The organism is Kitasatospora sp. NPDC015121 (genome assembly GCF_055562955.1).
In genome coordinates this window covers 83,132-139,625 of the sequence record NZ_JBVHEH010000012.1, presented here as the reverse complement: position 1 = coordinate 139,625, position 56,494 = coordinate 83,132, and the positions used below count along the sequence as shown (strand labels likewise).

The window sequence follows — 56,494 nt, the reverse complement described above, 5'->3', positions numbered from 1 at the left end:
GCGGCGGGCCACACAGCGCGGACAGCCGATGCGTGGACCCGGCACATGTCGTCCCCGGGACGGCGCCCCTACGGTTCCGGCATCCCACCAGCACCGGCACGTCAGGAGCCCGCCACCATGTCAGTCACGGACGTTCCCCGCAGACGCCCCGCCCGGAAGCTCGCCGCGCTGGCGGCCTGCGCGCTGTTCGCGGCGGGGTGCGCGAAGGCCGGTACGGCCGGCGGTTCCGCCGACGCGGGCGGCGGGAGCCCGGTGAAGGTCGGGCTGGTGTACTCGAGGACGGGCCCGCTGGCCGCGTACGGCAAGCAGTACCTGGAGGGTTTCCGGGCCGGTCTGGCGTACGCGACGAAGGGCACGGGCGCGGTGGACGGCCACCCGGTGGAGGTGGTCGAGCAGGACGACGCGGGGGACCCGGCGAAGGCGGTCTCCGCGGCGAAGGACCTGATCGGCAAGGACGTCAGGGTGCTGGCGGGTTCGACCGCGTCGGGGGTGGCGCTGCAGGTCGCCCCGATCGCCGCGCAGAACAAGGTGCTGTTCATCTCCGGCCCGGCCGCCGCCGACAAGGTGACGGGCCTGAACAAGTACACCTTCCGCTCGGGCCGCCAGTCGTACCAGGACACCAGGGCGGCGGCGTCGTTCATCGGCGACGCCAAGGGCAAGAAGGTCACGGTGCTGGCGCAGGACAACGCGTTCGGGCAGGCGAACGTGGCGGCGGTGAAGGCGGTGCTGGGCGGTGAGGGCGCCACCGTGGAGGCGGTGCTGGCACCGCCGTCGGCGACCGACCTGACGCCGTTCGCGTCGCAGGCGAAGGCCGCCGGGCCCGACCTGCTGTACGTGGCGTGGGCGGGCGACACGGCCTCGGCGCTGTGGACGTCGCTGACCCAGCAGGACGTGTTCTCCGCGACGAAGGTCGTCACCGGCCTGGACGTCGCCGCCTCGTACCCGCTGTTCGGCCCGGCCGCCGAGCGGATCGACTTCCTGAACCACTACTTCGCGGGCGCGGCCGGCACCGAGGTCGAGAAGGCGATGACCGACGCCGTCACGAAGGCCGGCTCCACGCCGGACCTGTTCACCCCGGACGGGTTCACCGCCGCGCAGATGGTGGTGCACGCGCTGGAGTCCACCCGGGGCTCCGTCGCGGACACCGACGCGCTGGTGAGGTCGCTGGAGGGCTGGAGCTTCGACGGGGTGAAGGGCAGGCTGACCGTCCGGGCCGAGGACCACGCGCTGCTGCAGCCGATGTTCCAGGTCAGGCTCACCGGCACCGGCGCCGCCGCCAGGCCCACCGCGGAGAGGACCCTGGACCCCGCCCAGGTCGCCCCGCCGGTCGCCGAGACGGCGGGCTGAGCCCGGTGGGCACCCCCGCCCCGGTCCTGCGGCTGGACGGTCTCGGCTGGTCCGTGCGTGGTGTCCCGATCGTCCGGGACGTGAGCTTCGAGGTCGCGGAGGGCGAGTTCGTGGCCTTCATCGGCCCGAACGGGGCGGGCAAGACCTCCCTGTTCAACCTGGTCTCCGGGATCCACCGGGCCTCGCACGGCTCGCTGCACCTGGACGGCGCGGACGTCACCGCGCTGTCGGTGCCGGCCCGGGCGCGGCGCGGCCTGGGCCGCACCTTCCAGACGTCCTCGCTGTGGCCGGGCCTGACGGTGGCCGAGCACCTGCGGCTGGCGGCGCAGGCCGCGGCGGGACCCGGGGCCTCGTACCGGATCTGGCGCCGGGCCGGCCGCTACCGGCAGCGGGTCGAGGAGGTGCTGGAGCGCACCGGGCTGGCCGGCCGCGCCGACGACCTCGCCGGGTCGCTGTCGCACGGCGGCAAGCGGAAGGTGGAGCTGGCGGTGCTGCTGGTGGGCGAGCCGCGGCTGATCCTGCTGGACGAGCCGATGGCGGGCGTCAGCGCGGAGGAGGTGCCGGCGCTGGTGGAACTGATCCGCTCGGTCCACCGCGAGCAGGGCCGCACCGTGCTGATGGTCGAGCACCACATGGACGTCCTGCTCGGACTGGCCGACCGGCTCGCGGTGATGCACCACGGCACGCTGCTGGCGCTCGACGCCCCCGACGCGGTGATGGCCGACGCCACCGTGCAGGGGGCCTACCTGGGGGAGGCGCTGTGAGCGGCCCGTTGTTGAGGGTGCGCGGCCTGCGGGTGGTCGTCGACGGCCTGCACATCCTGCACGGGGTGGACCTGGACGTCGCCGCCACCGGCGTGACCGCGCTGCTGGGCCGCAACGGCGCGGGCAAGACCACCACCGTCAAGGCCGTCATGGGCCTGGTCCCGCGCACCGGGGAGGTCGTCTTCAACGGTGCGGACATCACCCGGCTGCCCACCCACCGGGTGGTGCGGCGCGGCATCGGCTACGCCCCGGAGGACCGCGGGATCTTCGCGGGCCTGAGCGTGGCGGAGAACCTGCGCCTGGCCGAACGCGACGGCACCCCGGCCTACGACCTGGTGTTCGAGCTGTTCCCCGAACTCGCGCAGCGCCGCGGGCAGCCCGCCGGCACCCTGTCCGGCGGACAGCAGCAGATGGTCGCCATCGCCCGGACCCTGCTCAACGGCAACCGCCTGATCATCGCGGACGAGCCCACCAAGGGCCTCGCCCCCAGGATCGTCACCGAGGTCGCCGACGTCCTGGCCCGCGCCGCCCGCACCGTCCCGGTCCTGCTGGTCGAACAGAACCTCGCCCTGGTGCGCCGCGTCGCCGGCCCGTGCGCGGTCCTGGCCGACGGCCGCACCGCCCACCAGGGCCCGGTCCGCGACCTGCTCGCCGACGCCGACGCCGCCCGCCGCCTGCTGGGCGTCGGCGGCCACCGGCCCACCCACGCCGCCCCCGGGGAGGGCTCCCGTTGAACACCATCGTCCTGCTCGCCTGCACCGGACTGGGGCTCGGCGCGCTGTACTTCCTCGTCGCCTCCGGCCTGTCACTGATCTTCGGCCTGATGGACGTCCTCAACTTCGCCCACGGCGCGCTGCTGTCCATCGGCGCGTACGCCTCCTGGTGGGCCGCCACCGGCGGCCACCTGCCCTTCTGGCTCGCCGTGGCCTTCGGCACCGCCGTGGGCACCGCCGTCTCCGTGCTCCTCGAACTCGCCCTGATCCGGCCGCTGTACGCCCGCCCCCGCGACCAGATCCTGGCCACCGTCGGCGTCGGACTGGCCCTGCCCGCCCTGCTGATGGGCGTCTGGGGCTCCGACGCCCGCCCCTTCCCGCAACCCGCCGCCCTCGCCGGCACCGTGCGCGTGCTCGGCGCCACCGTGCCCGTCAACCGCTTCGTGCTGACGGCCGCCGCCCTGGCCGTCCTGGTCCTGCTGCGCCTGTTCCTCGCCCGCACCCGCTACGGGCTGATCGTGCGGGCCGGCGTCGAGGACCGGGCGATGGTCACCGCCCTCGGGATCGACGTGCGCAGGGCCTTCACCCTGGTCTTCGCGATCGGCGGCGCGGCCGCCTCCCTCGGCGGCGCGCTGGCGGGCCTGTACTTCGGGTCGGTCAACCCCTCCCAGGGCACCGGGCTGCTGGTCTTCGCCTTCGTCGTCGTCGTGATGGGCGGCACCGGTTCGGTCACCGGCGCCGCCCTGGCCTCCGTCGGCGTCGGCCTGGTCCAGCAGTTCGCGAACTACTACACCGCCGCCGGCCTGGGCGACCTGTCCGTCGTCGTCCTGCTCGCCGTCCTGCTGCTCGTCAAGCCCCGAGGACTCACCGGGAGACTCGCGTGACCACCCACCTCCGGCGCTGGTGGCCGCCGGCCCTGCTGCTCGTCCTGGCCGCCGCGCCGTACAGCGCCCTGCCGCTGCCCGGCCTGCTCGACGGCCCGCTCGGCAGCCCCGGCAGCCTGCAGCTGCTCGCCCTGTGCCTGCTCTACGGCGCCCTCGCCACCGGCTACGACCTGCTGCTGGGCCGCACCGGGCTGCTCTCCTTCGGCCACGCCCTCTACTTCGCCACCGGCCTGTACGCCACCGACCTGGCCATGCTCGACCTCGACCTGCCCCTCCTGCCCGCCGCCCTGTTCGGCACCGCCTGCACCGCCGCCCTGGCCCTGCTGCTCGGCTCGGTCTCCCTGCGCGTCACCGGCATCGGCTTCTCCATGGTCACCCTCGCCTTCGCCCAGGCCGGCGCCATCCTCGTGCAGCGCGACCCCGGCGGCCACACCGGCGGCGAGGAGGGCCGCGCCGCCCCCGCCGACCGGCTGCCCGACGCCCTGGTCGGCATCCACAACACCGCCAACCTCTACTGGATCGCGCTGGCCTACCTCGTCCTCACCCTCGCCGCCGTCCGCTGGGCCACCGCCTCCCCCGCCGGCCGGGTCTGGGCCGGCATCCGCGAGAACGAACGCCGCGTCGAGGTGCTGGGCCTGCGCCCCTACGGCTTCAAGCTCCTCGCCTTCACCCTCTCCGGCACCCTCGCCGGCGTCGGCGGCGTCGTCCACCTGCTGCTCACCGGCGGCGCCACCCCCCAGACCGCGAGCTCCGACGCGACCCTGGCCCTGCTGGTCATGGTCGTCCTGGGCGGCTCCGGCACCCGCTGGGGGCCCCTGCTCGGCGGCGTCCTGTACACCTGGGCCGCGCACCGCCTGGGCGACCTCGCCAACTCCGCCGCCGTCGCCGACCTGCCCCCCGCGCTGCGCGTCCCGCTCTCCCAGCCGCTGTTCCTGCTCGGTAGCCTCTTCGTCGCCGTGGTCTACCTGCTGCCCGGCGGCCTGGCCCGGCTCCCCGCCCGGCTGCGCGCCACCCGCCCGGCCGGGGCCGCACCCGCCCCCGCCCCCACCCTCCCGGAAGGCGCCGCATGACCCGTCCGCAGCCCGAGGCCCTGACCGTCCCCGTCGACGGCGGCGACCTCGCCGTCCTGCGCTGGCCCGCGACCGTCCCCGACGCGCCCGTGCTGGTCGCCGTGCACGGCATCACCGCCAACGCGATGGCCTGGGCCGGTCTGGCCCGGCTGCTGGCCGGCCGGGTCGAGCTGTACGCCCCCGACCTGCGCGGGCGCGCCGCCAGCCGGGACCTGCCCGGCCCGTGGGGCCTGGCCCGGCACGCCGAGGACGTCGCCGCACTGATCACCGCGCTGGACGCCGGCCCGGTCCGGCTGGTCGGCCACTCGATGGGCGCGTGGGTCTCGGCGCTCACCGCGACCCGGCACCCCGGGCTGGTCGCCGCCCTCACCCTGGTCGACGGCGCCGTCACCTTCCCGCTGCCGCCCGGCGTCGCCGAGCAGGACGCCCTCGCGGCGGTCCTCGGCCCCGCGCTGGCCCGGCTCTCGATGACCTTCGCCAGCCGCGCGGCCTACCGCGCGTTCTGGCAGGCCCACCCCGCGCTCACCCCGTGGACCGCCGAACTCGACGCCTACACCCAGCGCGACCTGACCGGCGAGGCACCCGCCCTGGTCTCCTCCTGCGTCCACGAGGCGGTCACCACCGACGGCGGCCAGGTGCTCCTCGACCGGGAGGCCGCCGACGCGGTCCACCGCCTGACCGTCCCCACCCGGTTCCTCTACGCGGAACGCGGCCTGCTCGACGAGCCCCGGGGCCTCTACGACCCGGACCGGCTGGCGGCGGCGGGACTCGCCCTCCCGGCGGAGCCGGTGCCGGGGACCAACCACTACTCGGTCATCTGGTCGGAGGGCCTGGCGGCGGCCGTGCTGTGACGGCCCCCGCCAGGGGGGGTTCACGCCCCCAGGAAGGTCTGCCAGCCGCCCGCCGGGGCCTGGCCGACGTTGAGGGTGCGGAGCTTGCGCAGGGTGGACTGGTCCTGGGCCTCCAGCCAGTCCACCAGCTGCTTGAAGGAGACCAGGCGGACGTCCGGCTTGTCGGCGATCTGCTTGATGGTCTCCTCGACGGCGTCCATGTAGATGCCGCCGTTCCACTGCTCGAAGTGGTTGCCGACGAAGAACGGCGCCCGGTTGGTGGTGTAGGCGCGGTTGAAGCCCGCCAGGTACGCGTCGCGGGCCTGGGCCCGCCACTGGTCGTACTTGCCGGGGTCGCCCTTGGTGGAGCCGCCGGACTGGTTGGCGAGGATGTTGTAGTCCATCGACAGGACCTGGAAGTTGTGGCCGGGGAACGGTATGCCCTGCAGCGGGAAGTCCCAGATCTTGCCGTCCTGGACCTTCTGCGGCCAGATCTGCAGGCCGCCGGGGGAGCTGGCGTCGTACTTCCAGCCGAGCTTCGCCGCGGTCGGCAGCAGCGCCTTCTGCCCCTCCAGGCAGGGGGTGCGGCCGCCGATCAGCTCCTTCCGGTAGTCGAAGGGCAGCGGGTCGACGTCGGTGAAGCCGGTGTTGCCGCGCCACCCGGTGACGAAGGACACCGCCTGCTGGATCTCGCTCTCCCAGTCCTCGGGGCTCCACTTGTTGACGCCGTTGTGGTCGGAGCGGGTGGAGCAGAAGTGCCCGTTGAAGTGGGTGCCGATCTCGTGGCCGTCCCGCCAGGCCTGGCTGATCAGCTTGATGGTGTTGCGGACGGCGTTCCCGGACAGGAACGGGATGTCCGAGGCGCCGACCGGGTGCTGCGGTGGGTGGTAGAGCGAGGACTTCTCCTTCGGCAGGGTGTAGATGCCGGACAGGAAGAAGGTCATGGCCGCCTTGTGGTCCTGGGCGACCTTCAGGAAGCGGCTGAACTGGCCGTCGTCGGTGGCGCCGGCGCCGTCCCAGGAGAAGACCACGAACTGCGGCGGGGCCTCGCCGGGCTTGAGCTTCTGGACGGCGGGCTGGTTCGGCTGGGCGCCGGTGTCGGCGGTGGAGCCGTCGCCGAGCGGGGTGCCCTTGACGGGGGACGGGCCGCCGGGGGTGCCGGTGCCGGTGCCGCCGGTCGAGGGACCGGCGTCGGAGCCGGGGCGCCGGGCGGCACCGCCCCCGCTGGAACAGGCGGTGACGGCGCCGAGGGCCGCCGTGGCCGCACCGGCGGTCAGCACGGTCCTGCGCGAGATGGTGCTCATGGTCTCCCCTGCCACGAAAGGGCCCGAACCGGGCCAAAAGAAGGTCCGGACGCCGACGGGCGGCTCCGGAGGTCAACTTCTGGCAAAATCGGACAATTTGACGGTAATGCCAACCAAGGATGGCACGCCCGGGAGGGCGGGTCCAATGCCGCCCGTCCTCACCCGGTCATCACGCGGCAGAGGTTCGTCCGGCTCCCGCCCGGGCCGTCCTGTTGCCGTCCTGAGACAGAGAACGCCGAGGTCGCGGTCCCGCCGCCGGCCCGCCGTCCGGCTACTCGGCCTCGACCAGCACGGCCAGCCGGCGCCGCCGGCGGACCAGCTGCACCACGGCGGAGCTGACCGCGGTGGCCGCCGCGCAGGAGATCACGAAGCTCAGCCAGGCGGTGTCGAACCAGTGCAGGTTCAGCCAGCCCAGGCTGACGATGTACGCCGCCCACACCACGGCCGCCACCGCCGACCAGCGCAGGAAGGTCCACGGCCGGTGGTGCCCGGAGTGGCCGACCGCGAGGTCCAGCACGGTCCGCCCGGCCGGGACGAAGCGCGCCACGATCACGATCACCGCCGCCGCCCGGCTGGTGGTCCGGCCGGTGAGCGCCCGCTGCACCCGCTCGACGCTCGCCGCCAGCCGGGGCCGGCGGGCCAGCCGCCGGTGCACGGCGGGCGCCCCGCGCCGGGCCAGGTGGAGCAGCAGCAGGTCGCCCAGGAAGGAGGCGACGGCCACCCCGGCGGCCAGCAGCAGCGGCGAACCGTCCACGTGCGCGGTCTTCAGCACCGCGAGGATCACCAGCGAGCCGCTGGGCAGGAAGGGCAGGAAGGCGTCGCCGAGCACGGCGGCCAGCGCCAGCCCGCAGTACCAGGCGGGGCCGATGACGGCGTTCGGATCCACGGTGTCTCTCCCTCCAGCGCGCCCGGGGGAGAGCAGCTGCAACGGGGGACAACGCTAGCGCGGGCAAATTTCATGGCATGAAGCACCCCCGTGTGGCCCACCGCACACGGACCCGGGCAGCGCGAGAGCCCCCGGGCGGGGTGCCGCTCCGGGGGCTCGTGGGGATCGAACGACGCTGGTCGAGCCCGCCGATCTGTCGCTGGTGCGCGGAGCCGGTGCGGGTTCCGCGCTGATCACCAGCGTGCCCGACCCGGGGGCCCGGATCGACCGTTCGACCTGGCGACTTCTCGCTCTGGCGTGAAGTCGCCACGCAGCGTTGCCCGCTGGCGGACCGTCAGGAAAACACCGGCGTGTCGCGGCCCGGAGCGGGAACAGCCCGGACGGCGGACGGGTTGTGCTCCGACGAACGCCCGGGCGCCCGGCCGGGGCACCAGGAGGACGCACCGCATGAGCACCGCACCGGAGCCGACCGCCCCCGAGACCGTCGCCGAGACCGCCGCCGGGGCGGGGGCCGCCGCCGCGCCGAGCCCGGCCGAGGACCGGATCCGCGGCCGGGCCGCCGGCCGCGCCCCCGCCCCGCTCTCGATCCTGGACCTCGCCACCGTCGGCACCGGCCACACCCCCGGCGAGGCGCTGGCCGCCACCACCGAACTGGCCCGGGCCGCCGAGGGCTGGGGCTACCACCGGTTCTGGGTGGCCGAGCACCACGGCATGCCCGGCGTCGCCTCCTCGGTCCCCGCCGTCCTGCTCGCCCACCTCGGCGCCCACACCAGCACGCTGCGGCTCGGCTCCGGCGGCGTGATGCTGCCCAACCACGCCCCGCTGGCGATCGCCGAGCAGTTCGGCCTGCTGGAGGCCCTGCACCCGGGCCGGATCGACCTCGGCCTCGGCCGCGCCCCCGGCACCGACCAGGCCACCGCCGCCGCGCTGCGCCGGGGCCTGGCCGAGGGCGCCGAGGACTTCCCCCGCCAGCTCGCCGAACTGCGGCACTTCCTGGACGGCGACTTCCCGCCCGGCCACCCGTACGCCCGGCTGGCGGCGGTGCCGCGCTCGGCCTCCCGCCCGCCGCTGTGGCTGCTCGGCTCGTCCGGCTTCAGCGCCCAGCTGTCCGCCCGGCTCGGCTACCCGTTCGCGTTCGCGCACCACTTCAGCGCCGCCAACACCGTCCCCGCGCTCGACCTGTACCGGGAGGGCTTCACCCCGTCCGAGGTGCTGGAGAAGCCGTACGCGCTGATCGGGGTCAGCGCGGTGGCCGCCGAGAGCCGGGAGCGGGCGCTGTGGCTGGCCCGGTCGGCGGGGCTCGGCATGCTGCGGCTGCGGCAGGGCCGGCCCGGGCCGATCCCGACGCCCGAGGAGGCCGCCGCGCACCCCTACACGCTCGCCGAGGAGGACTTCCTGGAGTCCTGGCTGGCGAACGTGGTGCTCGGCACCCCGGCGGAGGTCGCCGACGGCCTGGAGGCGCTGCGGCGGCGCACCGGGGCGGACGAGCTGATGGTCACCTCGCACATCCACGGGCACGAGAACCGGCTGGCGTCCTACGGCCTGATCGCCGAGGCGTACGGGCTCACCGGCTGAGCGGGCCGAGCGCGTCCAGCACCGCCAGCTGTCCGGTGACCCGCTCGGCCGACCAGCTCTCCACCCAGGCGGCGAAGTCGCCGGTGTACGCCCGGGGCACGGCCTCGACCCGCATGATCAGCGCCAGGTAGACCCGGTAGAGCGCGAGCCGGGCCCGGGCGGCGTCGTCGAGGGCGAAGGCCGGGTCGACCGAGCGGTAGCCGGCGACGAGGTCCTCGTCCAGTTCGGCGGCGCCGAGCGGGTCCAGGCCGACCAGTTCGGCCAGCGGGTCGCCGAAGAAGGCCCGCTCGCCGTCGATCACGCCGGTCAGCTCCCAGCCGCCGGACGCGTCCGGGGTGAGCAGCAGGTTGCCCTCCCAGGCGTCGAAGTGCACCAGCGCGGGGCGGTCGACCGCCGCCAGCGCGGCCGCGAACCGCTCCGGCAGGGCGCGCAGCTCCTCGACGGGGGCGGGCAGGGCGACGCCGTAGCGCTCGGCGTCGGCCAGCAGCGCGCCGAGCATCGCGGCGAACGCGGCCGGCCAGCTGTCGGCGGACAGGCCCGGCCCGGGCTGCGGGTAGCCGTAGCGCTCCCCGGTGGCCCGGGCCACCCGGGCGGCCCAGGCGCCCAGCGAGCGGCGCAGCCCGGCCCGTCCGGCGGCGGGGATCCGGTCGCGCAGGCTGTCCCAGGTGGTGCCCTCCACGTAGGACAGCAGCAGCCACTCGCGGGTCCCGGCGTCCCCGTCCGGGTCGTGGTGCAGCACCTCGGGGACGGTCAGCCCGGCGTCCGCCGCCAGGGCGTGGAACAGCCGCTCGGTGCCCAGCAGCCCGTGCTCGTGCGCCAGCCCGGGGGTGCCGGGCGGCGGCGCGCACTTGAGCACCAGCCGCCGTCCGTCGGCGAGTTCGAGCAGCCGGGCGGCGTTGTACAGCCCGCCGGTCAGCGGCGTCGCCGAGACCACCCCGACCCCGCCCAGCACCGCGTCCACGCGTTCCACCGCTTTCGTACCCCCTGTCCGCACCGGAAGGCCGCGGCTATCGCCGCGGCTGGTCACGGAGTATCGCGGCGATCGCCTCGGGACCGCCAGGGCGGGCGTAGTACCAGCCCTGTGCGGTGTCGCAGCCGGTCTGGCGCAGCTGTTCGGCCTGGGCGGCGTTCTCGATGCCCTCGGCGGTGACGGTCAGGCCCAGGGCGTGCGCGAGCTGCACCATCGCGCCGACGATCTGCTCGTCGGCGGCCCGCCGCCGGCCGTCGGCGCCGGGCGCGGACTCGCGGAACGCCTCGATGAAGGTGGCGTCCAGCTTGAGCGCGTGGACCGGCAGCCGGGACAGGTAGGCGAGGTTGGAGTAGCCGGTGCCGAAGTCGTCGATGGCGATCCGCACGCCCATGTCGGCGAGCGCCTGCAGGGCCTCCAGCGGCCGGCCGGCCGGGCCGAGCAGCGCGCTCTCGGTGATCTCCAGCTGGAGCAGCGGCGCGGGCAGCCCGGTGCGTTCCAGCACGTCCGCGACGTCCGCGACCACGTCGGAGTCCCAGATCTGGCGCGGCGCCAGGTTGACGCTGACGAACACCGGCCGGTCGGGGAACTCGGCCAGCCACTTGCGGGTCTGCCGGCAGGACTCCTCCAGGACCCACTTGCCGAGCGGCACGATCGCCCCGGACTCCTCGGCGAGCGGGATGAACCGGTCCGGCGAGAGCAGCCCGTGCCGGGGGTGGTTCCAGCGGACCAGGGCCTCCGTGCCGCGCACCGCGCCGTCGGCCAGGCCGACCAGCGGCTGGTACTCGACGGTGAACTCGCCGCGCTCCACGGCCGGGCGCAGCGCGGTCGCCAGCTCGTGCCGGGCCAGCTGGTCGGCGCCCCGGTCGCGGTCGTACAGCGTCCAGCGGGCGCGGCCGTCGGACTTCGACCAGTACAGGGTGGAGTCGGCGTCGCGGACCAGGTCGGTGGGCGTGGAGCCGAGCACCGGGCGCTCCACCACGCCGATCGAGGCGGTGACGGTCAGCCGGTGCCCGGCCACCTCGAAGGGCCGCTCCAGGGCGTCCATCAGGCCGCCGGCCAGCCGGGTCAGCTCCTGGTGCCCGGCGCTGCCGGTGACCAGCACGGCGAACTCGTCGCCGCCCAGCCGGGCCACCAACTGCCGTCCCTCGCGGGCGAAGCCGTGTTCCAGGCGGGCGGCGACGGCCACCAGCAGCTGGTCGCCGACGTGGTGGCCGAGCGTCTCGTTGATCGCCGCGAAGCCGTCCAGGTCGACGTAGCACAGCCCGATCCGGCCCCCGCCGCCCGGCTCGTCCAGCCGGAACGCGGCCTCCAGCCGCTGGTAGAACAGCGTCCGGTTCGGCAGCCGGGTCAGCGGGTCGTGCAGCGCCTGGTAGGCGAGCCGGTCGCCGAGCTGCCGGCGCTCGGTGACGTCCTCGACCATGACCATCGTGTAGTACGGCTCGCCGACGTGGTCGCGGATCAGCGAGACGGTGACCCGGCCCCAGACCTCCCGGCCGCCCCGGTGCTTGAGCCGCTTCTCGGCCCGCATCCGGTCGCGCTCGCCGCGCACCAGCTCGCGGTAGCGGCGGCGGGACGGCTCCTCCGGGTCGATGATCTGGTGGATGTGCATGCCGGGGAGCTCGGCGACCGTGCGGCCCAGCATGGCGGCGAACACCGGGTTGCCCTCGATCACCAGGTCGTCGCGGTCGATCAGCGCCATGCCGATCCCGGCGTCGGAGAACGCGGCCCGGAAGCGCGACTCGCTGGCCCGCAGGGCGGCGGCCAGCCGCTCGGTCTCGCGGTCCGCCGGGGCGCCGCAGGAGGCGCACGCCGCGGCGTCCTCCGGGCGCGGCGCTGCGGGCCGCCCACCCCCCTGGTGTGCGTCGGCCCCGACGTTCCGGCCCGGCACGGCACGCTCCCGTCCGCTGCTGCCACTGGTCGCGCCGGCCGCTCCTCACGGACGGCGACCGGCCAGGCGGCCCGCGCCCGCCCGCGGGCCCCGGCCGGTGACCGGGGCGCGGTCGGCGGCCTCGGGCCACATCCGCCGATCATAGGCCGCCGGTGTAACTGTCCGCGACCGCCGCCAGGGTGATTGGTCACGGATGTCCGGAGATGCCCGTTACATTCTGTGCGAACTCTCGCGACGTGGACACGGGGGCGCGAAACCCCCGGTGGGCGCCGGTGCGGCGCGCCTCCGGGGGCGTGCGGCCCGCTCACGCCCCGTCACGGAGCGTGAGCGGGCCGGCGGGTCAGGCCAGGCTGGCGGAGAGCGTGATGGTGGTGCCGGCCAGCGCCTGGCTCACCGGGCAGTTCGCCTTCGCGTCCTCGGCGGCCTTCACGAAGCCCGCCTCGTCCAGGCCGGGCACGGTGCCGACCACGGTCAGGTGGATGCCGGTGATGCCGGTGCCCGGCTGGAAGGTCACGTCCGCCTTGGTCTCCAGCTTGGTGGGCGGGGTGCCGGCGCCGGTCAGGCCGTGCGAGAGCGCCATCGAGAAGCAGGACGAGTGGGCGGCCGCGATCAGCTCCTCCGGGCTGGTCCTGCCGTTCGCGGACTCGGCCCGGGACGGCCAGGACACCGGGAACTCGCCGACGCCCGAGGAGTCGAGGGTCACCAGGCCCTTGCCGTCGAGCAGGTTGCCCTCCCACTCGGTGTGCGCGGTGCGGGTCGTCGCCACGATCAGGTACCTCCCATGAGAACGGACAGCGGTCGAACTGCTGTGCCGCCGACCGGACTTCCGGCGGCGGCCCCGCCCAGCCTACGGCCCGCGCGGGGCCGCCGGGGCCGAACGCCGCGCGGAGCGCCGCCGTCCGCCCGCGGACCGGCCCGCACCCCGTCCGGCGGTCGTCCCACATGCCGGAACGCGCCGGTCATCAGGGCGAACGCGGCCGTCCCGCCCTGTTAGATTGGCCGTTCGCCGCGCCCCGGGCGCCCACCCGGACCCCCGCATCGGAGCCACCCGACATGACGGACCAGCCCACCCCCTCCCCGGCGGGGATCGACGACGCCGTGCGGGCCGAGCTGACCCGCCTGCGCGAGTCCATCGACAACATCGACGCCGCCGTCGTCCACATGCTCGCCGAGCGCTTCAAGGCCACCCAGCAGGTCGGCCGCCTCAAGGCCGAGCACCAGCTGCCCCCCGCCGACCCGGACCGCGAGCGCCGCCAGATCGAGCGCCTGCGCGAACTCGCCCTCAGCGCCAACCTCGACCCGGTGTTCGCCGAGAAGTTCCTCACCTTCATCATCGCCGAGGTGATCCGCCACCACGAGGCCATCGCCAACGAGGGCTGACGCCCGGTCGGCGGGTCCCGTCCGCTCCGGGTAAGGACCCGATTTCGCCCTACCCCCGGCTCGGGTTAGCGTGCAGTCCTTGCCAAGGAGGCGGTGTCGGTGGCGGTTGCGGTGACCGAGGGGCCCACCCAGGAGCGACGTCCGCGCAGGCGGCGGCCCTGGTACGTGGAACTGCCCGTGATGATCGCGATCGGCCTGGTCGTGGCCGTGCTGATCAAGACCTGCCTGTTCCAGATGTTCTCGATCCCGTCCGGCTCGATGGAGAACACCCTCCAGGTCGGCGACCGGGTCGCGGTCAACAAGCTCGCCACCCTGACCGGCTGGAAGCCGGCGCCCGGCGAACCCGTGGTCTTCAAGGACCCGGGCGGCTGGCTGCCGCCCGCCCCGCAGGCCGGCAACGCCTTCACCCGCGCCGTCCACTCCGGCCTCGGCGCCGTCGGACTGCTCCCGCCCGGCGACGACTACCTGGTCAAGCGGGTCATCGCGACCGGCGGCCAGACCGTCGACTGCCACGGCAGCACCCTCACCGTCGACGGCCGGACCGTCGCCGAGCCCTACCTGCACCCCGGCGACGACTCCTGCTCCGGCATCGACTTCGGCCCGCTCACCGTCCCGGCCGGCCACGTCTGGGTCGAGGGCGACCACCGCAGCGACTCCGCCGACTCCCGCTACCACCGGGACGGGCCGGACGGCGGCGCGGTCCCCGTCTCCGACCTGGTCGGACCCGCCGCCGCCGTGGTCTGGCCGCTGGACCACTTCACCTGGTTCGGCTGGACCGGCCGCTGACCTCCCAGCCGCTGACACCCCGCCCGCGACCGGGCCCAACCGGCCGCCGCCGCCCACGAGTCCGGCCCGCTCCGGCCCGGCGTCCGCTGCCCGGCGTCCGCCGATCCGGCGGGCGTACGATGACCCGGTGTTCATCCTGGAGCTGACCTACACCGCCCCGCTGGAGCGCATCGACGCCCTGCTGCCCGCCCACGTCGCCTGGCTGGAGCGGCACTACGCGGAGGGCACCTTCCTCGCCTCCGGCCGCAAGGTCCCGCGCGACGGCGGCGTCATCCTCGCCGTCGCCCCCGACCGCGCCACCGCCGAGGCCGTCGCCGCCACCGACCCGTTCGTCCCGGCCGGCGCCGTCACCTACCGGATCACCGAGTTCGTCGCCACCACCGTCGCCCCCGCCCTCGCCGCCCACCGGGAGTCCCTGCCCGCCTGACGGCGGGCTCCTCAGCCCCGGCTCGCCGACTGCGCCGCGAACGCGCCCGCCAGGACGAGCGCGCCGCCGGCGAGCTGCGGGGCGCCGAGGTGCTCGCCGAGCAGCACCCAGGCGAGCACGGTGGCGACCACGGCCTCCAGGTTGGCGACCACGCCGGCCACCGGCGGCGAGAGGTGCTGCACCGAGACCACGCCGGTCAGGTAGGCCAGCACGGTGGCGACCAGGACCATCCACAGCGCCGGGACGAGCGCCGGCAGCTGGTGGCCGTTCATGGTGACCGAGCGGCCCAGCAGCGACCAGTCGGCGTTCCAGGGGCGGGTGGACGCGGTCAGCAGGACCGCGCCGATCAGCAGGCCGTACGCGGAGACCGCCAGCGGGGCGACCGGGCGCTCGCCCCGGCGGCCGGCGTCGGCCAGGACGAAGTAGCCGACCTGGCAGCAGGCCGCGCCGAGCGCGAACAGCACGCCCAGCGCGTCGAAGGACAGGCCGTTCCAGACCTCGACCACGCAGGCCAGGCCCGCCACCGCGACGCCCGCCCCGGCCATCGCCCGGCGGGAGACCGGCCTACGTTGCACCAGCCGGACGTAGGCGATCAGCAGCGGCGGGCCCAGGTACTCGATCAGCAGGGCCACGCCCACCGGGATCCGGGAGATCGCCGCGAAGTAGCAGGCCTGCACGCCCGCCACCGCCAGCAGCCCGAAGCCCAGCAGCACGCCGGGCCGCCGCAGCACCGCGTCCCGGTGCCGCCAGGCCACCGGCAGCAGCACCAGCGCCGCCCCGGCCACCCGCAGCCACACGGTGTGCGCGGGGGAGAGCCCGGCCTCGATCAGCGGCTTGGCCGCCGTCCCCGACCCGCCGAAGGCGACCGCCGAGACCAGCGCCAGCGCGAGCCCGAGCGGTACCGCCCGCTGCTTCGCGGCGGACGGCGGAGCGGTGGCCGGGGGAGCGGCGGCCGGGGGAGCGGGCGGGGCGTCGACGGGGACGGCGGAGGGGTCCGAGCTGCTGCGCATCGCCGCATTCTGCCAGCCCGGACCCCTCCGCCGTAAGGCGTTAACCCGCCTGTTGGTACTGATCCCCGAGCAGGCCGCCGGTCCCGCCCAGCCCCGGCGTGCTGCTCGCCGACGGGCTGCGACTGGCCCCGCCGCTCGGCCGGGCGGACGGCGAACGCGAGGGCTGCTTCCCGTCCTCGCCGCCGCCCGTCCCACCGCTCGGGCGGGCCGACGGCGAACGGGACGGCCGGGCGCTGTCCTCACCGGAGGGCGTCGCCGTGCCGCTCGCCCCGTCCGTCGCGGACGGGCTCTGGCTCGGCGGGGCGGACGGGCTCGGCGTCGCCGAGGGCGTGCTCGCCGCCGGGGCCCGGGTCGGCCCCGCGAAGTCGGAGACCGGCTGACCGGCCAGCGCCGCCTTCATGTACGCCGTCCAGATCTGCGCCGGGTACTTGCCGCCCGCCGCGCTGCCGGTGCCGCCCACCCCGTCCAGGGAGACCTGCTTGCCGGTGCCCGGCTCCTGCCCGAACAGGCCGACCACGGTCACCAGCTCCGGCGTGTACCCGGCGAACCAGACCGACCGGGAGTCGTCCGTGGTGCCGGTCTTGCCGGCCGCCGGGCGGTTCAGCGCGGCCGCCCGGTAGCCGGTGCCGCCCTGGTCCTCGACGACGCCCCGCAGGATCGCGGTGGTCGCCCGCGCCGCGTCCTTCGAGATCGCCCGGGTGGCCTTGTGCTCGGGCAGCGCGACCTGCTCGCCGCCCAGCTCCAGGCCCTTCACCAGCCACGGGGTGATCTGCTGCCCGTCGTTGTCCAGGGTCGCGTACACCCCGGCCATGTTCAGCACGCTCGGCGTGGCGGTGCCCAGCGGGACGGACGGCAGCGCGCTCAGGTCCGGCGTGTCGGCGGGCAGGCCCAGCGCCACCGCGGTGGCGCGGACCTTCTCCAGGCCGGTGTCCTGGGCGAGCTGCGCGAACACCGAGTTCACCGACCAGTCGGTGGCCTGCTGCAGGCTGATCTGCCCGTACGAGCGCTCGCCCTCGTTCGGCGGTGCGTACGGGACGCCCTTCGCGCCGCGCACCGGCCGCCGGTTGGTGCCGTCGTACACCGTGTCCGCGCCGATCCGCTCGCCGGACTGGGTGCGGGCCCCGGAGTCCAGCGCGGCCGCCAGCGCGATCGCCTTGAAGGTCGAGCCCGCCTGGTAGTCGGTCCGGGTCGCGTTGTCGATCCAGTGCTTGGTGGCGTCCGCGCCGCCGTACAGCGCCAGCACCTGCCCGCTCCTCGGGTCCACCGAGACCGCGCCGGCCTGCGCCGCCGCGTCCACCTTCCGGCTGTCCGGCTTCAGGTTGTCGGTCAGCTGCGCCTGCACCGCGTCCTGCAGCTGCTGCTGCTTGCGCGGGTCGACGGTCAGCGTGATCGTGTAGCCGCCCTGGGCGAGCTGCGCGTCCGAGACGATGCCCTGCTCGGTCAGGTACGAGGTCGCCGCGGCCACCAGGTACCCCGCCTGCCCCGACAGGCCCGGCGCCGACTTCGGCGCCAGCACCTCCGGGAACGCGGTCTGCTGCCGCTCCTCCGCGCCCAGCCACTTCTTCGCGACCATGCCGTCCAGCACGTAGTTCCAGCGCGCCACGGCCCGCTGCCGCCCGGCCTCGGACGCCGAGGACACGTCGTACGCGCTCGGCGCGTTCAGCAGCGTCGCCAGGTAGGCGCCCTGCGCGGCGGTCAGCCGGCTCGCGTCCACCCCGAAGTACGCCTGCGCGGCCGCCTGGACGCCGTACGCGCCGCGCCCGTAGTACGAGGTGTTCAGGTAGGAGGAGAGGATCTCGTCCTTGCTCTGCGTCGCGTCCACCTTGATCGCGATGAAGACCTCCTTCACCTTGCGGCTGACGGTCTGCTTCTGGTTCAGGTAGGCGTTCTTCACGTACTGCTGGGTGATCGTCGAACCGCCCTGGGTCGAGCCGCCGGACGCGGTGTTGAACGCCGCCCGGGCCATGCCCTTCAGGTTGACCGCGCCCTCCGAGTAGAAGTTGCGGTCCTCCGCGGCCAGCGCGGCGTGCTGCGCCTCGGCGGAGACCTTGTCCAGGGCGACGTTCTGCCGGTTGGTCTGCCCGGTGCGGGCCAGCAGCGAGCCGTCCGAGTACAGCCAGGTGTTCGACTGGGCGGTGGCGGCCGCGTGCGCGTCCGGCACCTTCACCAGGGCGATGCCCAGGGCGAACAGGCCGACCCCCAGCAGCACCGACGCCGCCAGGCCGACCAGGGTGATCCGCCAGGTGGGTATCAGCCGGCGCCAGCCGGTCCGCTTCTTCCGCGTACGGGGCTTTCGAGGCAACGGAGACCTTCCCGCAGGCCCCGGACGGGCTGCTCGCTCGGGCGACGGCGTGAACCTCGCCAGCCTGACTGATCGACTTTTGAGATGTTAGGGACCTATGTCCCATTTCTCCTAAGACGATCTTTAAATACCCCTTAGCTTCACATCCTCCCCCTTCTCAACGAGCGGGCCGCGCAGGGGACATGGCGACCGGCCCCGGAAAACGCCGAAGGCCCCTCGCTCTCGCGAGGGGCCTTCGGTCTGTCGGTGCGCCGCCAGGGACTCGAACCCCGGACCCGCTGATTAAGAGTCAGCTGCTCTAACCAACTGAGCTAGCGGCGCCTGCTGACGGAGAGAACACTACACGCTCCCCGACCTGCGGTGAAATCGGATTTCCCGACCCCCGCGGCGGGGGCCGGGAAACGCCGAAGGCCTCCCCGGAGGGAGGCCTTCGACCTGTCGGTGCGCCGCCAGGGACTCGAACCCCGGACCCGCTGATTAAGAGTCAGCTGCTCTAACCAACTGAGCTAGCGGCGCCTGCTGACCCCGAGAACACTACACGCCCGGGCCCGTCCGCCGAAATCGTGACGGCGCGACTACCCGGTGTCGTCCCGGGGTGCTCAGCGCGGCGGCGGCAGCCGGCTCAGGAACACCTCGAAGGCGGTCGGCTTCACCGCGTTCGCCCCGTCGAACGGGTAGTTCATCTCCTTGATCGCGATCAGCGACAGCGCGATCAGCCCCGCCAGGCTGAGCACCATCGCCAGGTGCGCCCAGGTGTTGGAGAGGCCGAACAGGAAGGTGAAGGCGATCGTGACCACCGCGCCGGCGATCAGCGAGGCCCACAGCAGCGGCGGCACGCAGTCGGCGATCAGGTTCAGCCGGGCCCGGCGCTTGCTGGCCAGGCCGTCCACGTGCTGCACCAGGTTCTCGTAGATCACCGTCTGCTGGTCGCCGTTCGGGGCGAAGGAGAGCGCGCCCTCCCGGATCTTGTACATCAGCGCGGTCGCCGCCGGGTCGCTGTGGTGGTCGGCCATCTCGCGCCACTCGGTGTCCACCACGGCGTGCGCGTAGCTGAGCGTCAGCCCCTCCAGCGCCGCGCCCTCGGGCAGCGGCATCTGCCGGGCCATCCAGTAGACCCCGGCCAGCTCGTCCGCCTCGTCGAAGGTGCTGGCCTTGGCCGTCGAGGTGTTCTCCCACACCACGATCACCACGAAGGCCACCAGCACCGCGTAGAACGCCCCGACCGCGGCGAAGATGAACCCCGCCACGTCGTTGCAGTTCTCCCGGGCCGGGACGGACGCGTACCGCTGCACCAGCAGCATCGCCGCCGCCGTGCCCACCAGGGTGCCGACCAGGATCACCACGTCGACCCAGTTCACGGCCACCCCCGCTTCGCTCGGTGCACGACTGTACGCATACGGTCATCAGACCGTGCGGGGGCGGGGCGCGGCGAGCGGGGTTGGTCCGACCGGCCCCGCCCGGCCGGGTCCGTCCGGGCGGTCACCCGGCCGGGCGGATCCGGACCGGCCAGACCGGCAGGGCCCGGGCGGGGTCGTCCAGGCAGGCGCCGGTGCGCAGGTCGAACAGGCGCTTGTGCAGGGGCGAGGAGACGGTCGGGGTGCCGTCCACGCTGCCGGTGATGCCGTCGGCGATCGTCCAGGTGTCGGCGAACGGGTCCCGGTTGCCGACCGCCAGCACCTCGCCGGCGGCGGTCCGGAAGACCGCCGCCTGGCCGCCGCCGGGCAGCAGTACGGCGGTGCCGGAGTCGGTTTCGAGCTCGCGGGCGTCGCAGACGGCGATCCAGCGGCCGTCCGGCGTGCCCAGTTCGACGGCGCGGGCCGGTTCGGTGCGGTGCACGGCGACGGGCTCCCCTCGGCGTGTGCGGGTGGGGTCTCCTCCTCGAACGGTACGGCCGGCGGCGGGCGCGGGACAGGGCGGGAAGGGCCCGGACCGGCGGGACGTTGGTCCCGCCGGCCGGACCGTCCGCGGTACGGGGCGCCGGGCGGACGCCGGGCGGCGCTGTCGGGCAGCGCGGTGATCACGAGGATTCCGGGTCCTGCGGTCCACGGGAGCCGGTCCCGTGCCCACCCTCGTCCTTGACCTTCCGCGTTGCCCGCGAAGCGCCCTCGTCGTCCGTCCATCCGCAGAGGAATCTATCGGTCGAATTCGGACAGACGGGACAATCGGCGCAACACGCGCCGAAACGGCCCAAGTTGTCACTCGGATCGCGCACTGCGGCGTCAACTCTGCCTGACGATTCATCAAAACGGGTGCAATCGGACGAATCGGCGTGCCGCACCCGGTCCGTGCGCCACCGGCCCCGGACTGCCAGGATCGCCGGTGTCCAACTGCCCAGCCGCGTCCGCCCCCTGCCGCGCGGCCCGCCCCGGAGGCCGCGCGATGAGTCCCGCTCCCACCCCCTACCGCCCGGTCCGCCGGATGCTCGCCCGCGACCGCGGCGAGTCCCACCGGGTCGCCACCCCGCTGGAGTTGTTCTTCGACCTGTGCTTCGTGGTCGCCGTCGCGCAGGCCGGCCGGGAGCTGTCCCACGCCCTCGCCGAGGGGCACGTCGCCCACGCGCTCACCGGGTTCGCCACGGCCTTCTTCGCGGTCTGGTGGGCCTGGATGAACTTCACCTGGTTCGCCTCCGCGTACGACGTCGACGACGTGCCCTACCGGCTCACCACCCTGGTGCAGATCGCCGGCGTGCTGGTGCTGGCCGCCGGCGTGCCGCGGATCTTCCAGGACCAGGACCTGACGCTCGCCGTGGCCGGGTACGTGCTGATGCGGCTGGCCATGGTCACCCAGTGGCTGCGCGCCGCCCGCGGCGAGAGCGGACCGGCCCGCACCTGCGCGCTGCGGTACGCGGTCGGGATCACCGCCGTCCAGGTGTTCTGGGTGGCGCTGCTGTTCCTCCCGCACGGCACCCGGGGCCCGCTGTTCCCGGTCGGGGTGCTGCTGGAGCTCGCCGTCCCGCTGTGGGCCGAGAAGGACGAGCAGACGCCCTGGCACCGGCACCACATCGTCGAGCGCTACGGCCTGTTCACCATCATCGTGCTCGGCGAGACGGTCGCCGCCGCCACCGTCGCCATCCAGACCGCGCTGGACGGGCACGAGGCGCTCGCCGAGCTGCTCCCGATCGCCGGCGGCGGGCTGCTGATCTGCTTCGGCGCCTGGTGGATCTACTTCGCCGACGACGGCCACGAGCGCCTGCGCGGCAACCGGCAGGCGCTGCCCTGGGGGTACGGGCACTACCTGGTCTTCGCCTCGGCCGCCGCGATCGGGGCCGGCCTGGAGGTCGCGGTCGAGCAGGCGGTCGGCGCCGCGCACGTCTCGGCCCGGGCCGCGGCCGCCGCCGTGACCGTCCCGACCGCGCTGTTCCTGGGCACCGTCTGGCTGCTGCACGCCCGCCACCACAAGCGGGGGGCGGCGGCCCGGGCGGTCCTGCCGCTGGCCGCGCTGTCGGTGCTGGCTGCGACCCTGGCCGGGGAGTCCGCCGTGCTCGTGGCCGGGCTCCTGGTGGCGCTCGCCGTCGCCGCCGGCCTCGTCCTGTCCGCGAAACGGAGCTGAACCGTGCGCCTCGAAGACCTTCCCCACGCCCACCTGCTGCGGCGCCACACCGGGCCGCTGCGGCCCGACGGGCGGTACGACACCGTCCACTTCGACGAGCTCGCGCTGACCGGGCAGTTCGGCGGGGCGCACTTCCTGGAGTGCGCGTTCACCGGGGTGCGGATCGAGGAGGCGAAGCTGCGGCGGGCCGGACTCAACGAGGTCTGGGTGCAGGGCTCCCGGCTGGTCGGGGTCGACCTGGCGGAGAGCGACTGGCAGGACACCGAGGTCGAGGGCAGCGTGCTCGCGGGCGTCTCGGCGTACGGCTCGGCGGTCCGGCGCACGGTGTTCCGGCAGTGCAAGCTGGAGGCGGTCAACCTGCGCGGCGCGGTGCTGCGCGACGTGGTCTTCGAGGACTGCCTGCTGCGGGACGTCGACCTCTCCGACGCCAAGCTCACCGACGTCTCCTTCCCCGGCAGCACCCTGGACGAGACCCGGCTGCGCGGCGCGACCCTGAAGAACGCGGACCTGCGCGGCGCGGTGGCCCTCGGCCTGCCGGACGGCCACCTCGGGCTGCGCGGGGCGATCCTCTCCACGCCGCAACTGCTCGACCTCGCACCGCAGTTCGCGCAGGCGCTGGGGATCGCCGTGCGGGACTGAACGGCCGCCGTTCACCTCCCGGTCGACGTTGCCGGGCCCGGTGAACACTGCGCCAACCCTTGCTCCGGGGCCATGACCCGGCGGCCCGTCCTGCGTGAGGATGCTCGGCGTTCGACACGAAGGTGTCTGGACAACACCACCAGCAGCCGAGGGGACGGTCGGGTCGGGATGGCAGAGCTGAGCCGCAGGAAGTTCATGGCGTTGTCGGCGAGCGCGGCGGCCGGGGCGGCCGTCGCCGGGACGGCGGTGGCGGCGGGCGCCGGGCCCGCCGCGGCCGCGGGCGCGACGGGCGCGACGGGGACGATCGCGGACGCCAGGCACGTCGTGGTCCTGATGCAGGAGAACCGCAGCTTCGACCACTACTTCGGCATGCTGAAGGGCGTGCGCGGCTTCGCCGACCGGGCCACCGTCCAGCTGCCCGGCGGCTACAGCGTGTTCAACCAGCCGAACGTGCTCGGCCGGCAGTACCCGTGGCAGTTCTCGGCGACCAAGCCGGCCGGCGGCGCCGACCCCGAGCGCCTGGCGCAGTGCAACGGCGACCTCGCCCACGGGTGGAGCGACCAGCACAGGGCGTGGAACAACGGGAGGATGGACTCCTGGGTGGCGGCGAAGGGCAACGTCCGCACCCTGGGCTACCTGACCCGCGCCGACATCCCGTTCCACTACGCGCTGGCCGACCACTGGACGGTCAACGACGCCTACCACTGCTCGGTGCTCTCCGCGACCGGCCCGAACCGCACCTACCACTGGTCCGGCCAGATCGACCCGGCGGGCGCGGCGGGCGGCCCGGCGTACGACGGGGGCGACGAGTCCGGCCTGAAGTGGCAGACGTACGCGGAGGCGCTGGAGGCCGCCGGGGTCAGCTGGAAGGTCTACCAGAACGCGTCCGACAACTACGGCGACAACGCGCTGGCGTACTTCACCCGGTTCGCGTCGGCCCCGGCGGGCAGCGCGCTGGCGGTCAAGGGCATGGGCTCGGTGCCGAGGACCACCGGGCGGACGCCGGACGACATCGTCGCCGCGATCCGGGCGGACGTGCTGGCGGGCACCCTGCCGCAGGTCTCCTGGATCGTGCCGGACCAGGCGTCCTCGGAACACCCCTACGCGACGCCGGCCGACGGCGCGCACTTCGTGCACAACGTGCTCGACGCGCTGAACGCGGACCCGGCCGTGTTCGACTCCACGATCCTGTTCCTGAACTACGACGAGAACGACGGCTTCTTCGACCACGTCCCGCCGCCGGTCGCCCCGGCCGGCACCGCGGGCGAGTTCTACGACGGCGTGAACATCGGCCTGGGCTTCCGGGTCCCGATGCTGGCGATCTCGCCGTGGAGCCGGGGCGGCTGGGTCTCCTCGGAGACCTCCGACCACACCTCGGTGCTGCGCTTCCTGGAGAAGTGGACGGCGGCCATCGGCAGGCCCGCGACCTGCCCGAACATCTCGGCCTGGCGGCGCAAGATCACCGGCGACCTTACCGGCATGTTCGACTTCGCCAACCCGGTGTACGGGATGCCCGCGCTGCCGGACACCTCGCAGACCATCGGCCTGGCCGCCTGCGGGCCGCTGCCCAACCCGGCGCCGGTGGACAACCGGCTGCCGGTGCAGGAGGCGGGCACCCGCCCGGCCCGCGCGCTGCCGTACCAGCCGGTGGCGAACCTGGACCGCCTGGAGTTCGGCTCCGGCGGGGCGGTGAAGGTGTGGATCGCGATGGCCAACCAGGGCAGCGCGGCCACCCACTTCGCGGCCTACGCCAACGCGTACCGCACCGGCGGGCCCTGGCCGTACACGGTCGACCCGGCGGGCGCGACCAGCGACTTCTTCAACTGCGGCACCGGCTACGGCGCGGGGAAGTACGACCTGACGGTGGTCGGCCCGAACCGCTTCCTGCGCCGCTTCACCGGCGACGCCACCAAGCCGGGCAAGGACGCGGCGGTCACCGCCACCTACGCGCCCGCGCCGGACACCGGCAGGCTCGCGCTCTGGTTCGAGCTGGCCAACCGCGGCACCTCGGCGGTGACCTTCACCGTCACCTCGAACGCGTACCGCTCGGACGGCCCGTGGACGTACGCGGTCGCGGCCGGGGCGCGCACCAGCGACCACTTCAACGCGGTGGCGTACACCAACGGCTGGTACGACTTCACGGTGACGGTCGGCGGGGACGCGAGCTGGTCGCAGCGGTTCACCGGCCACCTGGAGACCGGAGCGGCGTCGGTCTCCGGCTGAGCGGGACGCTAGACGGCGTGCAGGCCGTGCGCGGCGAAGGCGTCGCGCGCGGCCCGCACCTGCTCGGGGGTGGGGACGGGGGTGCCGGCGAGGGTGAAGTCCCGGCCGAGGGCCTCCCACTTGGCCGCGCCGAGCTTGTGGAAGGGCAGGACGTCGACCCGGGAGACGTTGCCCAGCGCGGCGGCGAACGCGGCCACCCCGTCGACGTTGTCGATCGGGTCGGTCAGGCCGGGCACCAGGACGAAGCGCACCCACACCTCCTTGCCGAGGTCGGCCAGCCGGCGGGCGAAGTCCAGGGTCGGGCCGAGCCGTCGGCCGGTGACCTTCCGGTAGAGGTCCTCGTCCCAGGACTTGATGTCCAGCAGGACGAGGTCGACGTCGGCGAGCAGGGAGTCACTGGCGCGCGGGCCGAGGTAGCCGGAGGTGTCCAGCGCGGTGTGCAGGCCGAGTTCGTGCTTGAAGCGGTGGAACAGCTCGCCGGTGAAGCCGGGCTGGAGCAGCGGTTCGCCGCCGCTGACGGTGGCGCCGCCGCCCGCCGCGTGGATGAACGCGGTGTACTTCGACGCCTCCGCGACCACCTCGTCCGCGTCGGTGCGCTTGCCACTGCGCATCCGCATGGTGTCGGGGTTGTGGCAGTACAGGCAGTTCAGCGGGCAGCCGGCCAGGAAGACCACGAACCGGGTGCCGGGGCCGTCGACGCCGGTCGACAGGTCCCAGGAGTGCACCGACCCGCCGCCGCGCGGACCCACCGGGAGTTCGGCGGGGAGCATGACGGTCATGGCGGTGCCTCCTGGGCTGTCGGGGCGGGGCGGGTGGAGCGGGGCGGGGGTCAGAGCGAGCCGTGGAAGGTGCGGCCGAGCACGTCGAGCTGCTGCTCCCTGGTCAGCCGGACGAAGTTGACCGCGTAGCCGCTGACCCGGATGGTCAGCTGCGGGTACTGCTCGGGGTGCTCCATCGCGTCGAGCAGGGTCTCCCGGTTCAGCACGTTGACGTTCATGTGGAACCCGCCGACGGCCGTGTACCCGTCCAGCACGCCCGCCAGGTTGCGCACCCGCTCCTCGGGGGTGCGGCCCAGCGCGTCGGGCGTGACGGTGTTGGTCAGCGAGATGCCGTCCTCGGCCGCGTCGTACGGCAGTTTGGCCACCGACATGGCGCTGGCCACGTACCCGTGGGTGTCGCGCCCGTTCATCGGGTTGGCGCCCGGCGAGAACGGCTCGCCGGCCCGGCGGCCGTCCGGGGTGGCGCCGGTCTTCTTCCCGTACACCACGTTCGAGGTGATGGTCAGCACCGACTGGGTGTGCTCGGCGCCCCGGTAGGTCGGGTGCTTGCGCACCTTCTTCATGAACTCCTCGACCAGCCACACCGCGAGCTCGTCGGCCCGGTCGTCGTTGTTGCCGTACGCCGGGTACTCGCCCTCGACCTCGTAGTCCACCGCGAGGCCGCTCTCGTCGCGCACCGGGCGGACCTTCGCGTGCCTGATCGCCGAGAGCGAGTCCGCGGCGACCGCCAGGCCGGCGATGCCGCAGGCCATGGTGCGGCGCACCGCGCGGTCGTGCAGGGCCATCTCCAGGCGCTCGTAGGCGTACTTGTCGTGCATGTAGTGGATGACGTTCAGCGCGTGGACGTACGTCTCGGCCAGCCACTCCATCTGCCGGTCGAGGCGGGACAGCACCTCGTCGTAGTCCAGCACCTCGGAGGTGAGCGCGCCGGTGGCCGGGCCGACCTGGGCGCCGGAGCGCTCGTCCCGGCCGCCGTTGATCGCGTAGAGCAGCGTCTTGGCGAGGTTGACCCGGGCGCCGAAGAACTGCATCTGCCTGCCGACCTCCATCGCGGAGACGCAGCAGGCGATCGCGGTGTCGTCGCCGAAGCGCGGGCGCATCAGCTCGTCCGACTCGTACTGCACGCTGGAGGTGTCGATCGACACCTCGGCGCAGAACTCCTTGAAGCCGCGGGGGAGCTTCGGCGACCAGAGCACCGTCATGTTCGGCTCCGGCGCCGGGCCCAGGTTGTACAGGGTCTGCAGGTAGCGGAACGAGGTGCGGGTGACCAGCGGGCGGCCGTCGGTGCCGATGCCGCCGATCGACTCGGTGACCCAGGTCGGGTCGCCGGAGAACAGCTCGTCGTACTCGGGGGTGCGCAGGAAGCGGACGATCCGCAGCTTGATGACGAAGTCGTCGACCAGCTCCTGGGCCTGCTCCTCGGTCAGCCGGCCCCCGGCGAGGTCCCGTTCGAGGAAGACGTCCAGGAAGGTGGAGGTGCGCCCCAGCGACATCGCGGCGCCGTTCTGCTCCTTCACCGCCGCCAGGTAGGCCAGGTACAGCCACTGGACCGCCTGCCGGGCGTCCCGGGCCGGGCCGGAGACGTCGTGCCCGTAGGTCAGCGCCATCGCCTTCAGCTCGCCCAGCGCGCGGATCTGCTCGGCGAGCTCCTCGCGCTCGCGGATGGTCTCCTCCAGCGCGCGCGGGTCGGTGGGCGCCGCGTCCAGCGAGGCCTTCTCCTCCCGCTTGGCCTCGACCAGCCGGTCCACCCCGTACAGCGCGACCCGCCGGTAGTCGCCGATGATCCGGCCGCGCCCGTAGGCGTCCGGCAGGCCGGTGACGATCCCCGCCTTGCGGGCGGCCCGGATCCCGGGGGTGTAGGCGTCGAAGACGCCCGCGTTGTGGGTCTTGCGGTAGACCGTGAAGACCTTCTCCAACTCCGGGTCGACCGGGTAGCCGTAGGTCTCCAGCGCCCCCGCGACCATCCGCCAGCCGCCGTTGGGCATGATCGCCCGCTTCAGCGGGGCGTCGGTCTGCAGTCCGGTGATCAGCTCGTTCTCCCGGTCGATGTAGCCGGGCGCGTGCGAGGTGATGGTCGACGGCGTGTCGTACGAGACGTCCAGGACGCCCTTGGCGCGCTCGGCCGGGAACAGCGCGGTGATCTTCCGCCAGATCCCGGTGGTCCGCCCGGTCGGGCCGGCCAGGAAGGAGCCGTCGCCCTCGTACGGGGTGTAGTTCTGCTGGATGAAGTCGCGGACGTCGATCGCGTCCCGCCACAGGCCGCCCTTGAAGCCGTCCCAGGCAGTGGTCGGCGTGGACGCGGTGGGGTGCTGCTGCGAGGTGGTCATCTCGGGTGTCCTCGTCTCAGTTCCGGTCGCCGTAGTAGGCCTGGGTCATCAGCTGCCGCATGTCCGCGAGCATCGGCAGCCGCGGGTTGGCCGGCGCGCACTGGTCCTCGTAGGCGTGCATCGCCTGCTCCGGCAGCGCCGCCAGGAAGGCCGCCTCGTCCACCCCGGCGTCCTTGAACGACCGCGGGATGCCGACCCTCTCGCGCAGCTCCTCGACCGCCGAGGCCAGCGACTCCACGCCCTGCTCGGGAGTGTCGGCGGGCAGGCCGAGCGTCCGGGCGATCTGCTGGTAGCGCTCCGGCGCCACGTAGCTGCGGTACTTCGGCCAGCTGGTCACCTTGGCCGGCGCCGACCCGTTGTAGCGGATCGCGTGCGGCAGCAGCAGCGCGTTGGTGCGCCCGTGCGCCACGTGGAAGGTCGCGCCCAGGGTGTGCGCCATCGCGTGCACCACGCCCAGGAAGGCCGAACCGAACGCCATGCCCGCGATGGTGCCCGCGTTGTGCATCCTCTCCCGGGCCACCGGGTCGTCCGGCCCGTCGACGACCGCCGCCTCCAGGTTCTCGAAGACCAGCCGGATGCCCTGCAGCGCCAGTCCGTCGGTGAAGTCGTTGGCGTACACCGACGCGTACGCCTCGACGCAGTGCGTCAGCGCGTCGAACCCGGAGTCGGCGGTGACGTCCCGGGGCAGGTGCGTGGTGAGCGCCGGGTCGACGATCGCCACCGTCGGGGTCAGCGCGTAGTCCGCCAGCGGGTACTTCTGGCCGCTCTCCGGGTCGGTGATCACCGCGAACGGCGTCACCTCGCTGCCGGTGCCCGAGGTCGTCGGGACGCACACCAGCCTGGCCTTCTCGCCCAGGTCCGGGAAGGTGAAGGCGCGCTTGCGGATGTCGAAGAACTTCTCCTTCAGGTCCGCGAACTCGACCTCCGGGTGCTCGTACATCAGCCACATCACCTTCGCCGCGTCCATCGGCGAACCGCCGCCCAGCGCCACGATGGTGTCCGGCCGGAAGTCGCGCATCAGCTCGGCGCCCCTCTCGACGGTGGCGATGCTCGGGTTCGGCTCCACGAAGTCCACCACCCGCACCTCCACCGGCTCGGTGCGCCGGGACAGCACGTCCCGGATCCGGTCCAGGTGCCCGATCTCCACCATCGTCCGGTCCGTCACCACGACGACCCTGCGGGCGCCGCGCATGTCGGCCAGGTAGGTGATCGAGTTGCGCTCGAAGAAGATCTTCGGCGGGACCTTGAACCACTGCATGTTGGTGTTGCGCCGCCCGATCCGCTTCACGTTGACCAGGTTCAGCGCCGAGACGTTGCCCGACACCGAGTTGTGCCCGTAACTGCCGCACCCCAGCGTCAGCGAGGGCAGGAACGCGTTGTAGACGTCACCGATGCCGCCCTGCGAGCTCGGCGCATTCCAGATGATCCGGCAGGCCTTCACCGCCGTGCCGAACTCCTCGACGAACGCCGCGTCCTCGCTGTGCACCGCCGCCGAGTGCCCCAGGCCGTTGAACTCCACCATCTCGGTGGCCAGCCGCAGGCCCTGCGCCCGGCCGTCCGCCCGCAGCACCGCCAGCACCGGGCAGAGCTTCTCCCGGGTCAGCGGCTCGGCCTCGCCGACCCCGCCGACCTCCACCAGGATCACCGAGGTGTCGTCGGGCACCTCGAAGCCCGCCGCCGCCGCGATCGCCGGCGCCGACCGCCCCACCACGTCGGCGTTCAGCTTCGCGCCCGCGCAGTCCGTGCCGGCGCCGACCCCGAAGAGGTACCGCTCCAGCCTGCCCTTCTCCTCGGGCGTCGCCAGGTGCGCCTTCAGCTTGCGGAACTCGGCGATCGCCGCGTCGTGGACCTCGGCGTCCAGGATCACCGCCTGCTCGGACGCGCAGACCATCCCGTTGTCGAAGGACTTCGACAGCACGATGTCGTTCACCGCGCGCTTCAGGTCCGCGCTCTTCTCCACGTACGCCGGCACGTTGCCCGCGCCGACGCCCAGGGCCGGCTTCCCGCACGAGTACGCGGCCCTGACCATCGCGTTGCCGCCGGTCGCCAGGATCGTCGCCACGTCCTCGTGCCGCATCAGCGCGCCGGTCGCCGCCGTCGACGGGTGCTCGATCCACTGCACGCAGTGCGCCGGGGCGCCCGCCGCCACCGCCGCGTCCCGGACGATCCGGGCCGCCTCCGCCGAACAGCGCTGCGCCGCCGGGTGGAAGCCGAACACGATCGGGTTGCGGGTCTTCAGCGCGACCAGCGCCTTGAAGATCGTCGTCGAGGTCGGGTTGGTCACCGGCGTCACGCCCGCGACCACGCCCACCGGCTCGGCGATCTCGGTGATCCCGGTGATCTCGTCCCGGGAGACCACCCCGACGGTCTTCATCCCCGCCATCGAGTGCGTCACGTTCTCGCAGGCGAAGACGTTCTTCACCGCCTTGTCCTCGAACACGCCGCGCCCGGTCTCCTCGACCGCCAGCGCGGCCAGCCGGGTGTGCGCGGCCAGCGCCGCCAGCGAGGCCTTCTTCACGATCCGGTCCACCTTCTCCTGGGTGAAACCGGCGTACTCGCGCAGCGCCTGGCGGCCGTTGCGGACCAGCACGTCGACGGCCGCCTCGGCCTCGGCGGCCTCAGCGTCGGGGGCGGCGGGGGTCTTGGCCGGGGTTTTGGCCGGGGCCTTGGCAGGAGTCTTCTCGCGGGACGGCATGGCGCGCTCACCTCTTGGGGTGCGGCTGTGGGGCGCCCCGGCGGCGCTGCCGGGACCGGCTTGACGCCTCCACCCTCCGTCGGCGACCGGTGAGGCGGATACGGCCGTTGGCCGCGACCCGCCGGGACCAACGGCCTTTTCCGTCCCCGGCACGGCAGTTCGCGCCGGCCCCGGCGGCGGGCGGCACTGCGCCGGACGGGTGGGCCCCAGCCCTCCGGGTGCGACCTGCCCCGGCCGGTGCGAGGGTGGACGCAGCCCGTTGTCCGCGACACCCCGAGGAGGAGACATGGGCCTGAGCGACCAGTTCAAGGACAAGGCGAAGGACCTCGCCGACCAGGCCAAGTCGGCGCTCGGCGACCACGGCTCCAAGGCCGAGGAGGCCGAGCAGAAGGCCCGCGAGCAGGCCGAGGGCGCGATGCCCGGCGGCCAGGAGACCGCGGACGAGCAGCACCAGGAGGGCGAGTCCTCCTGACCCCGCCACCCGGTGCGCGCGGGCCCCGCCCGGGCCCGCGCGCACCGTGGCGAGGGGGGACGCCCATCCGAGGAGGAGACATGGGCATCTTCGACAGGTTCCGCCACCCGGCGGCCCCGCCGGCCGCCGCACCCCCCGAGGACCCGCCCGAACGCGTAGCCCCCGCCCACGACGAGGCCGTCGACGCCTTCGGGGACCAGGTCGAACGCGCCCGCGACGACACGGAACGCCGCATCCGGCAGGACCGCGAGGACCGCGAGGCCGCCGCGGACATGACCGCCGAGGGCGACCCCTGGGGCTGACCCGCCCGCCCGCGGAGCACCGACCCCGCAAGGGGGCCGGCGCTCCGCGCGCTGTGACACGGCGGTGACAGTAGGCATACGGCGCACGGACGTCGGACTGGAAGCATTCCTTCTGCGCGGGGGGAACGGACCGAGGACGAGACCGGCCGGCCGAGCGCGCGACCCGCACACCAGCCGCTGCACCGCATCCCTTGGGGGGAACACCATGAACACCCGCCGGACCGCCTCGACCGCCGTCGCCGCCGCACTGCTCCTCGCCGCCACCACCGCGGCCGGTGGCACCGCGTGGGCCGCGGACCGGCCGGTGGTTCCGACCTGCTTCGGCGACGAGGTGAAGCTGCCCGGCGAGACCCCGGTCGCCGACGCGCCCGCGCACACCGGGACGGTGGCGGTCGAGGTCGGCGGCGACGCCGAGCCGACCGTCACGGGTGACGTGGCCACCTACCGGGTGCGGATCACCGAGACCAACCGGACCGGCGCCGACTACCGGCACGTGACGGTCGTGCCGGTGCTGTTCACCCAGCTGGGCGTGGTGAACACCGGCAACACCAAGGTCACCTGGGTGCACGGCGGCACCGAGACCGAGCTGCCCACCCGGATGGGCTGCGACCCGTCGGTCTGGGGCGCCTCCGGCGCGCTGGACCTGGCGCTGGCGGACGGCCAGACCGCCCGGATCGACCTGAAGATCACCACGTCCACCGAGGTCGCGCGGAAGGTCAAGGAGCTCTCGGTGTCGGCGTACGGAGCGGCGGACGGCGACCGCGGCCTGCGGAGCGACGTCCTCACGCTCCGCGGCGCCGCCCCGGCCACCGAGCCCACCAAGACCCCCACCAAGACCCCCACCAAGGCCCCCGAGCCCACCGCCCCGGCGACCCCCACCGCCGCTCCCGCCACCAGCGCCCCGGCCCCGGCCCCGACGCCGACCGCGAGCGCGACCGCCTCCACCCCGGCGCCCGTCGCCGCGACGGCGGAGCTGGCCTCCACCGGCGGCGGTGGCGGCACCGGCCTGCTGGCCGGCGCCGCGGCCCTGCTGGTCGCCGCGGGCGCGGCCGTCCTCTACACCGTCCGCCGCCGCACCCGCCGCAGCAGCTGACCCCGCCCCGGTACCGCGTCGGCCGGCCCCTCCCGGGGGCCGGCCGACACGGCGTTCAGGGGCCCGGGCGGTAGTAGGCCTCGATCGGGCGGCGGGCCTCGGCGAGCAGCGCCGGACCGTCCTGGACGAGGTCCGGCCACTGGCCGGAGGCCGGGTTGAGGTCCACCAGCTGCTCGGTGGACAGGGCGAACACCACCCGCCCGAGACCGGAGCGGACCAGGGCGCCCGCGCACATCCCGCACGGCTGGCAGCTGGTGTAGAGGGTGGTGCGGGCGGCGTCGGCCGGGTCGAGCTCGCGGGCCGCCCAGCGGGCGAGCTTCAGCTCCGGGTGGGCGGTGATGTCGCGCTCGCGCCGCACGGTGTTGTGCGCCTCGGCGAGCACCGTGCCGTCGGCGGCGGCCAGCAGCGAGCCGTACGGGGCGTCCCCCGACTCGACGGCGCGGGCGGCCAGGTCGACGGCGCGGCGCAGCAGGGCCTCGTCGGCGGGGGTGATCACGCGGTGTCCTTCCGGTCGGTGGTCGCGGTGGTTTCGGCGGTCTCGGTGGTCGCCGAGGCGGCCGAGGCGAGGGCGGCCAGGTCCCGCCAGGCCGCCTCCGGTCTGCGGGTCTCCTCGGGGTCGCCGTGGTACGGGTCGAGGACCACGGCCCGGGCGCCCAGCGCGCGCAGCTCCCGCAGGTCGTCCAGGACCTGCTCCAGGGTGCCGGTCCCGGCGGGGCGGTCCGCGCCGGTGGCCGGCCGGTCGGTCAGCCGGAACGCGAGCCGCGGCGCGAAGCCCGGCAGCGGGTGCGCGGCCAGGACGGCCCGCATCGCGGGCAGGGACAGTCGCAGCGGGTGCCAGGCGTCGCCGAACCGGACGGCGCGGCGCAGCGCCGCCGGGCTGTGCCCGCCGACCCACAGCGGGATCCGGCCGGTCCCGGCGGGCCCCGCCGCCCGCAGCACCCGCAGGCACGCGTCGCTCCGCCGTCCGCGCTCGGCGAACGGCACCCCCAGCGCGGCGAACTCCTGCCGGGCCCAGCCGGTGCCCACCCCGAGCACCAGGCGGCCGCCGCTCAGCCGGTCGAGGTTCGCGGCCATCCGGGCGGTCAGCAGCGGGTCGCGGTACGGCAGGACCAGCACCGTGGTGCCGAGCCGCACCCGGTCGGTCAGCCCGGCCAGCCAGGACAGCAGGGTGAACGGCTCGTGGAACGGCTCCGGGTAGCGTTCCGCCACGTCCGGGGTAACGGCCACGTGGTCGGACACCATCAGCAGGTCGAAGCCCAGCCCCTCCACGGTCCGGGCCCAGGCCCGGAGCACGCCGGGATCGGTGCCGGGCCCGAAGTTCGGTACGTTGACGCCCAGTTGCATGCGGCGAGGCTAGCGGGGCGAACCGCGCCGGGTGAATGCCGGATTCCCGGCGTTCGGGCCCTTCCGCCGGGAATCCGCCGGTAGCATCGCCGGATGGCCGAGAACCTCGACGACATCGACTGGGCGATCATCGAGCAGCTGCAGGCCGACGCCCGCCTCACGCTCAGCGAGCTGGGCCGCCGCGTCAACCTCGGCTCCTCGGCCACCGCGGAACGCGTCCGCGCCCTGGAGGCCAGGGGCGTGATCACCGGCTACCACGCCGCGGTCGACCTGGGCCGGCTCGGCTACCCCGTGCTCGCCGTCGTCCGCCTCAAGTACCCGGGCAGCCGCCACCAGCCCCTGCACCGCCTGCTCGCCGAACGCCGCGAGATCCTGGAGTGCCTGCGCACCACCGGCGACGACTGCTACACCCTCAAGCTCGCCGCCACCTCCATGGAGCACCTGGAGACCCTCGTCGACGAACTCTGCACCCTCGGCACCACCACCACGAGCGTCGTCTACCGCCAGACCCTCCCCCGCCGGGGTCCCGCCCGCCCCTAGGAGCGGGGCGGCAGCGGGGGGCGGCGCAGGTCGGGGCGGGGGGTGTCGGGGGGCGGGGGAGTGGCGGCGGGGGCCGTGGCGAGGAGGGTGAGGGCGAGGTCGACGGCGGCGGCGAGGTCGGTGTGGTCGCCCCGGGCCCAGTCGCGGGGGGTGCGGACGACTTCGACGTCGGGGGCGACGCCGTGGTTCTCGACGGTGAAGCCGATGCCGGCGGTGAACCAGCTGGCGTTCTTGGGGACGGAGATCTGGGTGCCGTCGCCGAGCGCGTGGCGGCCGGTCATGCCGACGACGCCGCCCCAGGTGCGGGTGCCGACGACGGGGCCGAGCGCGAGCGTCTTGATGGCGGCGATGATGACGTCGCCGTCGGAGCTGGTGGCGTGGTCGGCGAGGGCGACGACGGGGCCGCGCGGGGCGTCGCGGGGCCAGCGGACGGGTTGCCGGCCCCGGGTGAAGTCCCAGGCGAGGACGCGGCGGTGGAGCTTCTCCAGGACGAGTTCGGAGACGTTGCCGCCCGCGTTGCCGCGGACGTCCAGGACGAGGGCGGGGCGGGCGAGTTCGGAGCGCAGGTCGCGGTTGAACTGGGCCCAGCCGGAGCCGCCGAGGTCGGGGATGTGCAGGTAGCCGCACGCGCCGTCGCTGAAGCCGCGCACCAGGTGGCGGCGTCTGGCGACCCAGTCCTGGTAGCGGACGGGCCGTTCGTCGGTCAGCGGGGTGACCGCGATCCGCCGGATCCGGTTCTCGTGCCGGACGGTCAGTTCGACGGTGCTGCCGCCCGTCCCGGCGAGCAGCGGGGCGGGGCCGCGGACCGGGTCGGGCGGGCGGCCGTCGACGGCGAGGAGTTCGTCGCCGTCGCGCAGGCCGTGGCCGGCCAGCGGGGCGCGGGCCTTGGGGTCGGAGGACTCGCCGGGCAGGATCCGGTCGACCAGCCAGCGGCCGTCCGGGGCGCGGTGGGCGTTGGCGCCGAGCAGGCCGAGCGGCTGCTGGGCGAGGGCGGGGCCCTCGCCGCGCCGGGCGGGGGTGACGTAGGCGTGCGAGGTGCCGAGTTCGCCGAGCAGTTCGCGCAGCAGGTCGGCGAAGTCGTCGGGGGAGGCGATCCGGTCGAGCAGCGGTTCGTACTGGGCGGTGAGGGCGGGCCAGTCGAGGCCGCACATGCCCTCGTCCCAGAACTGGTCGGCGACCACCCGGGCGGCCTCCGCGTAGGACTGGCGCCACTCGGCGGCGGGGTGGACGGTGTGGGTGATCCGGCGCAGGTCGACGGCGAGCGGGGCGGTGGGGGCGGCCAGCGGGTAGAGCTTGAGCGCGCCGGCGGAGAACACCGAGAGCGCCGAGCCGTCGGCGGAGACCGCGAACCCGTCGAGCTGGTCGACCAGGGTGGTGCGGCGGCCCCGGGCCAGGTCGAAGTGCTCCAGGGCGGGGCGCCCGGAGGTGTCCTCGGGGTTGGCGAAGGTCTGGCCGAGCGCGCCGGAGATCGGCCAGCGCAGCCAGACCACGCCGCCGCGGACCGCCGCCGTCGCCGAGTACTTGGAGGCGATCACCGGGAACGGCACCAGCCGCCCGGCCAGGCCCTCCTCGTCGACGTGCACGGTGCCGTCGCCGGTGGCCTCCTCCGGGTCCAGGCCGACCGGCGGCCGGCCCTCGGCGGGAGAGGCGAACGGGGACGGGGTGCCGGCCGCCAGCGGGACGAGGTACGGGCGGCAGCCGAGCGGGAAGGACAGGTCGCCGGTGTGCACGTCGTGCACCGGGTCGAAGCCGCGCCAGGACAGGAACACCAGGAAGCGGCCGTCCCGGGTGAACACCGGGTGCTCGTCCTCGAACCGGCCGCCGGTGACCTCGACCTTCTCCCCGGGCCGGTCGGTGCGGGCCAGCCGGATCGCCCGCAGCGAGCGGCCCGCGACCGGCTCGGACCAGGTCAGCCAGCGCGAGTCGGGGGAGAAGGAGGGGCTGGAGACCGGCCCGTAGCGGGAGGCGGCGACCTCGGTGACCGCGCCGTCGGCGGTCTCCACCAGCAGCAGCCGCCCGTCCGAGCAGGCCGCCGCCAGGCGCCCGCCGTCGGGGGCGGCGGCCAGCTCCTGGACCCGGCCGATCCGGCCGCCCGCGATCCGCCGGTGCGGGGGCCGTTCCTCGGCGGCGTCCTTGCCGGGCAGCGCGGCCAGCTCGATCGCGTCCGCGCCGTCCGCGTCGGTCACCCAGGCGGCCTGGTTGCCGTAGCCGAGGACCAGCGGCAGCCGGCAGCGCACCCCCGGCGTGTCGGCGAGCACCCGGGCCGGGCCGTCGCGGTGGGTCAGCCAGTACAGCGAGCCGCGCACGTTCAGCACCCCGGCCCGGCCGGTGGCGTCGCAGGCCAGGTCCTTGACGTTGTTGGCCGCGCTGACCTGGTACGGCCGCCGCCCGGCCCGGGCGCCGCCCAGCGGCACGTCCAGCCGGCGCGGCGCGGGGGCGTCCAGCGAGTCGAGCAGCCAGACGTCCCCGGCGTGCTGGTAGACCACCCGGACGCCGTCGGTGGCGGCCTCCCGGGCGTAGTACGAGGCGTGGTCGGTGTGCCGGCGCAGGCCGGTGCCGTCCGGGCGGACCGAGTACAGGTTGCCGACGCCCTCGTGGTCGGAGAGGAACGCGATCCGGGTGCCCCCGGCGCAGGTCACCGGCATCGGCGAGGCCAGGTGCCCGGGCAGGCCGGGCAGCAGCAGGTCGTGGTCCACCCAGAGCCGGCCGGTCGCGCCGCCCCGGTAGCGCTTCCAGAACGCGGGCTCGTGCGGGGCCGCGTCGGTGAGCAGCACCGTGTGCCCCGCGCCGACCTGCGCGTCCGCGACCGGCCCCCACGGCATCCGCCGCCCCGGCGCGCCGTCCGGCGGCAGCTCCCACGCCCAGGCGTAGTGCGCGAACGGCTCGTGGTACGAGGTCACCGCCAGCACGTCCCCGTTCGGCAGCCAGCCGCGCACCCGGGTGTCCTGGCTGCCCCAGTACGTCAGCCGGACCGCCTCCCCGCCGTCCACCGGCGCGGTGAACACCTCCGGGGTCAGCGCCGACCAGCTCGTCCAGGCCAGCACCGCGCCGTCCGGCGACAGCCGGGGGTGGCTGACCCTGGTCCGGTCCGCGCTCACCCGCCAGGCCCGCCCGACCGCGCCGTCCGCGCCGAGCGGCGCGACCCAGACGTCGTCCTCCGCGGTGAAGGCGAGCAGCCCGCCGCGCACATGGGGGTACCGCAGGTATCCGGACACCCCTCCATGGTTCGATCAGCCGCCGGGGCCCGCAAACGCGGCCGGTCCCGGCGGGTGCCGCCGGACCCTCCGGAGGGGCTGACAGCGGGTCATCGAACCGTGTTCTCCGGTCCATTGACAGGGAGGAGTCACAGCCGCTTCAGTGGTCTAGTCCAACTCCCTGGGTGGGTGCCGGTGCGGCGGCACGCCCCGGCCGGGAACCCCACGGCCCGGCGCGCGGAGGAGGGCGTCCCCCACACAGAGGCAGGAGCATCCCCACATGCGTACTCCCCGTAGGAAGCGGCTGCTCGCCGCCGGAACGGCCTGGGCGGTGGCGGCCACCGGCGCCGTCGCGCTCAGCTTCGGCCTGGCCGGGTCGGCCTCGGCCGGCGAGTTCCTGGTCAACGGCGGCTTCGAGACCAACGCGCTGAGCCCCTGGAGCTGCACCGGGTCCACCGGCTCCGTGGTCACCGGCCACGCCCGCACCGGCACCTACGCGCTCGCGGGCGCCGCGTCCGCGTCCGACACCGCCCAGTGCACCCAGACCGTCGCGGTCGCCCCCAACACCACGTACACGCTCAGCGCCTACGTCAACGGCGCGTACGTCTACCTCGGCGTCAACGGCGGCACCTCGACCTGGACGCCGAGCACCGGCGGCGCCTACCAGAAGCTCTCGGTCAGCTTCACCACCACCGCGACCCAGACCTCCGCCACCGTGTTCACCCACGGCTGGTACGGCCAGGGCACCTACTACGCGGACGACGTCTCGCTGGACGGCCCCGGCGCACCCGCCTCGCCCTCCGCCAGCACGAGCCCCTCCAAGTCGGCCTCGCCGTCGCCGTCCACCTCCGTCTCGGCCTCGCCGTCGACCTCGACCTCCGCGTCGCCCTCGACCTCGACCTCGGCCAGCCCGTCCGCGAGCCCGTCCACCTCGGTGCCGCCCACCGGCAGCCACGCCCTGGTCGGCTACCTGCACGCCAGCTTCGCCAACGGCGCCGGCTACCTGAAGATGGCCGACGTCCCGGACAGCTGGGACATCATCGACCTGGCCTTCGGCGAGCCGGACTCCATCACCTCCGGCACCATCCACTTCAACCGCTGCCCGGTCACCGAGTGCCCGGGCGTCGAGTCCGACGCCGACTTCAAGGCGGCCATCGCCGCCAAGCAGGCCAAGGGCAAGAAGGTCCTGCTGTCGATCGGCGGCCAGAACGGCGAGGTGCAGCTCACCACCACCGCCGCCCGCGACAACTTCGTCAACTCGGTCTCCGGGATCATCGACAAGTGGGGCCTGGACGGCCTCGACATCGACTTCGAGGGCCACTCGCTGTCGCTCAACACCGGCGACAACGACTTCAAGAACCCGACCACCCCGGTCATCACCAACCTGATCTCGGCGGTCAAGAGCCTCAAGGCCAAGTACGGCGCGAAGTTCCAGCTCACCATGGCGCCGGAGACCTTCTTCGTCCAGCTCGGCTACCAGTACTACGGCTCGGGCCCCTGGGGCGGCCAGGACCCGCGGGCCGGCGCCTTCCTGCCGGTCATCTACGGCCTGCGCGACGACCTCACCCTGCTGCACGTCCAGGACTACAACTCGGGCTCGATCATGGGCCTCGACAACCAGTACCACAACATGGGCGGCGCGGACTTCCACATCGCGATGACCGACATGCTGCTCGCCGGCTTCCCGGTGGCCGGCAACGCCAACAACGTGTTCCCGGCGCTCAAGCCCTCGCAGGTCGCGATCGGCATGCCCGCCAACACCTACGCCGGCAACGGCTACGTCGCCCCGGCCGTGGTCAACCAGGCGCTGGACTGCCTCACCAAGGGCACCGGCTGCGGCTCCTACACCCCGCGGGCCGGCAAGCAGCCGAACCTGCGCGGCCTGATGACCTGGTCGATCAACTGGGACAAGTACAACAACAACGAGTTCTCGAAGAACTTCGACGGCTACTTCGGCTGAGCGTCCGCCGAGGCGCTGACGGAGCCGGCCACCCCCGCGGGGGTGGCCGGCTCCGGCCGTTCCGGGGGCGTCCCGGGGCGGGGCGGGGAGGCCCGGGGCCCCAGCTCCTCCCCAGAGGGGCTCTAGGGAGGGGTGTGATGCTGCCCGCCTCGCCATGCTCCGCCGTCGACAGGGGGAAGACCATGAACGGACCGGTCACACTGGTGGAAGTGCTCTCCCGGCACGCCGTGGAACGGCCGGGCCGGGAAGCGCTGGTGGTGCTGCGCGAGGACCCGGAGAGCAGGGCCCCCAGGCCGCGCCCCGGGGTCCGGCTGCCCGGCCTCCTGGTGCCCAGGGGACTCGTGCAGGAGGGGGACGAGCCGGTCCGCCGCGGCGGGCGGCTGGCGCCGCTGCTGGCGACCCGCACGGACTACGCGGAACTCGACGCGGCGGCCCGCCGGCTGGCCGTGCTGCTGACGGAGCGGGGAGTGGCGGGCGGACGGGTGCTCGTCCTGCAGTCCGAGACCGCCCACTTCGTGCCCAGCGTGCTCGGCTGCCTGTACGCGGGGGCCGTCGCGGTGCCCGCGCCCGTGCCCGGCAACCGGCGCAACCACGACGAGCGGACGCTGGGCATCCTCAAGGACGCCGCGATCTCGCTCGTCCTCACCGACCGGGCGGCCGCGCCCGGCATCTCGCGGCTGATCGCGGAGGCGGGCCACGGCAGTGTCCCCTGTCTGGCGGTGGACGCCATCGAGCAGCCCGACCCGGCGGACTGGCGGATGCCCGATCTCGACCCGGACGCGCCCGCCGTGCTGCAGTACACCTCCGGATCGACCGGCGACCCGCGCGGCGTGATGGTCAGCCACCGCAACCTCGCGGCCAACCAGCGCGCCATCACCGCCATGCTGGGCACCGGCCCCGAGGACCGGATCGGCGGCTGGCTGCCGCTGCACCACGACATGGGCCTGATCGGCCAACTGCTGCACCCGCTCTGGCTGGGCGCGACCTCCGTCCACCTGCCCGCCGAACTGTTCATGCGGCACCCCGTGCACTGGCTGCGCACCGTCTCCGAGCAGCGCCTCACCGTCAGCGGCGGCCCCGACATCGGCTACGAGCTGTGCCGCCGCCGGGTGACCGAGCGCCAGCTGGAGGGCGTCGACCTGTCGGGCTGGCGGACCGCCGTCAACGCCGCCGAGGACGTCCGCGCGACCACCCTGGACGGCTTCGCCCGGCGCTTCGAACCGTACGGGTTCCGGCCCGAGGCGTTCCTGCCCGCGTACGGCCTGGCCGAGGCCACCCTCGCGGTCACCGGCGGCCGCCGCGGCCGCACCGGACCGCTCGCGGTGGACGCCGCCGCCCTGGAGCAGCACCTGCTGACCGAGCCGCTGCCCGGCCGGCCGGCGCGCGAACTCGTCGGCTGCGGCCGGCCCGGACCCGAGGGCCCCGAGGTGCGGATCGTCGACCCGCAGACCCGCGAGGAGCTCCCGGAGGGCCGGATCGGCGAGGTCTGGGTCCGCGGCGAGTCGGTCGCGACCGGCTACTGGAAGCGCCCGCTGGAGAACAACGCCACGTTCCGGGCCGTCACCGCGGCCGGCGCCGAGGGCTTCCTGCGCACCGGCGACCTCGGCGTGCTGCGCGACGGCGAGCTGTACCTCACCGGCCGGCTCAAGGAACTGCTGCTGGTCGCCGGCCGCAACCTGTACCCGCAGGACATCGAGCGCGGCGCCCAGCAGCTCTCCAGCCGGCTCGGCGCGGGCGTGGTGTTCTCCGCCGGACCGCGCGACGGCCTGGTGCTCGTCCAGGAGGTCCGCCCGGGCGGCCGCGCCGACCTCGACCTGCCGGCCCTCAACCTGTCGCTGCGGGTGTTCGTCTCCCGGGAGTTCGAGGTCCGGATCGGCAACGTGCTGCTGGTCCGCCCCGGCACGGTGCGCCGCACCACCAGCGGCAAGCTGGAACGCTCCACGATGCGCTCGCTCCTGCTCACCGGACGGCTCCGCCCGCTGCACCAGGTACTCGACCCCGAGGTCGCCGAACTCGTCGCGGCCGCCTCCCCGACGGCCCGGAAGGACCGGACGTGACCCTCCCCGCCGAACGGACCGCCCCGGCCGGCACCCGCCCGCAGCACCAGGACGACGCCGCGGACGCCCGGATCGCCGCCCTGGAAGCGGAGCTCGGCGACCCGTGGAACCCCGCCAACCCGTACGGCAACGACACGCTGCTGCTCGCCGACGAGCGGGCCGAACTCCCCTCCGAGGCCGTCCGGCTGCTCGACCGGTTCGGGCTCGGCGCGGAGTTCGTGCCGGCCCGGCTCGGCGGCCGGCTCGAACGCGCCGACCTGCTGGTCCGGATGCTGCGCCCGGTCTTCCGCCGCGACCCGTCGCTCGGCGTCGGCTACGGCGCCGGCTCCTACCTCGCGGCGTCCGCGGTGTGGGCGGCCGGCACCGAACGGCAGCAGCGCGACACCGCCGACCTGCTGCTCGCCGGCCGCCGGGCCGCCGTCGCCTACCGCGACCTCGCGCACGGGAACGCCTTCCTGCGCGAGGAGTTCCACCTCGGCGGCGCCCCCGGCGCCCTACGGCTGAACGGCGCCAAGCGGGTCATCGTCAACTCCGCGCAGGCCGCCGCCGCGGTGGTCTTCTGCCGCACCGACGACCGGCCCGGCAGCCGCAGCCACACCGCCGTGCTGCTGGAGCGCGACCGGCTGCCCGCCGACCGGGTCCGCGACCTGCCGCGCTACCCCACCGTCGGCCTGCGCGGCTGCTGGATGGGCGGCCTGGCCCTCGACGACTGCCCGGTGCCCGAGGACGCGCTGCTCGGCGAGTGGGGCGGCGGCGTCGACCTGGCGCTCTCCTCCTTCGCCCTCACCCGCAGCGTGCTGCCCTCGATGGTGCTGGCCGGCGTCGACACCGCGCTGCGCACCGCCCTGCGCTTCGCCCTGCAGCGCGGCGTGTACGGCCGCCCGGTGCTGCGCAACCCGCAGGCCCGGGCCAGCCTGGCCGGCTCCTTCGCCGACCTGCTGGTCTGCGACAGCCTGGCGCTCACCGCGACCCGCGCCGCCCACCTGTACCCGGAGGCGGCGGGCGGCTACGCGGCCGCCGTGAAGTACCTGCTGCCGATCCTGCTCAGCGACACCGTGCACGACCTGTCGGTGCTGCTCGGCTCCAACCTGTACGTCAAGGAGGGCGAGTTCGGGGTCTTCCAGAAGCACGTCCGGGACCTGCCGATCACCAGCCTCGGCCACTCCGGCACGGCCGCCTGCCACTCCACGATCATCCCCCGGCTCCCGGTCCTGGCCGACCGGTCCTGGCTGCGCGAACCCCCGCCCGCCCCCGAACTGTTCCACCTGCGCGGCGACCTGCCCGAGCCCGACCCGAAGCGGATCGGCCGCACCGTCGACCACGACCCGCTGCTGGCCGAACTCGCCCACGGCACCGCCCTGCTGGCGGACCTCCGGGACGAACGCCACCCGGCCGCCCCCGCGCTGGCCGCCGTCCTGGACGCCGAACTGCGCGAACTGCGCGACGCCTGCCGGGCGATGGCCGACCACGGCCGCACCGGCCTGGCCACCCCGCGCAGCTACGGCCTCGCCGACCGCTACACCCTGCTGCTGGCCGCCGCGAGCTGCCTCGGCGTCTGGCGCCACCACCGCGACCGCGACGACTTCCTCGGCCGCCCCGCCTGGCTGGTCCTCGCCCTGCAGCGGATCTGCCGGCGGCTCGTCCCCGGCCTCACCGACCGGGCCGCGCCCGAGGACGAAACGCTCACCGAACTGCTCCGCCGGTACCGCGAGGGCGGCAGCCTCGACCTGTACGACACGCCGACGGCGGCACGAGGGGAATGACCACCCATGGAGACCCGGAGCCGGCGCCCGGAGCGCCGCGGGAGGAGGCACGGATGAGCACCGTACTGGAGCAGCCGCTGCTGCGCGGGGTGGCCGCCGAGGTCGCCGCGCTGCTCGCCGAACGCGGCGAGCGGGACGGCGGGTTCGAGCCGTCCGCCCGGTTCTACGACGACCTGGGCTTCGACTCGGTCATGCTCATGCAGCTGAAGTACCGGATCGAGACGCGCTTCCCCGAGCTCGGCGAGCTGTCGCTGGCCGACATGGTGGACGGCCTGACCGACGTCGGTACGCTCGCCGACCACCTGGCGGAACTCGCCGAGGAGGAGCGGTGATCCTGCTGCGGGACGCCCGCGCCGCGATCGGCGAGCCGATCGCCGTCGCCCCCGGCCCGGAGGCCCCCTGGGAACGGGTCCGCGAGGCGCTCGCGGTGCGCGGCAGCGCCGTGCTGGTCGCCCGGCTCGGCGAGTGGCTGCCGGCCGCCGGGGCCGACCCCGCGCCGGAGGCCGGCTACCGGGCGGTGCTCGGCCGCGACTGGAACCGCTACCGGGCGATGACGCACAGCCAGGTCCGCGAACGCTTCCTGGCCTCCCGGATGCTGCTCAAGCGGGCCGCCGGCGAGGCGCTCCAGGCCCCGCCGGAGAGCGTCGACCTGGCGTACAAGCTCGGCGGCCGCCCCTACCTGCGCGGCTGCGACCAGGTCGACATCAGCCTCAGCCACACCGCCGAACTGCTGGTGGTCGGGCTGACCCGGCGCGGCTGGATCGGGGTGGACACCGAACTCGACGACCGGGTGCTGCTCGGCACCGGCGCCGAGAAGCAGATCTGCACCCCCTACGAGGCCGGGCAGCTCGCCGCGATGGCCGAGCACCGCCGCAACCCCGCCCTGGTGCGGCTGTGGACCCTGAAGGAGGCCTACAGCAAGGCCATCGGGCAGGGCCTGCGGTTCCGCTTCACCGAGTTCGGCTTCACCTCCGAGGAGGCCCCGGTCACCGTGCTGCGCCCGGACGGCTCGCCCGGCACCGGCGAGGAGTGGAGCTTCGGCACCTGGGCGGTGGACGGCTACACCGTCAGCGTCGCGCTGTTCGACGCCGGGTTCGGCGACGCCGCCGACATCGCGGCGCTGACCATGCTCGACGACGGCCTCGTCGACGCGCTGATCGGCGGCCCGGGCCGCGGGCCGGACTCCCCAACGTAGCGGTAGCGTCGCACGGCGCGACCGCCGGGCTATGATTCACCTCCGTCGCAGCCGTGAACGGGGGGGCCAGTGATCCGGATACTTCTCGCCGAGGACATGAACATGGTGCGGGGCGCCTTGGTCGCGCTCCTCGGGATGGAACCGGACATCGAGGTGGTGGCCGAAGTCGACCACGGTGACCGGATCCTGCCGGCGGCGCTCGCGCACCGGCCCGACATCGCCGTGATCGACATCGACCTGCCGGGCATCGACGGCCTCACCGCCGCCGCCCAGCTGCGCGAGCAGCTGCCCGGCTGCCGGTCGCTGATCCTCACCAGCCTCGGGCGGCCGGGCACGCTGCGCCGGGCGATGGCGGCCAAGGTGTCGGGCTTCATCCTCAAGGACGCGCCACCGGCCGACCTGGCCCGGGCGATCCGCAAGGTGTCCGCCGGGGAGAGCGTGATCGACCCCCAACTGGCGGTCGCCGCCTGGGAGTCCGGCGACTGTCCGCTGACCGGGCGGGAGATCGAGGTGCTGCGGCTGGCCGCGGAGGGCGCCGAGGTGGCGGAGATCGCCTCCCGGCTCTTCCTGTCCTCCGGCACCGTCCGCAACTACCTGACCACCGTGGTCTCCAAGCTCAACGCCCGCAACCGGGTCGACGCGATCAGGGTCGCGAGGGCGGCGGGCTGGCTGCCTTGACCGGCCCGCTGGGCACCGACGCGGCCACCCGGAACGTGCCGCCGGGCAGCTGGTCCGCCGTCAGGTTCCCGCCCAGCCCGCCGACCCGGGACCGCAGGTTGCGCAGGCCGCTGCCGGCCCGGCCCGGGGCCGGGCCGGACACCCCGTCGTTGTGGATCAGCAGGCGCAGCATGTCGTGCTCGGTGCCGAGCTCGACCCGGCAGTGCTGCACCTTGGAGTGCCGCAGCATGTTGGTCACCGCCTCGCGCAGCACCGTGGCCAGCACGGTGTCCGCCGGGCCGACCGGCATCGGGCCCTCCAGCACGGTGTCGACGGTGATGCCGGCCGCCTCCAGCATGGCCCGGGCCGCGTCCAGCTCGTTGCCCAGCGACATGTTCCGGTAGCTGGTGGCGACCGCCCGGACGTCCGACAGGGCCTGCCGGGACACGCCCAGCACCGACTCCAGCTCCTCGACGGCCCGCTCGGGGTGCTCCGGGACGAGCCGGATCGCCACCTCGCTCTTCAGCGTGATCGCGGAGAGGCTGTAGCCGAGCAGGTCGTGCAGGTCGCGGGAGAAGCGCATCCGCTCCTGGGAGACCGCGAGCCGGGCCAGCAGGCCGCGCGCCTCGTGCAATTGGACCACCAGGGTGACCAGCCGGATCAGGCCGAACACCATCAGGCCGGTCAGCATGGTCGAGGTGGTCAGGTAGCTGACCGACTGCCCGTCGTAGTCGTAGTACAGGCCCACCCCGGCCATCGACAGCACCACGGCGGTGTACGAGACCCAGTTCCACGGCGACCCGAAGGTCAGCAGGCAGGACGCGGCCAGGAAGCCGCCCGCGGCGCCCCACAGGCCGTGGTAGGCGATCACCGGCAGGTAGGTGAGCAGGGCCTGCAGCAGGAACACGTACCTGCCGTACCGGCGGCGGGTCCGCTCCAGGCCGGGCTGGGCGTGCAGCAGCAGGCAGACCGAGATGACGGCGAAGGCGACCACCCCCGGCAGCACGTGCCAGACGTCGGAGCGCACGGCGAACAGGTTCACCGAGACCTGGAACAGGAACGCCGCCAGCGCCGTGTAGAGGATGCCGAGCGCGAGTCCGGGCACCGGCCGCTCGGCCGGTGCCTCTCCCCGCTCCTCCCCTAACCCCTCCCCGGGCCCCTCCCCGAACTCCTTGCCGATCCGTTCCGAGGTCATCCGCTTTCCCTCCCGACTCGGACAAAACCCATCCGAGCCTACGTGGTCGGGGCCCCGGACGAGGCGGATCGCGGATGCCTGCCCGCCCGGCCGCCGGCGGACGGGGCGTCAGGGCACGGCCGGGCCGAGCACCGCCTGGCCCACCGGCGACTCCAGCCGCCAGTCGGTGCCGATCGCCCCGGCGCCCGCCGTGATGTCGCTGGTGCCGACCGGGACGGCGGCCAGCCCCAGCGCCCCGGCGGCCAGGCAGAGCACCTGCAGGGCCGCGCCGGCCTCGCGCAGCACCAGCGAGTACGGCTGGCCGCTGTACTTCCACGCCGAGCGGGCGAACCGGGCGGTCCAGGTGACCACGGCCGGCGGGCGGCCGGACAGGCCCGCCGCCACCCCCGTGCAGTCCAGCAGCGCCGCCAGGTCCGCGCGGGAGTCGTTGACCAGGGTCAGCCGGTGGCCGAGCGGGTCGTAGTGGTAGGTGCCGGGCGCCAGTTCGGGGCAGGACCAGGCGGACAGGTACAGCTCCAGCGGGTGGGTGCCGCCCAGGCCGAGGTACGGGCGGGTGCTGATCTGGTGGCCGGCCGGCCCCACCGGGTCGGGGCGCACCGCGCGGGCCCGGGCGGCCCGGTGCAGCAGGGCGCCGATCCGCTCCAGCGGCAGCGGGCCGCCGCCCAGCGCCGGGCCGGGGAGCTCCGGGTCCAGCAGCGCGAACAGCTCGGCCCGGACCGGAGCGTCCGGCACCGGCGGCAGGGCGATCCGGGGGCCGGGCGGCAGCGGCCGGACCGCGGGCGCGGGCTCGATCCGGTCGGCGTGGGCGAAGGTCGCCCCGACGTCCCCGTCGTGCCGGCCGGTGGTCGAACGGGCGTGGAACAGCAGGTCGGTGGGCGTCCACAGGGACAGCACCGGGTCGGCGTCCTCGGCGAAGCGGGCCGGTTCGCCCTCCTCCCGGCGGTGGCCGGCCACGGCCAGCCCGGCGGCCAGCAGCAGCCGCAGCACCGCCTCGACGGCCGGTTCGGGCAGGCCGGTCTCCTGGGCCAGCTCGTCCGGCGCGACCGCCCGGCCGATCCCCGCCAGCAGCGCGGCCGCGGCGGGCCGGTGGCTGTGCGCCCGGAACAGCGACAGCGGGGACTGCGCGAGCAGTCCCCGCTCGTCGGCGGACAGCACGGTGAACCGCGACAGCCGCACCACCGTCCCCGGGCGGAGGGCGGCGCCGCCCAGCCGGGCCTCCGCCGCGATCGGCACCAGCGACAGCAGCGGCACCTCGGAGTCGTCGAGCCCGGTCGAACGGATCGTCAGCGGTGCGATCCGCTCCAGCAGTTCGGTCAGCCGCCGCTCCGCGCCGGGGTCGGCCCCGGCCAGCACGTTGGACAGCGAGATCGGCCCGAACGCCATCCGCCGCAGCGCCTCCCGGGCCACCGGGTCCGGCCGGTCGAGCCGGACGGTGCCCCACCGGTGGTGCAGCAGGGTGTCGCCGTCCGGCCCGTCGAAGTCCGCCGCCACGTCCTCGCGCAGCGACCAGAAGTGCCGTACGTCCAGTGGCTTGTCCGCCGGGGTCCGGTCCATCCGTGTTCCTCGTGCCTGGCGGTCGTCGGGCGACCGGATCGATGCGAGCCACCGAGGATGCCCGGCTCCACTGGAGCGCCGCTGGAGCCGACGGAAAACCTCAGCTCAGAGGAACAGCGGGACGGGGTTGAGCCGTTCGTACGGGGTCGGTTCGGCGAGCCGGCCCAGCCGCACCGGCACGTCGAACAGCCGTCCGGGGGCGAACCGCGCCCAGAAGTGCCGCAGTCCGGGAACCAGCACCCGCACCACCGGCAGGCCGATCTCGGGGCGGGTCTGCTCCAGCACCAGCAGCTCCATGCCGTGCGCGGCGACCAGCCGTTCGGCGGTCTCCACGTCCTGCTTGAGGCAGGAGGACGCGGGCCACGGCCAGCGGCCGGGGCCGGACGGGGCGGCCGCCGGGTCGGGCAGCAGGTACGGGTGGGCCCCGGTGGTGGCCTCGCTGAACCAGGCCCGGGCCACCGGGTCGGCCAGCACGCCGTCCGTCCGGCCCCGCCCGGCCGCCGCCGCGGCGGGCAGCAGCTGCTCGCACTCGGCGACGGCGCGGCGCGCGGCCGTCACCAGGTCGAAGTGCGCGCCGAAGCCGAAGGACAGCTGCTGCGGCCCGTCCCCGGTCCGCCCGGAGACCGCCACCACCACCGGCACGCCCAGGTCGGCGGTGAGGTCCAGGGCCCACAGCCGGCGGCCCAGCCGCCGGTGGGTGGCCGGGGCCTGGTCCAGCCACGGGTCGCCCAGCGCGGCCAGGTCCACCTCGGGGTGCCGGGTGCGGTTGTACCACCAGAGCGCGACCGCGTCCCGTTCGACCAGCTCCAGGAAGCCCTGCAGGATCGCGTCCTCCAGGCTGCTGCCGGCCGCGCACCCGTTGGAGTCGGCCCTGGCCCAGCGGGTGCCGGTCCCCGGCGGGTGCGGCCCGTAGTAGAGGAGCGCGGTCGGCAGCAGCACCTCGCGGCGGCGGGTCAGCGACCACACCGGCGACCAGTCGACCGGCACGTCCGGGTCGAACCGCTCGGTGACGTACTGGTAGAGGGAGTGGTCGGCGTTCCAGCGCTCCCGGTCGGCGAACTGCCGCTCGTCGTACAGCTGGCAGGCGTTCGGGTGCAGGGCCCGGTCGCCCAGCTCGCTCAGCGTGGCGCGGACCCGCGGCTCGCCGCCGTGCAGCGCGCCGGAACGGTGCTCCAGCGCCTCGCACAGGGCGCTGACCCGGGCGTCCAGCTCGGTGGCGCCCTTGCCGCCGGAGATCCGGCGCAGCGGGGAGCGGCCGGCCGGGGCGAGCGCGGACTGGGCGACGTACGAGTGCACGCCGTCCGGGCAGTGCGCGGCCCGGCTGATCCGGCCGATCAGCCCGGAGACCGGGCTGACCAGGTGGCCGTAGCGGTCCAGGACCTGCTGCGGCGTCAGGGCGCGGTGGCCGTTGCCGGCCCGGGACGCCTTGGGCACCGGTTGCAGCACCACGGGGCGGGGCGACCCGGGGTGCGCGGCGGCCGCGGCGGGCCCGGGACAGGACGGGCAGCGCGGGTCGGGCAGCACGGCGTGGCGCGCGACGGCCGGGCGGAGCAGGTCGAAGGTGTGGATCGACTGGTGGCCCGGCTCGCGCAGCCCGGCCAGCCACTGCTGGGCACGGACCGCCGCCAGGTGCAGGCCGAGCGCCCGGGTCGAGGGCAGCGAGGCCTCCGGGCAGGTCGGCGGATCGGTCAGGGCGAGGGCCCGCTGGACCGTCAGGTCCTCCGGGCGGTTGTCCCGTAACCGGTGCGCCATGCAGTGCCAGCAGGCGGCGGTCTCGTCCCGGGGGTCGAAGAACGGGCCGGTCCAGATCTCGGTGCCGCCCGGCCGGGCCAGCATCCAGGCACCGCCGGCCGCCCGGCGCTCGGCCTCGACGGCGGCCAGCGCGCCGGACAGGTAGTCGCGGCAGAGCACCACCGTCAGGTCCGCGTCGGCGGCGTCCGTGACGCGCAGGCCGGCCGCCTCGAAGGCGGCGGTGTGGCCGGAGTCCGTCCCGTCGGCGCTGACCACCCGCACCCGGGCCTCGGCCAGCGCGCGGACGGTCGCCGGACCGTCCAGTCCGGCGGCCTCCCAGAAGCCCTCCGCGCGGCCGTCGGCCTGCCGCGGCACGGTCCCGCGGAAGGACAGCAGACCGGCGCTGGACAGCGACCCGACCAGGTCGCCGATCTCGGCGGCCGACGCGTCGGAGCTGTCCCGGACCAGGCCCCGCAGGTCGCGGGTGCCGTCCAGGAGCGGGGCCAGCGACTCCAGCAGCCGGCCGCGGAGCCGGGTGGTGCCGCGTTCGGAGATCAGGAAGGTGCCCTCGCCGGCCACCACCTCGGCACGCAGGTGCCGTTTGAAGCCGACGGGGGGAAGGACTCCGGCCCCCACCTCAGTTGCCCTCGATGGTGAAGCTCAGCGCGGTCGGACAGACGTCCGCCCAGGGGTTCTCGGAGCGGGCGGCCCCGCCGCCGGGCAGCACCGGAGCGCTGGCGCCCTCGGGCAGCGAGAGGCCGAACTCGGCCAGGACCTCGGCGGGTTCTTCCAGGTAGCGCAGGCGGAGAGCGGGCTCCAGGTGGGTCCGTACGACGAGTTCGGCGAAACGCCAGTCGGACTCCAGGTGCCGGGTGGACGGTATCGGACGCGAGACGGTGGCGAGCACGGACGTTCTCCTTGGGATCGGGACTTGCTGACCGGAGGACAGGTGTTCGTACGGGAGGGAATCCTCCGTGACGCCCACCCGGTCGGGACAGTGGTTCCCTCACGCCTTGCGCGTGAATATCTCATGTGCCCGGCGTTCCGGATTCCCGCCCGAATCCGTGAGGATCTCACTGTTGCCGGGACGGGTCCGCGTGCCAAGCTCCAGGGAACCCATCCGTCCGCCCGCCACTGGAGAGGAGGCGGATCAACCGTGCAGATCAGTCTTCTGGGACCGTTCACCGCTGAGCACCTGGGAAGCCCTTTCGTTCCGAGCGCGGCCAAGCCGAGGCAGATCCTGGCGCTTCTGGCGCTCCAGGCCAACCAGGTCGTCACCGCGCAGACCCTGATGGAGGAGATCTGGGGTGAGACGCCGCCCCGCTCGGCCGCCACCACCCTGCAGACCTACATCCTCCAACTCCGCCGGCTGCTCACCCAGGCCCTCGGCTCGCCCGCCGCCGCCAAGGACGTGCTGGCCACCCGCTACGGCGGCTACCTGCTGGACATCCAGCCGGGCGAGGTCGACAGCACCGAGTTCGAGCGCCTCGCCGCGCTCGGCCGCACCGCCCTCGACCAGGGCGACGACGAGAGCGCCTCGGTGCTGCTCGGCCGCGCCCTCGACCTGTGGCGCGGCCCCGCCCTGGTCGACGTCAACATCGGCCCGGTCCTGGAGATCGAGGTGATGCGGCTGGAGGAGGCCCGGCTGTCCGCCCTGGAGGGCCGGATCGGCGCCGACCTGCGGCTCGGCCGGCACGCCGCGCTGCTCGGCGAACTGACCGTGCTGTCCGCCCGCCACCCGATGCACGAGGGCCTGCACGCGCAGCTGATCCTGGCGCAGTACCGGTCCGGCCGGGCCTGGCAGGCGCTGGAGACCTACCGGCGGCTGCGCGAGACGCTCATCCGCGAGCTCGGCATCGAGCCGTCCAACCGGGTCCAGCGGCTGCACAACGCCGTGCTCGCCGCCGACCCGCGCCTCGACCCGGTCTCCGCCGGAGTGCTGGAGGCCGACCGCCTGGTCGGCTGAGCGACCCGGCCGCACCGAGCCCGTCCCGAGCCCGCCTCGGGTCCACCCGGACCCGAGGCGGGCTCGACGCGTGCGCCGTAGCGTGCCACCGGGGTCTGTCCAGGGCCCCTCCAGCGGCCCTCCAGCCCCCGGGTGCACGCTGCGGGGGAGATGCCACTGCGAAGGAGTATCGATGACAGCGTCCCGACCGTTTCCCGGTGACCAGGCCGAGACTGAGATCCGCGGCTGGCTGATCGACCGGCTCAGCGAGTCACTCTCCCGGCCCCGCCACGAGATCAACCCCGACATGCCGTTCATCGAGTGCGGCCTCGACTCGGTCGCCGCGCTCAGCCTGTTCGGCGACATCGAGGAGAAGTTCGGCCTCTACCTGGAGCCGGCGATCGCCTGGGAGCACCACCCCACGGTGACCGCGATGGCCGCCTACCTGGCGAGCGAGGCCGGCGCCTCGGCGTGAACCCGGACGCCCCGGCCCGGGCGGAGCGGAGTCCGGCGCCCGCGGGACTCCCCGTCCGGAGCCCCGCGGGCCGCCGGGCCGGGCCGGGGGCGGCGGCACCCCGGCCCGGCACCCCGGCCCGGCCGCGGAACGCCGGGCCCGCCCGCGCGAGACGCCCGGCCGGAACCCCCGGCCGGGCGTCTCGCCGCTGCCCCGCCGCCCCGCGGCCGGGCCGGACCCGTCAGTGGTCCACCGGACGGCCCGTGGTGCGCTGCCCGAGCGTCAGCACGGTCAGCGTGAGCAGCGCCATCGCCGCCGCGATCACCCCGAACAGGGCCCCCGCGCCGTGCTGCTGGAGCACCGGCAGCAGGACGAACGGCAGCGCGGCCGCGCTCAGCTTCGACAGCGAGTACGCGGCGCCCGAGGCCGCCGCCCGGATCGCCGTCGGGTACTGCTCGGCGAGGTACACGTGCGAGACGGTGGAGAACACGTTGCTCGCCAGCGTGTACAGCACGCCGCAGACCACCACCGAGGCCGCGCCGTCCGCGAAGCCGAAGCCCAGGCCGGCCAGCGCCATCACGGACGCCGACAGCGCGGCCAGCAGCTTGCGCTCCATCCGCTCCATGATCGGCACCGACAGCAGCGAGCCCAGCGGGTAGCCGAGGAACGACGCCGCGGTGTAGCCCAGGCCCGCCACCACGCCGTAGCCCTTCGCGGCGAGGATCTGCGGGGCCAGCGTCCCGAAGCCGTAGTAGCCGACCACCGACAGGACGCAGAACAGCCACAGCATCACGGTGCGGCGCAGGAACCGGGGCGAGAACACCGCCCGCACCCGCACCCGGGGCGCCGGCGCGTCCGGCACGGCGGCGGTCACGGGCGACTCGCCCGGGGCCCGGCCCTCCAGGAGCGCGGTCAGCCGCTCCGCCTCCTCCCGGCGGCCCACCGCGGCCAGCCAGCGCGGCGACTCGATCAGCTGCCGGCGCAGCACCCACACCACCGCCGAGCCGAGCGAGCCCAGCACGAACAGCCAGCGCCAGCCCGCGATCCCCAGCGGTGACAGCGGCACCAGCCACAGCGCGGCGAAGCCCACCGCGGGCACCCCGCAGAACGCGATCGTGTACGCCCAGGCGGTGAACCGGCCGCGCCGGTTCGCGGGCAGCACGTCCGCCAGGTAGCAGTCCGACAGGGCCTGCTCGGCGCCGATGCCGACACCCGCCAGGAACCGGGTCGCGATCAGCCACTCCGCGTTCGGCGAGAACGCGCCGAGCAGCGAGAACCCGGAGTACAGCGCCAGGTTGACCAGGAACGCGGTGCGCCGGCCGACCCGGTCGGCCAGCCGGCCGAGCAGCAGCGCGCCGACGAACTGGCCGACGAACGCCGAGGCCAGCACCAGCTTCAGGGTGGTGCCGTTGAACGCGAAGTCGTGCTGCAGGACCTTCGAGATCACCCCGGACAGGTTGTTCTCGAAGGTGTCGAAGAGCAGGCCGACGCCGATGATCGCGGTCAGCCTGCGGTGGACGGGACCGATCGGCGCGCGGTCCAGCCGCGCGCCGATCGAGTCCGGGGCGGCCGGGCGGGCCTGTCTGGTCTGCTGGTCGAGCATGAGGGGGCTCCTCCCACCGCGGCGCCCCGGCCGGGACCGGCCGGGGCGCCGCGGGAACACGGGTGACGGTGGAACGGGACGGGACGGGTGACGGGCGGTCAGGCGGCCAGGCGGGCGGCCGCGGCCGCGTCGCCCTCGCCGCGCCGGACGGGCGCGCTGACCTCGTGCAGGAAGCCGGCGACCTCCTTGTAGGAGGCCCAGAAGCCCATCTCGACGTACGGGATGCCGCGCTCGGCGCAGTACTCCATGGTCAGCACCCGCGCACGGGCCAGGTGCTTCTGCGGCATCGCCGGGAACAGGTGGTGCTCGATCTGGTAGTTCAGCCCGCCGTACAGGAAGTCGATCAGCGGGGACGGGGTGATGTTGCGGGAGGTGAGGACCTGGCGCTCCAGCCAGTCCAGGGTCTCCTCCTCGCCGTCGCGGATCTCCATGCCCTTGTGATTCGGGGCGAAGATCATGCCGAAGTAGACGCCCAGCACGGCGTGCTGGACCAGCAGGAAGGCCACCGCCAGGCCCGGCGACAGCAGCCAGAACACCAGGCCCAGGTAGAACGCGGCCCGCACCACCAGCAGGGTGGTCTCCAGCACCGGACGCTTGGTGTCGCCCTTCACGATGGCCCGCACCGCGGTGCGGTTCATCTTGAAGGCCTCCAGGGTCAGCAGCACGAAGAACAGCACGCTCTGGTAGCGCACCACGAACCGCTGCACCCCGGTCCGGGTGGCGTACTGCTTGATGTCGAAGATCGCCGTGCGGCGGCCGATGTCGGGGTCGAGGTCGAGGTGGTTGGGGTGGCTGTGGTGGCGGTTGTGGTGGTTGACCCACCAGCCGTAGCTGACGCCGTTGACCAGGTTGGCGTGGAAGTAGCCGACCACGTCGGCCGTCCAGCGGCTGCGGAACATCGCCTTGTGGCCGGCCTCGTGCCACATGAAGGCGCTCTGCGCGCCGCACAGGCCCATCCAGGCGGCGACCAGCAGCTGCCACCAGGAGTTGCCGAGCAGCGCGAAGGCCACCAGGCCGCCGACGATCATCGCCGTGTTGACGGAGATCCGGCCGTAGTACCAACGGGGCGTCAGGTCCAGGAGGCCTTCGGCCTTCACCCGCTGGAGCAGCTCGGAGAAGGACGCGGACGCCCCCTTCCCGGCCGGGGCGGTGGCCGTGCCGGCCGCGCCGCGCCCGGCGCGGGCCCGGCGGGCGTCCAGCGGGGTGGCACCGCCCGGGGTGTCCGTGGTGACGCGTGGAGTCTGCATTGCGTGGGCTCCCAGAATCAGGCGCACCCGGTCGCGGCGGACGGCGGAGACGGCCCGGCCGCGGGGCACGACACGAAGAAGGTGGAGCGGCCGGGGCGCGCTGCCCGGGCCGTGGACGGGGCGAACACGGCACCGCGCGCCCGCCGCACCAGCATCCGACCGGGGGCTGACGCCTCCCTGATCGGCGGCTGACCCGGCCCGCGGCGGCGCGCCCGTGACCTGCCGGTTCAGCTCTCGGCGACCAGTCGGGCGTCCAGCTCCCGGACCACCCGGTCGGCCGCCTCGGCGACCTCCGGGTCGTCCGGGGCGCCGACGATCGCCATGAAGGACTCGACCAGCGACTGCCGCAGGGCCTCGGTGGACTGCTCGGACATCGGTACCTCCTACGAAGCGGGTGGACGGGGACGTCAGAACGCGCCGCAGGCGCGGAAGATGTGCGCGAACGCGGGCAGCGACGCGGGGCCGTCGAACGCCACGTACTCGGTGAGCACCGTGTCCGGCGCCCACTTCTCCTTGTAGGCGAGCTGGGTCTGCGCCGGGTACACCGCCGCCCCGTGCTCCCACAGGAAGTGCATCAGCCAGCGGAACGACGGGCTGTGGCCCGGCAGTTCGCGCTCCTCGGCCAGCCCCGTGAACGGCGTGAAGCCGAAGTGCAGCCACTCGACGCCCTCCGACCGGAACAGGTCGATCGCCGCCGAGTTGATCGCCTCCATCAGCCCCGGCGACCCGCCCGGGATCCGGCGGCTCAGGTCGTGCATCCAGCCCGCCCGGGCGCCGTACACCGGCGAGTACGAGATGTAGCCCACCGGGGCGCCGTCGATCGTCCCCAGGAACAGCCGGCGGTGCTGCTGCGCGTCCCCGCCGAGCTGGCCCACCAGGAACTCCAGCTGGTGGACGTCCTCGCCCTTCGAGCCCAGCCACTGCCGGTCGATGCCCTCGATCGCCGAAGCCCAGTCGCCCGGCTCGACCTCGGTCACCTGCAGCCCGTTGCGCAGCGCCCGGGAGATCTTGTTGCGCAGCTGCATGAACCGGGTCCCGCGCAGCGAGAACTCCGGCAGGTGCACCGCCCAGGACGCGCCGATCTGGTTCACGGTGAAGCCGCGCGCGGCGTACGCCTCGGCGTCGTGCCGCTGCAACTGCACGGCGACCAGGGTCCGCTCCTCCTGGCGGACCCGGGCGCGGAACGCCTCCAGCAGCGGCGCGTAGTCGCCCTCGGCGGCGAACGGTCCGCCGAACTGCACCGCGAAGCGGCCGGTGCGGCGGAAGACCACCACGCCGTCCAGGCCCGGCTCGGTGAACAGCTCGTTGCCGCTGTTCAGCGCCAGGAACGAACTCGGATTGTCCGCCTGCGTGTGCCGGCGGAGGGCCTCCAGGACCTGCCCGGGGGATGGTGCGGTGACGGCCGTGGTCATCGCGGAATTCCTTTCTCGGGTAGTGGGACGAGAAGAGTAGAGCACCTGGCAAATAGGTCGGGAAAGGGGTTTCGGAAGGGCCGTTGGAAGCGTCAGCAATCCGTCAGCGGGATGTCAGGGGAGTCGGGCAGAGTTCTTCTCGTCGAGACCGGGCCGGGAGACCGGAAAGGGATCGAGGAGAGGTGCCCGGAGTGGTTTATCGGGGGCTCGGGTTTCGGCTCGGGTCGGGTTTTACCGCCTTCGCAGGTTCGAATCCTGCCCTCTCCGCGTAGGGCTGATGTGTGTGTGGGAGAGGTGCCCGGAGTGGTTTATCGGGGGCTCGGGTTTCGGTCCGGGTCGGGTTTTACCGCCTTCGCAGGTTCGAATCCTGCCCTCTCCGCGTAGGGCTGATGTGTGTGTGGGAGAGGTGCCCGGAGTGGTTTATCGGG

The 56,494-nt window shown here is 74.3% G+C and carries 48 protein-coding genes and 4 tRNA genes; 27 read left to right on the top strand and 25 right to left on the bottom strand.

Translation table 11 applies throughout. From position 1 onward, the window contains the following. Window positions 1-117 precede the first annotated feature (117 nt). The 6 genes from ACZ3J7_RS19380 to ACZ3J7_RS19355 are packed head-to-tail and all read left to right on the top strand — an operon-like array spanning window position 118 to window position 5,629. Window positions 118-1,347, top strand: coding sequence for a substrate-binding domain-containing protein (locus ACZ3J7_RS19380; RefSeq protein ID WP_465622456.1), 1,230 nt, complete (start codon window positions 118-120; stop codon window positions 1,345-1,347). Between the two features lie 5 nt (window positions 1,348-1,352). Next, window positions 1,353-2,111, top strand: a complete 759-nt coding sequence (locus tag ACZ3J7_RS19375; protein WP_465622452.1) for an ABC transporter ATP-binding protein — start codon at window positions 1,353-1,355, stop codon at window positions 2,109-2,111. Beyond that, entirely contained in the window at window positions 2,108-2,845 is a 738-nt protein-coding gene (locus ACZ3J7_RS19370) for an ABC transporter ATP-binding protein (RefSeq protein WP_465622448.1), read from the top strand. The genes ACZ3J7_RS19375 and ACZ3J7_RS19370 overlap by 4 nt, the downstream gene beginning before the upstream one ends. Then, entirely contained in the window at window positions 2,842-3,708 is an 867-nt protein-coding gene (locus ACZ3J7_RS19365; RefSeq protein WP_465622445.1) for a branched-chain amino acid ABC transporter permease, read from the top strand. Before ACZ3J7_RS19370 ends, ACZ3J7_RS19365 begins: the two co-directional genes overlap by 4 nt. Continuing rightward, window positions 3,705-4,778, top strand: a complete 1,074-nt coding sequence (locus ACZ3J7_RS19360) for a branched-chain amino acid ABC transporter permease (protein ID WP_465622443.1) — start codon at window positions 3,705-3,707, stop codon at window positions 4,776-4,778. The genes ACZ3J7_RS19365 and ACZ3J7_RS19360 overlap by 4 nt, the downstream gene beginning before the upstream one ends. Beyond that, window positions 4,775-5,629, top strand: a complete 855-nt coding sequence (locus ACZ3J7_RS19355) for an alpha/beta hydrolase (RefSeq protein WP_465622439.1) — start codon at window positions 4,775-4,777, stop codon at window positions 5,627-5,629. The genes ACZ3J7_RS19360 and ACZ3J7_RS19355 overlap by 4 nt, the downstream gene beginning before the upstream one ends. A gap of 20 nt (window positions 5,630-5,649) precedes the next feature. Here the strand turns inward: ACZ3J7_RS19355 and ACZ3J7_RS19350 are convergent, their stop codons facing one another. Then, window positions 5,650-6,912, bottom strand: a complete 1,263-nt coding sequence (locus tag ACZ3J7_RS19350; RefSeq protein WP_465622436.1) for a polysaccharide deacetylase family protein — start codon at window positions 6,910-6,912, stop codon at window positions 5,650-5,652. 271 nt (window positions 6,913-7,183) lie between these two features. Next, window positions 7,184-7,798, bottom strand: coding sequence for a hypothetical protein (locus ACZ3J7_RS19345; protein ID WP_465622432.1), 615 nt, complete (start codon window positions 7,796-7,798; stop codon window positions 7,184-7,186). A gap of 447 nt (window positions 7,799-8,245) precedes the next feature. On the opposite strand from ACZ3J7_RS19345, the gene ACZ3J7_RS19340 reads away from it, so the two are divergent. After that, a complete protein-coding gene (locus ACZ3J7_RS19340; protein WP_465622428.1) occupies window positions 8,246-9,373 on the top strand; it encodes an LLM class flavin-dependent oxidoreductase in 1,128 nt (375 codons plus the stop codon). Here the strand turns inward: ACZ3J7_RS19340 and ACZ3J7_RS19335 are convergent. From ACZ3J7_RS19335 to ACZ3J7_RS19325, 3 genes are all read right to left on the bottom strand, one after another. Beyond that, a complete protein-coding gene (locus ACZ3J7_RS19335) occupies window positions 9,363-10,343 on the bottom strand; it encodes a phosphotransferase family protein (RefSeq protein WP_465622424.1) in 981 nt (326 codons plus the stop codon). The genes ACZ3J7_RS19340 and ACZ3J7_RS19335 overlap by 11 nt on opposite strands. 37 nt (window positions 10,344-10,380) lie before the next feature. Next, window positions 10,381-12,231 carry a putative bifunctional diguanylate cyclase/phosphodiesterase gene (locus tag ACZ3J7_RS19330; protein WP_465622420.1) on the bottom strand — a complete coding sequence of 617 codons (1,851 nt, stop codon included), beginning with the start codon at window positions 12,229-12,231 and terminating at the stop codon, window positions 10,381-10,383. A gap of 340 nt (window positions 12,232-12,571) precedes the next feature. Then, a complete protein-coding gene (locus ACZ3J7_RS19325) occupies window positions 12,572-12,997 on the bottom strand; it encodes an OsmC family protein (RefSeq protein WP_465622417.1) in 426 nt (141 codons plus the stop codon). Window positions 12,998-13,284: 287 nt separating this feature from the next. Between ACZ3J7_RS19325 and ACZ3J7_RS19320 the strand changes: the two genes are divergently transcribed. The 3 genes from ACZ3J7_RS19320 (at window position 13,285) to ACZ3J7_RS19310 (ending at window position 14,824) form a co-directional block, all read left to right on the top strand. Beyond that, window positions 13,285-13,611, top strand: coding sequence for a chorismate mutase (locus ACZ3J7_RS19320; protein WP_465622413.1), 327 nt, complete (start codon window positions 13,285-13,287; stop codon window positions 13,609-13,611). A 99-nt stretch (window positions 13,612-13,710) separates the two neighbouring features. Then, window positions 13,711-14,397 (top strand): signal peptidase I, encoded by a 687-nt coding sequence (gene lepB, locus ACZ3J7_RS19315; RefSeq protein ID WP_465622410.1) that lies wholly within the window; start codon window positions 13,711-13,713, stop codon window positions 14,395-14,397. 127 nt (window positions 14,398-14,524) lie between these two features. After that, window positions 14,525-14,824, top strand: coding sequence for a YciI family protein (locus tag ACZ3J7_RS19310; protein WP_465622406.1), 300 nt, complete (start codon window positions 14,525-14,527; stop codon window positions 14,822-14,824). 11 nt (window positions 14,825-14,835) lie between these two features. On the opposite strand, the gene ACZ3J7_RS19305 is transcribed toward ACZ3J7_RS19310, so the two are convergent. The 6 genes from ACZ3J7_RS19305 to nirD form a co-directional block, all read right to left on the bottom strand. Next, on the bottom strand, window positions 14,836-15,834 hold the full coding sequence (locus ACZ3J7_RS19305) for an EamA family transporter (RefSeq protein WP_465622403.1): 999 nt from the start codon (window positions 15,832-15,834) through the stop codon (window positions 14,836-14,838). Window positions 15,835-15,874: 40 nt separating this feature from the next. Beyond that, window positions 15,875-18,136, bottom strand: a complete 2,262-nt coding sequence (locus tag ACZ3J7_RS19300; RefSeq protein WP_465622400.1) for a transglycosylase domain-containing protein — start codon at window positions 18,134-18,136, stop codon at window positions 15,875-15,877. Between the two features lie 247 nt (window positions 18,137-18,383). Beyond that, a tRNA-Lys gene (locus ACZ3J7_RS19295) sits at window positions 18,384-18,457 on the bottom strand. A 121-nt stretch (window positions 18,458-18,578) separates the two neighbouring features. Beyond that, window positions 18,579-18,652: transfer RNA gene (locus tag ACZ3J7_RS19290), tRNA-Lys, on the bottom strand. An 83-nt stretch (window positions 18,653-18,735) separates the two neighbouring features. Beyond that, the gene (locus tag ACZ3J7_RS19285; protein WP_465622397.1) at window positions 18,736-19,500 is read right to left on the bottom strand and encodes a bestrophin-like domain; all 765 of its coding nucleotides are present in this window, start codon (window positions 19,498-19,500) and stop codon (window positions 18,736-18,738) included. 115 nt (window positions 19,501-19,615) lie between these two features. Next, window positions 19,616-19,972, bottom strand: coding sequence for a nitrite reductase small subunit NirD (gene nirD, locus ACZ3J7_RS19280; RefSeq protein ID WP_465622395.1), 357 nt, complete (start codon window positions 19,970-19,972; stop codon window positions 19,616-19,618). 543 nt (window positions 19,973-20,515) lie between these two features. On the opposite strand from nirD, the gene ACZ3J7_RS19275 reads away from it, so the two are divergent. The 3 genes from ACZ3J7_RS19275 to ACZ3J7_RS19265 all read left to right on the top strand — a co-directional run bounded on the left by ACZ3J7_RS19275 (window position 20,516) and on the right by ACZ3J7_RS19265 (window position 24,547). Then, window positions 20,516-21,685, top strand: coding sequence for a low temperature requirement protein A (locus ACZ3J7_RS19275; RefSeq protein ID WP_465622391.1), 1,170 nt, complete (start codon window positions 20,516-20,518; stop codon window positions 21,683-21,685). Window positions 21,686-21,688: 3 nt separating this feature from the next. Beyond that, window positions 21,689-22,324 (top strand): pentapeptide repeat-containing protein, encoded by a 636-nt coding sequence (locus ACZ3J7_RS19270; protein WP_465622388.1) that lies wholly within the window; start codon window positions 21,689-21,691, stop codon window positions 22,322-22,324. Between the two features lie 168 nt (window positions 22,325-22,492). After that, the gene (locus ACZ3J7_RS19265) at window positions 22,493-24,547 is read left to right on the top strand and encodes a phosphocholine-specific phospholipase C (RefSeq protein ID WP_465622384.1); all 2,055 of its coding nucleotides are present in this window, start codon (window positions 22,493-22,495) and stop codon (window positions 24,545-24,547) included. Window positions 24,548-24,555: 8 nt separating this feature from the next. Here ACZ3J7_RS19265 and pflA read toward each other — a convergent pair whose 3' ends face one another. From pflA to adhE, 3 genes are read right to left on the bottom strand one after another with little or no spacing between them, the layout of a single operon-like run. Beyond that, window positions 24,556-25,326: a pyruvate formate-lyase-activating protein gene (pflA, locus tag ACZ3J7_RS19260; RefSeq protein ID WP_465622381.1), complete on the bottom strand. Its 771-nt coding sequence runs from the start codon at window positions 25,324-25,326 to the stop codon at window positions 24,556-24,558. Between the two features lie 50 nt (window positions 25,327-25,376). Further along, entirely contained in the window at window positions 25,377-27,653 is a 2,277-nt protein-coding gene (gene pflB / locus ACZ3J7_RS19255; protein WP_465622376.1) for a formate C-acetyltransferase, read from the bottom strand. Window positions 27,654-27,669: 16 nt separating this feature from the next. Beyond that, window positions 27,670-30,348, bottom strand: coding sequence for a bifunctional acetaldehyde-CoA/alcohol dehydrogenase (gene adhE, locus ACZ3J7_RS19250; RefSeq protein ID WP_465622373.1), 2,679 nt, complete (start codon window positions 30,346-30,348; stop codon window positions 27,670-27,672). A 286-nt stretch (window positions 30,349-30,634) separates the two neighbouring features. Between adhE and ACZ3J7_RS19245 the strand changes: the two genes are divergently transcribed. From ACZ3J7_RS19245 to ACZ3J7_RS19235, 3 genes are all read left to right on the top strand, one after another. Further along, a complete protein-coding gene (locus ACZ3J7_RS19245; RefSeq protein ID WP_465622368.1) occupies window positions 30,635-30,820 on the top strand; it encodes a hypothetical protein in 186 nt (61 codons plus the stop codon). 80 nt (window positions 30,821-30,900) lie between these two features. Then, on the top strand, window positions 30,901-31,122 hold the full coding sequence (locus ACZ3J7_RS19240) for a hypothetical protein (RefSeq protein WP_465622364.1): 222 nt from the start codon (window positions 30,901-30,903) through the stop codon (window positions 31,120-31,122). A 205-nt stretch (window positions 31,123-31,327) separates the two neighbouring features. Next, window positions 31,328-32,215 (top strand): hypothetical protein, encoded by an 888-nt coding sequence (locus ACZ3J7_RS19235; RefSeq protein WP_465622362.1) that lies wholly within the window; start codon window positions 31,328-31,330, stop codon window positions 32,213-32,215. Between the two features lie 55 nt (window positions 32,216-32,270). Here the strand turns inward: ACZ3J7_RS19235 and ACZ3J7_RS19230 are convergent, their stop codons facing one another. Both ACZ3J7_RS19230 and ACZ3J7_RS19225 read right to left on the bottom strand, forming a co-directional pair. Beyond that, complete coding sequence (locus ACZ3J7_RS19230; protein WP_465622360.1) at window positions 32,271-32,711, bottom strand: nucleoside deaminase; 441 nt, start codon at window positions 32,709-32,711, stop codon at window positions 32,271-32,273. Beyond that, a complete protein-coding gene (locus ACZ3J7_RS19225; RefSeq protein WP_465622357.1) occupies window positions 32,708-33,559 on the bottom strand; it encodes an LLM class flavin-dependent oxidoreductase in 852 nt (283 codons plus the stop codon). The genes ACZ3J7_RS19230 and ACZ3J7_RS19225 overlap by 4 nt, the downstream gene beginning before the upstream one ends. 93 nt (window positions 33,560-33,652) lie before the next feature. Between ACZ3J7_RS19225 and ACZ3J7_RS19220 the strand changes: the two genes are divergently transcribed. Next, the gene (locus ACZ3J7_RS19220) at window positions 33,653-34,099 is read left to right on the top strand and encodes an Lrp/AsnC family transcriptional regulator (protein WP_465622354.1); all 447 of its coding nucleotides are present in this window, start codon (window positions 33,653-33,655) and stop codon (window positions 34,097-34,099) included. Here the strand turns inward: ACZ3J7_RS19220 and ACZ3J7_RS19215 are convergent. Next, window positions 34,096-37,314 (bottom strand): S41 family peptidase, encoded by a 3,219-nt coding sequence (locus tag ACZ3J7_RS19215; protein ID WP_465622352.1) that lies wholly within the window; start codon window positions 37,312-37,314, stop codon window positions 34,096-34,098. The genes ACZ3J7_RS19220 and ACZ3J7_RS19215 overlap by 4 nt on opposite strands. Before the next feature lie 259 nt (window positions 37,315-37,573). Here ACZ3J7_RS19215 and ACZ3J7_RS19210 point away from each other — a divergent pair, with 259 nt between their 5' ends. From ACZ3J7_RS19210 to ACZ3J7_RS19185, 6 genes are all read left to right on the top strand, one after another. Further along, on the top strand, window positions 37,574-39,253 hold the full coding sequence (locus tag ACZ3J7_RS19210) for a chitinase (protein WP_465622350.1): 1,680 nt from the start codon (window positions 37,574-37,576) through the stop codon (window positions 39,251-39,253). 182 nt (window positions 39,254-39,435) lie between these two features. Next, entirely contained in the window at window positions 39,436-41,310 is a 1,875-nt protein-coding gene (locus ACZ3J7_RS19205) for a fatty acyl-AMP ligase (protein WP_465622347.1), read from the top strand. Next, window positions 41,307-43,073, top strand: coding sequence for an acyl-CoA dehydrogenase family protein (locus ACZ3J7_RS19200; RefSeq protein ID WP_465622344.1), 1,767 nt, complete (start codon window positions 41,307-41,309; stop codon window positions 43,071-43,073). Before ACZ3J7_RS19205 ends, ACZ3J7_RS19200 begins: the two co-directional genes overlap by 4 nt. Window positions 43,074-43,126: 53 nt before the next feature. After that, a complete protein-coding gene (locus tag ACZ3J7_RS19195; protein WP_465622342.1) occupies window positions 43,127-43,405 on the top strand; it encodes an acyl carrier protein in 279 nt (92 codons plus the stop codon). Continuing rightward, window positions 43,402-44,268, top strand: coding sequence for a 4'-phosphopantetheinyl transferase family protein (locus ACZ3J7_RS19190; RefSeq protein ID WP_465622340.1), 867 nt, complete (start codon window positions 43,402-43,404; stop codon window positions 44,266-44,268). Before ACZ3J7_RS19195 ends, ACZ3J7_RS19190 begins: the two co-directional genes overlap by 4 nt. A 69-nt stretch (window positions 44,269-44,337) precedes the next feature. After that, window positions 44,338-44,946, top strand: a complete 609-nt coding sequence (locus ACZ3J7_RS19185) for a response regulator transcription factor (protein ID WP_465622338.1) — start codon at window positions 44,338-44,340, stop codon at window positions 44,944-44,946. On the opposite strand, the gene ACZ3J7_RS19180 is transcribed toward ACZ3J7_RS19185, so the two are convergent. The 4 genes from ACZ3J7_RS19180 to ACZ3J7_RS19165 all read right to left on the bottom strand — a co-directional run bounded on the left by ACZ3J7_RS19180 (window position 44,912) and on the right by ACZ3J7_RS19165 (window position 50,312). Next, the gene (locus tag ACZ3J7_RS19180; RefSeq protein ID WP_465622336.1) at window positions 44,912-46,120 is read right to left on the bottom strand and encodes a sensor histidine kinase; all 1,209 of its coding nucleotides are present in this window, start codon (window positions 46,118-46,120) and stop codon (window positions 44,912-44,914) included. The genes ACZ3J7_RS19185 and ACZ3J7_RS19180 overlap by 35 nt on opposite strands. A 108-nt stretch (window positions 46,121-46,228) precedes the next feature. Beyond that, window positions 46,229-47,674 carry a SagB family peptide dehydrogenase gene (locus ACZ3J7_RS19175; RefSeq protein WP_465622333.1) on the bottom strand — a complete coding sequence of 482 codons (1,446 nt, stop codon included), beginning with the start codon at window positions 47,672-47,674 and terminating at the stop codon, window positions 46,229-46,231. Between the two features lie 105 nt (window positions 47,675-47,779). Beyond that, window positions 47,780-50,041: a TOMM precursor leader peptide-binding protein gene (locus tag ACZ3J7_RS19170; protein WP_465622329.1), complete on the bottom strand. Its 2,262-nt coding sequence runs from the start codon at window positions 50,039-50,041 to the stop codon at window positions 47,780-47,782. A 1-nt stretch (window position 50,042) separates the two neighbouring features. Then, window positions 50,043-50,312 (bottom strand): TIGR04351 family putative TOMM peptide, encoded by a 270-nt coding sequence (locus ACZ3J7_RS19165; RefSeq protein ID WP_465622325.1) that lies wholly within the window; start codon window positions 50,310-50,312, stop codon window positions 50,043-50,045. Between the two features lie 249 nt (window positions 50,313-50,561). On the opposite strand from ACZ3J7_RS19165, the gene ACZ3J7_RS19160 reads away from it, so the two are divergent. Then, window positions 50,562-51,371 carry an AfsR/SARP family transcriptional regulator gene (locus ACZ3J7_RS19160; protein WP_465622323.1) on the top strand — a complete coding sequence of 270 codons (810 nt, stop codon included), beginning with the start codon at window positions 50,562-50,564 and terminating at the stop codon, window positions 51,369-51,371. 172 nt (window positions 51,372-51,543) lie between these two features. Then, window positions 51,544-51,825, top strand: a complete 282-nt coding sequence (locus ACZ3J7_RS19155) for an acyl carrier protein (RefSeq protein WP_465622320.1) — start codon at window positions 51,544-51,546, stop codon at window positions 51,823-51,825. A gap of 220 nt (window positions 51,826-52,045) precedes the next feature. On the opposite strand, the gene ACZ3J7_RS19150 is transcribed toward ACZ3J7_RS19155, so the two are convergent. The 4 genes from ACZ3J7_RS19150 to ACZ3J7_RS19135 all read right to left on the bottom strand — a co-directional run bounded on the left by ACZ3J7_RS19150 (window position 52,046) and on the right by ACZ3J7_RS19135 (window position 56,066). Next, on the bottom strand, window positions 52,046-53,407 hold the full coding sequence (locus tag ACZ3J7_RS19150) for an MFS transporter (RefSeq protein ID WP_465622318.1): 1,362 nt from the start codon (window positions 53,405-53,407) through the stop codon (window positions 52,046-52,048). A 98-nt stretch (window positions 53,408-53,505) separates the two neighbouring features. Beyond that, the gene (locus ACZ3J7_RS19145; protein WP_465622315.1) at window positions 53,506-54,654 is read right to left on the bottom strand and encodes a fatty acid desaturase family protein; all 1,149 of its coding nucleotides are present in this window, start codon (window positions 54,652-54,654) and stop codon (window positions 53,506-53,508) included. A 227-nt stretch (window positions 54,655-54,881) separates the two neighbouring features. Next, complete coding sequence (locus ACZ3J7_RS19140; RefSeq protein WP_465622312.1) at window positions 54,882-55,028, bottom strand: hypothetical protein; 147 nt, start codon at window positions 55,026-55,028, stop codon at window positions 54,882-54,884. Window positions 55,029-55,061: 33 nt separating this feature from the next. Continuing rightward, complete coding sequence (locus tag ACZ3J7_RS19135) at window positions 55,062-56,066, bottom strand: bifunctional lysylphosphatidylglycerol flippase/synthetase MprF (protein WP_465622308.1); 1,005 nt, start codon at window positions 56,064-56,066, stop codon at window positions 55,062-55,064. Between the two features lie 176 nt (window positions 56,067-56,242). Here ACZ3J7_RS19135 and ACZ3J7_RS19130 point away from each other — a divergent pair. Further along, a tRNA-OTHER gene (locus ACZ3J7_RS19130) sits at window positions 56,243-56,333 on the top strand. Window positions 56,334-56,354: 21 nt separating this feature from the next. Further along, window positions 56,355-56,445: transfer RNA gene (locus ACZ3J7_RS19125), tRNA-Arg, on the top strand. The last annotated feature ends 49 nt before the right edge of the window (window positions 56,446-56,494 follow it).

What these genes read in the sequence shown, in the direction of transcription:
- ACZ3J7_RS19380 (WP_465622456.1), top strand. Translation starts at nt 118, where the DNA reads ATGTCAGTCACGGACGTTCCCCGCAGACGCCCCGCCCGGAAGCTCGCC.
- ACZ3J7_RS19145 (WP_465622315.1), bottom strand. Translation starts at nt 54,654, where the DNA reads ATGCAGACTCCACGCGTCACCACGGACACCCCGGGCGGTGCCACCCCG.
- ACZ3J7_RS19275 (WP_465622391.1), top strand. Translation starts at nt 20,516, where the DNA reads ATGAGTCCCGCTCCCACCCCCTACCGCCCGGTCCGCCGGATGCTCGCC.
- ACZ3J7_RS19240 (WP_465622364.1), top strand. Translation starts at nt 30,901, where the DNA reads ATGGGCATCTTCGACAGGTTCCGCCACCCGGCGGCCCCGCCGGCCGCC.
- ACZ3J7_RS19340 (WP_465622428.1), top strand. Translation starts at nt 8,246, where the DNA reads ATGAGCACCGCACCGGAGCCGACCGCCCCCGAGACCGTCGCCGAGACC.
- ACZ3J7_RS19135 (WP_465622308.1), bottom strand. Translation starts at nt 56,066, where the DNA reads ATGACCACGGCCGTCACCGCACCATCCCCCGGGCAGGTCCTGGAGGCC.
- ACZ3J7_RS19150 (WP_465622318.1), bottom strand. Translation starts at nt 53,407, where the DNA reads ATGCTCGACCAGCAGACCAGACAGGCCCGCCCGGCCGCCCCGGACTCG.
- ACZ3J7_RS19175 (WP_465622333.1), bottom strand. Translation starts at nt 47,674, where the DNA reads ATGGACCGGACCCCGGCGGACAAGCCACTGGACGTACGGCACTTCTGG.
- ACZ3J7_RS19205 (WP_465622347.1), top strand. Translation starts at nt 39,436, where the DNA reads ATGAACGGACCGGTCACACTGGTGGAAGTGCTCTCCCGGCACGCCGTG.
- ACZ3J7_RS19245 (WP_465622368.1), top strand. Translation starts at nt 30,635, where the DNA reads ATGGGCCTGAGCGACCAGTTCAAGGACAAGGCGAAGGACCTCGCCGAC.
- adhE (WP_465622373.1), bottom strand. Translation starts at nt 30,348, where the DNA reads ATGCCGTCCCGCGAGAAGACTCCTGCCAAGGCCCCGGCCAAAACCCCG.
- pflA (WP_465622381.1), bottom strand. Translation starts at nt 25,326, where the DNA reads ATGACCGTCATGCTCCCCGCCGAACTCCCGGTGGGTCCGCGCGGCGGC.
- ACZ3J7_RS19320 (WP_465622413.1), top strand. Translation starts at nt 13,285, where the DNA reads ATGACGGACCAGCCCACCCCCTCCCCGGCGGGGATCGACGACGCCGTG.
- ACZ3J7_RS19210 (WP_465622350.1), top strand. Translation starts at nt 37,574, where the DNA reads ATGCGTACTCCCCGTAGGAAGCGGCTGCTCGCCGCCGGAACGGCCTGG.
- pflB (WP_465622376.1), bottom strand. Translation starts at nt 27,653, where the DNA reads ATGACCACCTCGCAGCAGCACCCCACCGCGTCCACGCCGACCACTGCC.
- ACZ3J7_RS19235 (WP_465622362.1), top strand. Translation starts at nt 31,328, where the DNA reads ATGAACACCCGCCGGACCGCCTCGACCGCCGTCGCCGCCGCACTGCTC.
- ACZ3J7_RS19265 (WP_465622384.1), top strand. Translation starts at nt 22,493, where the DNA reads ATGGCAGAGCTGAGCCGCAGGAAGTTCATGGCGTTGTCGGCGAGCGCG.
- ACZ3J7_RS19140 (WP_465622312.1), bottom strand. Translation starts at nt 55,028, where the DNA reads ATGTCCGAGCAGTCCACCGAGGCCCTGCGGCAGTCGCTGGTCGAGTCC.
- ACZ3J7_RS19355 (WP_465622439.1), top strand. Translation starts at nt 4,775, where the DNA reads ATGACCCGTCCGCAGCCCGAGGCCCTGACCGTCCCCGTCGACGGCGGC.
- ACZ3J7_RS19180 (WP_465622336.1), bottom strand. Translation starts at nt 46,120, where the DNA reads ATGACCTCGGAACGGATCGGCAAGGAGTTCGGGGAGGGGCCCGGGGAG.
- ACZ3J7_RS19155 (WP_465622320.1), top strand. Translation starts at nt 51,544, where the DNA reads ATGACAGCGTCCCGACCGTTTCCCGGTGACCAGGCCGAGACTGAGATC.
- ACZ3J7_RS19195 (WP_465622342.1), top strand. Translation starts at nt 43,127, where the DNA reads ATGAGCACCGTACTGGAGCAGCCGCTGCTGCGCGGGGTGGCCGCCGAG.
- ACZ3J7_RS19220 (WP_465622354.1), top strand. Translation starts at nt 33,653, where the DNA reads ATGGCCGAGAACCTCGACGACATCGACTGGGCGATCATCGAGCAGCTG.
- ACZ3J7_RS19350 (WP_465622436.1), bottom strand. Translation starts at nt 6,912, where the DNA reads ATGAGCACCATCTCGCGCAGGACCGTGCTGACCGCCGGTGCGGCCACG.
- ACZ3J7_RS19225 (WP_465622357.1), bottom strand. Translation starts at nt 33,559, where the DNA reads ATGCAACTGGGCGTCAACGTACCGAACTTCGGGCCCGGCACCGATCCC.
- ACZ3J7_RS19305 (WP_465622403.1), bottom strand. Translation starts at nt 15,834, where the DNA reads ATGCGCAGCAGCTCGGACCCCTCCGCCGTCCCCGTCGACGCCCCGCCC.